Annotated in this window: 50 protein-coding genes (1 of these 50 cut by a window edge); 23 read left to right on the forward strand and 27 right to left on the reverse strand. The window is 69.1% G+C overall.

Features of this window, described 5'->3' with window-relative positions; translation table 11 throughout:
• Positions 1–594: the 5' portion of an anhydro-N-acetylmuramic acid kinase gene (locus BMW26_RS15980; protein WP_072592020.1), read on the reverse strand. The gene continues 564 nt to the left of window position 1, outside the view; 594 of the gene's 1,158 nt are visible here — the first part of the coding sequence; its start codon is at positions 592–594; its stop codon lies off the left edge, out of view.
• A gap of 201 nt (positions 595–795) precedes the next feature.
• On the opposite strand from BMW26_RS15980, the gene BMW26_RS15985 reads away from it, so the two are divergent.
• The gene (locus BMW26_RS15985) at positions 796–1,179 is read left to right on the forward strand and encodes an apolipoprotein A1/A4/E family protein (RefSeq protein ID WP_232224489.1); all 384 of its coding nucleotides are present in this window, start codon (positions 796–798) and stop codon (positions 1,177–1,179) included.
• 19 nt (positions 1,180–1,198) lie between these two features.
• Here BMW26_RS15985 and BMW26_RS15990 read toward each other — a convergent pair whose 3' ends face one another.
• On the reverse strand, positions 1,199–2,101 hold the full coding sequence (locus BMW26_RS15990; protein WP_072592021.1) for an ROK family protein: 903 nt from the start codon (positions 2,099–2,101) through the stop codon (positions 1,199–1,201).
• A complete protein-coding gene (gene pyrE, locus BMW26_RS15995) occupies positions 2,098–2,658 on the reverse strand; it encodes an orotate phosphoribosyltransferase (RefSeq protein ID WP_072592022.1) in 561 nt (186 codons plus the stop codon). Before pyrE ends, BMW26_RS15990 begins: the two co-directional genes overlap by 4 nt.
• Positions 2,659–2,695: 37 nt before the next feature.
• Between pyrE and BMW26_RS16000 the strand changes: the two genes are divergently transcribed.
• Positions 2,696–3,541 (forward strand): exodeoxyribonuclease III, encoded by an 846-nt coding sequence (locus tag BMW26_RS16000; RefSeq protein WP_072592023.1) that lies wholly within the window; start codon positions 2,696–2,698, stop codon positions 3,539–3,541.
• Positions 3,542–3,545: 4 nt separating this feature from the next.
• Entirely contained in the window at positions 3,546–4,361 is an 816-nt protein-coding gene (locus tag BMW26_RS16005) for a Cof-type HAD-IIB family hydrolase (protein ID WP_072592024.1), read from the forward strand.
• 61 nt (positions 4,362–4,422) lie between these two features.
• Here the strand turns inward: BMW26_RS16005 and BMW26_RS16010 are convergent, their stop codons facing one another.
• From BMW26_RS16010 to BMW26_RS16030, 5 genes are all read right to left on the reverse strand, one after another.
• Positions 4,423–6,432 (reverse strand): carboxypeptidase-like regulatory domain-containing protein, encoded by a 2,010-nt coding sequence (locus BMW26_RS16010; protein ID WP_083569401.1) that lies wholly within the window; start codon positions 6,430–6,432, stop codon positions 4,423–4,425.
• A gap of 138 nt (positions 6,433–6,570) precedes the next feature.
• Positions 6,571–7,197 carry a dihydrofolate reductase family protein gene (locus tag BMW26_RS16015; RefSeq protein ID WP_053098026.1) on the reverse strand — a complete coding sequence of 209 codons (627 nt, stop codon included), beginning with the start codon at positions 7,195–7,197 and terminating at the stop codon, positions 6,571–6,573.
• 34 nt (positions 7,198–7,231) lie between these two features.
• A complete protein-coding gene (locus BMW26_RS16020; RefSeq protein ID WP_072592026.1) occupies positions 7,232–7,543 on the reverse strand; it encodes a winged helix-turn-helix transcriptional regulator in 312 nt (103 codons plus the stop codon).
• Positions 7,540–7,944 carry a VOC family protein gene (locus BMW26_RS16025; RefSeq protein ID WP_053098028.1) on the reverse strand — a complete coding sequence of 135 codons (405 nt, stop codon included), beginning with the start codon at positions 7,942–7,944 and terminating at the stop codon, positions 7,540–7,542. The genes BMW26_RS16020 and BMW26_RS16025 overlap by 4 nt, the downstream gene beginning before the upstream one ends.
• 31 nt (positions 7,945–7,975) lie before the next feature.
• A complete protein-coding gene (locus tag BMW26_RS16030; RefSeq protein WP_072592388.1) occupies positions 7,976–9,154 on the reverse strand; it encodes an MFS transporter in 1,179 nt (392 codons plus the stop codon).
• Between the two features lie 103 nt (positions 9,155–9,257).
• Between BMW26_RS16030 and BMW26_RS16035 the strand changes: the two genes are divergently transcribed.
• The 6 genes from BMW26_RS16035 to BMW26_RS16060 all read left to right on the forward strand — a co-directional run bounded on the left by BMW26_RS16035 (position 9,258) and on the right by BMW26_RS16060 (position 15,808).
• Complete coding sequence (locus BMW26_RS16035; protein WP_072592027.1) at positions 9,258–10,547, forward strand: sensor histidine kinase; 1,290 nt, start codon at positions 9,258–9,260, stop codon at positions 10,545–10,547.
• Positions 10,544–11,242 carry a response regulator gene (locus BMW26_RS16040; protein ID WP_072592028.1) on the forward strand — a complete coding sequence of 233 codons (699 nt, stop codon included), beginning with the start codon at positions 10,544–10,546 and terminating at the stop codon, positions 11,240–11,242. The genes BMW26_RS16035 and BMW26_RS16040 overlap by 4 nt, the downstream gene beginning before the upstream one ends.
• 26 nt (positions 11,243–11,268) lie before the next feature.
• Positions 11,269–12,441 (forward strand): benzoate/H(+) symporter BenE family transporter, encoded by a 1,173-nt coding sequence (locus BMW26_RS16045; protein ID WP_053098031.1) that lies wholly within the window; start codon positions 11,269–11,271, stop codon positions 12,439–12,441.
• A 34-nt stretch (positions 12,442–12,475) separates the two neighbouring features.
• Positions 12,476–13,693 (forward strand): hypothetical protein, encoded by a 1,218-nt coding sequence (locus BMW26_RS16050; RefSeq protein ID WP_232224490.1) that lies wholly within the window; start codon positions 12,476–12,478, stop codon positions 13,691–13,693.
• 115 nt (positions 13,694–13,808) lie between these two features.
• Complete coding sequence (locus BMW26_RS16055; protein WP_053098032.1) at positions 13,809–14,705, forward strand: ABC transporter ATP-binding protein; 897 nt, start codon at positions 13,809–13,811, stop codon at positions 14,703–14,705.
• A 47-nt stretch (positions 14,706–14,752) separates the two neighbouring features.
• Complete coding sequence (locus tag BMW26_RS16060) at positions 14,753–15,808, forward strand: ABC transporter permease (RefSeq protein ID WP_053099273.1); 1,056 nt, start codon at positions 14,753–14,755, stop codon at positions 15,806–15,808.
• 90 nt (positions 15,809–15,898) lie between these two features.
• Here the strand turns inward: BMW26_RS16060 and BMW26_RS16065 are convergent, their stop codons facing one another.
• On the reverse strand, positions 15,899–19,381 hold the full coding sequence (locus BMW26_RS16065) for a bifunctional proline dehydrogenase/L-glutamate gamma-semialdehyde dehydrogenase (RefSeq protein ID WP_072592030.1): 3,483 nt from the start codon (positions 19,379–19,381) through the stop codon (positions 15,899–15,901).
• A gap of 149 nt (positions 19,382–19,530) precedes the next feature.
• Between BMW26_RS16065 and BMW26_RS16070 the strand changes: the two genes are divergently transcribed.
• Both BMW26_RS16070 and BMW26_RS16075 read left to right on the forward strand, forming a co-directional pair.
• Positions 19,531–20,439, forward strand: a complete 909-nt coding sequence (locus tag BMW26_RS16070; RefSeq protein ID WP_053098034.1) for a LysR substrate-binding domain-containing protein — start codon at positions 19,531–19,533, stop codon at positions 20,437–20,439.
• A gap of 119 nt (positions 20,440–20,558) precedes the next feature.
• Complete coding sequence (locus tag BMW26_RS16075; RefSeq protein WP_053098035.1) at positions 20,559–21,146, forward strand: nitroreductase family protein; 588 nt, start codon at positions 20,559–20,561, stop codon at positions 21,144–21,146.
• Between the two features lie 94 nt (positions 21,147–21,240).
• On the opposite strand, the gene BMW26_RS16080 is transcribed toward BMW26_RS16075, so the two are convergent.
• On the reverse strand, positions 21,241–23,457 hold the full coding sequence (locus BMW26_RS16080; protein WP_072592031.1) for an ATP-dependent Clp protease ATP-binding subunit: 2,217 nt from the start codon (positions 23,455–23,457) through the stop codon (positions 21,241–21,243).
• 64 nt (positions 23,458–23,521) lie between these two features.
• Entirely contained in the window at positions 23,522–24,736 is a 1,215-nt protein-coding gene (gene coaBC / locus BMW26_RS16085) for a bifunctional phosphopantothenoylcysteine decarboxylase/phosphopantothenate--cysteine ligase CoaBC (RefSeq protein ID WP_072592032.1), read from the reverse strand.
• Positions 24,737–24,804: 68 nt separating this feature from the next.
• Here coaBC and BMW26_RS16090 point away from each other — a divergent pair, with 68 nt between their 5' ends.
• Entirely contained in the window at positions 24,805–25,506 is a 702-nt protein-coding gene (locus BMW26_RS16090) for an NRDE family protein (RefSeq protein WP_072592033.1), read from the forward strand.
• An 81-nt stretch (positions 25,507–25,587) separates the two neighbouring features.
• Here the strand turns inward: BMW26_RS16090 and BMW26_RS16095 are convergent, their stop codons facing one another.
• Positions 25,588–26,562 (reverse strand): GlxA family transcriptional regulator, encoded by a 975-nt coding sequence (locus BMW26_RS16095; protein ID WP_171822003.1) that lies wholly within the window; start codon positions 26,560–26,562, stop codon positions 25,588–25,590.
• A gap of 90 nt (positions 26,563–26,652) precedes the next feature.
• On the opposite strand from BMW26_RS16095, the gene BMW26_RS17825 reads away from it, so the two are divergent.
• From BMW26_RS17825 to BMW26_RS16105, 3 genes are read left to right on the forward strand one after another with little or no spacing between them, the layout of a single operon-like run.
• A complete protein-coding gene (locus BMW26_RS17825; protein WP_171821952.1) occupies positions 26,653–26,814 on the forward strand; it encodes a hypothetical protein in 162 nt (53 codons plus the stop codon).
• A gap of 51 nt (positions 26,815–26,865) precedes the next feature.
• Entirely contained in the window at positions 26,866–27,420 is a 555-nt protein-coding gene (locus BMW26_RS16100; RefSeq protein ID WP_150115127.1) for a hypothetical protein, read from the forward strand.
• A gap of 15 nt (positions 27,421–27,435) precedes the next feature.
• Positions 27,436–27,945, forward strand: coding sequence for a hypothetical protein (locus BMW26_RS16105; RefSeq protein ID WP_072592034.1), 510 nt, complete (start codon positions 27,436–27,438; stop codon positions 27,943–27,945).
• Here the strand turns inward: BMW26_RS16105 and BMW26_RS16110 are convergent.
• Complete coding sequence (locus BMW26_RS16110) at positions 27,930–29,174, reverse strand: glycosyltransferase family 4 protein (protein ID WP_332257635.1); 1,245 nt, start codon at positions 29,172–29,174, stop codon at positions 27,930–27,932. The genes BMW26_RS16105 and BMW26_RS16110 overlap by 16 nt on opposite strands.
• The gene (locus tag BMW26_RS16115; protein ID WP_053098039.1) at positions 29,171–30,397 is read right to left on the reverse strand and encodes a glycosyltransferase; all 1,227 of its coding nucleotides are present in this window, start codon (positions 30,395–30,397) and stop codon (positions 29,171–29,173) included. Before BMW26_RS16115 ends, BMW26_RS16110 begins: the two co-directional genes overlap by 4 nt.
• A gap of 121 nt (positions 30,398–30,518) precedes the next feature.
• On the opposite strand from BMW26_RS16115, the gene BMW26_RS16120 reads away from it, so the two are divergent.
• Positions 30,519–31,109, forward strand: a complete 591-nt coding sequence (locus BMW26_RS16120; RefSeq protein WP_053098040.1) for a hypothetical protein — start codon at positions 30,519–30,521, stop codon at positions 31,107–31,109.
• A gap of 117 nt (positions 31,110–31,226) precedes the next feature.
• On the opposite strand, the gene BMW26_RS16125 is transcribed toward BMW26_RS16120, so the two are convergent.
• The gene (locus BMW26_RS16125; RefSeq protein ID WP_072592035.1) at positions 31,227–32,786 is read right to left on the reverse strand and encodes an HNH endonuclease signature motif containing protein; all 1,560 of its coding nucleotides are present in this window, start codon (positions 32,784–32,786) and stop codon (positions 31,227–31,229) included.
• 164 nt (positions 32,787–32,950) lie between these two features.
• On the opposite strand from BMW26_RS16125, the gene BMW26_RS16130 reads away from it, so the two are divergent.
• Together BMW26_RS16130 and BMW26_RS16135 are read left to right on the forward strand one after the other, a co-directional pair.
• The gene (locus tag BMW26_RS16130) at positions 32,951–33,484 is read left to right on the forward strand and encodes a MarR family winged helix-turn-helix transcriptional regulator (RefSeq protein WP_072592036.1); all 534 of its coding nucleotides are present in this window, start codon (positions 32,951–32,953) and stop codon (positions 33,482–33,484) included.
• Positions 33,481–34,137: a hypothetical protein gene (locus BMW26_RS16135; protein WP_072592037.1), complete on the forward strand. Its 657-nt coding sequence runs from the start codon at positions 33,481–33,483 to the stop codon at positions 34,135–34,137. Before BMW26_RS16130 ends, BMW26_RS16135 begins: the two co-directional genes overlap by 4 nt.
• Before the next feature lie 22 nt (positions 34,138–34,159).
• Here the strand turns inward: BMW26_RS16135 and BMW26_RS16140 are convergent, their stop codons facing one another.
• The 3 genes from BMW26_RS16140 to BMW26_RS16150 all read right to left on the reverse strand — a co-directional run bounded on the left by BMW26_RS16140 (position 34,160) and on the right by BMW26_RS16150 (position 38,254).
• Positions 34,160–34,570: an MmcQ/YjbR family DNA-binding protein gene (locus tag BMW26_RS16140; protein WP_072592038.1), complete on the reverse strand. Its 411-nt coding sequence runs from the start codon at positions 34,568–34,570 to the stop codon at positions 34,160–34,162.
• Between the two features lie 69 nt (positions 34,571–34,639).
• Positions 34,640–35,134 carry a hypothetical protein gene (locus BMW26_RS16145; RefSeq protein WP_072592039.1) on the reverse strand — a complete coding sequence of 165 codons (495 nt, stop codon included), beginning with the start codon at positions 35,132–35,134 and terminating at the stop codon, positions 34,640–34,642.
• Positions 35,135–35,260: 126 nt separating this feature from the next.
• Positions 35,261–38,254 carry an alpha-mannosidase gene (locus BMW26_RS16150; protein ID WP_072592040.1) on the reverse strand — a complete coding sequence of 998 codons (2,994 nt, stop codon included), beginning with the start codon at positions 38,252–38,254 and terminating at the stop codon, positions 35,261–35,263.
• Positions 38,255–38,443: 189 nt separating this feature from the next.
• On the opposite strand from BMW26_RS16150, the gene BMW26_RS16155 reads away from it, so the two are divergent.
• Entirely contained in the window at positions 38,444–39,475 is a 1,032-nt protein-coding gene (locus BMW26_RS16155) for a LacI family DNA-binding transcriptional regulator (protein ID WP_053098044.1), read from the forward strand.
• Between the two features lie 30 nt (positions 39,476–39,505).
• On the opposite strand, the gene BMW26_RS16160 is transcribed toward BMW26_RS16155, so the two are convergent.
• Entirely contained in the window at positions 39,506–40,816 is a 1,311-nt protein-coding gene (locus tag BMW26_RS16160) for a glycoside hydrolase 5 family protein (RefSeq protein ID WP_072592041.1), read from the reverse strand.
• A gap of 263 nt (positions 40,817–41,079) precedes the next feature.
• On the opposite strand from BMW26_RS16160, the gene BMW26_RS16165 reads away from it, so the two are divergent.
• Genes BMW26_RS16165 through BMW26_RS16180 form a run of 4 tightly spaced genes read left to right on the forward strand, consistent with a single transcriptional unit; the run spans position 41,080 to position 47,503 of the window.
• Positions 41,080–42,330 (forward strand): ABC transporter substrate-binding protein, encoded by a 1,251-nt coding sequence (locus BMW26_RS16165; RefSeq protein ID WP_056275241.1) that lies wholly within the window; start codon positions 41,080–41,082, stop codon positions 42,328–42,330.
• Between the two features lie 42 nt (positions 42,331–42,372).
• A complete protein-coding gene (locus BMW26_RS16170; protein WP_072592043.1) occupies positions 42,373–43,260 on the forward strand; it encodes a carbohydrate ABC transporter permease in 888 nt (295 codons plus the stop codon).
• Complete coding sequence (locus tag BMW26_RS16175) at positions 43,257–44,192, forward strand: carbohydrate ABC transporter permease (RefSeq protein WP_198032348.1); 936 nt, start codon at positions 43,257–43,259, stop codon at positions 44,190–44,192. The genes BMW26_RS16170 and BMW26_RS16175 overlap by 4 nt, the downstream gene beginning before the upstream one ends.
• Positions 44,189–47,503 carry a GH92 family glycosyl hydrolase gene (locus BMW26_RS16180; RefSeq protein WP_072592044.1) on the forward strand — a complete coding sequence of 1,105 codons (3,315 nt, stop codon included), beginning with the start codon at positions 44,189–44,191 and terminating at the stop codon, positions 47,501–47,503. The genes BMW26_RS16175 and BMW26_RS16180 overlap by 4 nt, the downstream gene beginning before the upstream one ends.
• A 19-nt stretch (positions 47,504–47,522) precedes the next feature.
• On the opposite strand, the gene BMW26_RS17970 is transcribed toward BMW26_RS16180, so the two are convergent.
• From BMW26_RS17970 to BMW26_RS16220, 8 genes are all read right to left on the reverse strand, one after another.
• The gene (locus BMW26_RS17970; protein WP_232224491.1) at positions 47,523–48,731 is read right to left on the reverse strand and encodes an endo-beta-N-acetylglucosaminidase H; all 1,209 of its coding nucleotides are present in this window, start codon (positions 48,729–48,731) and stop codon (positions 47,523–47,525) included.
• A 152-nt stretch (positions 48,732–48,883) separates the two neighbouring features.
• Positions 48,884–50,515, reverse strand: coding sequence for a fucose isomerase (locus BMW26_RS16190; protein WP_072592045.1), 1,632 nt, complete (start codon positions 50,513–50,515; stop codon positions 48,884–48,886).
• A gap of 89 nt (positions 50,516–50,604) precedes the next feature.
• The gene (locus BMW26_RS16195) at positions 50,605–51,600 is read right to left on the reverse strand and encodes a LacI family DNA-binding transcriptional regulator (RefSeq protein ID WP_072592046.1); all 996 of its coding nucleotides are present in this window, start codon (positions 51,598–51,600) and stop codon (positions 50,605–50,607) included.
• A gap of 55 nt (positions 51,601–51,655) precedes the next feature.
• Complete coding sequence (locus tag BMW26_RS16200) at positions 51,656–53,353, reverse strand: long-chain-fatty-acid--CoA ligase (protein ID WP_072592047.1); 1,698 nt, start codon at positions 53,351–53,353, stop codon at positions 51,656–51,658.
• A 63-nt stretch (positions 53,354–53,416) separates the two neighbouring features.
• Complete coding sequence (locus BMW26_RS16205; RefSeq protein WP_053098052.1) at positions 53,417–54,286, reverse strand: dihydrodipicolinate synthase family protein; 870 nt, start codon at positions 54,284–54,286, stop codon at positions 53,417–53,419.
• Entirely contained in the window at positions 54,283–55,938 is a 1,656-nt protein-coding gene (locus tag BMW26_RS16210; RefSeq protein WP_053098053.1) for a tripartite tricarboxylate transporter permease, read from the reverse strand. Before BMW26_RS16210 ends, BMW26_RS16205 begins: the two co-directional genes overlap by 4 nt.
• Positions 55,935–56,471, reverse strand: coding sequence for a tripartite tricarboxylate transporter TctB family protein (locus BMW26_RS16215; RefSeq protein WP_072592048.1), 537 nt, complete (start codon positions 56,469–56,471; stop codon positions 55,935–55,937). Before BMW26_RS16215 ends, BMW26_RS16210 begins: the two co-directional genes overlap by 4 nt.
• 76 nt (positions 56,472–56,547) lie before the next feature.
• Complete coding sequence (locus tag BMW26_RS16220) at positions 56,548–57,516, reverse strand: tripartite tricarboxylate transporter substrate binding protein (protein ID WP_072592049.1); 969 nt, start codon at positions 57,514–57,516, stop codon at positions 56,548–56,550.
• Between the last annotated feature and the right edge of the window lie 22 nt (positions 57,517–57,538).

Consider the following 57,538-nt stretch of genomic DNA (forward strand, 5'->3'; position numbering starts at 1 on the left):
GGCGACGACCACCGCGTCGACCAGTGCATTCGCCGGGCCGATGTCGTAGGCCGACAGACCGTCGGGACCGACCACGGTCACGTTCGCGATGCCGCCGAGGTTCACCGCCGCCGAGACTCCCGCCCGACCGCGCAGCAGCAGCTCATCGAGGAACGACACGAGCGGTGCACCGTGGCCGCCCGCAGTGATGTCACGGATGCGCACGTCCGACACCACGGGTGCGCCGACCCGCTCGGCGATCCACGCCGGCTGCCCGATCTGCAGGGTGCCGAGCGCGTGGCCGTCGGCGACCCAGTGGAAGACGGTCTGGCCGTGCGTGCACACGGCATCCACTCCCCCGACGACGTCGGATGCCGTGGCGGCGACCTCGGCGAAGGCCTGGCCGATCAGGGTGTCGAGCTCGCAGACCTCGGCGAACGTCGTGGGCGCCGGAGGCAGCGCCGCGACGAGTCGGGCCCGCAGGTCGGGGGCGTACGGCACGCTGTCTTCGTGCAGCACCGTGCCGCGCAGCGCTCCGTCGCTCTCTGCGAAGTCCACGACCGTGACGTCGATGCCGTCGTGTGAGGTGCCCGAGAGCAGTCCGAGTACGCGCATGCGTGTTCCTTCCGTCGCCTGCTACGAGCGTAGGCCGGTTTTGTTAGGGGGGCGAACGGAAAGCATCGATCTTTTCTGCACGATCATCTTCTGGACCGCGTTCTCCCCCGTGCCCGAAGGATGACCCGCACCGCCGACGGCCCCGGTCGTCGCCCGCGTAGCATTCTGCGAGACCCCACCCGCCACCCCCAGAATGGGAGCATGTTCGTGTCCGCCGAGATCATCACGATCGTCATCAGCGCCGTCGGCCTCCTGCTGGCTCTGGGCGGCACCATGTTCGCGGGCTTCGCCTGGTGCATCCGCCGATCCGACTCCCTCCGCACCGATCTCGTCGGCGTCGAGACGTCGCTCGGTACGCGTATCGACGGAGTGGAACAGAGGCTCACGGCACGCATCGACGGCGTCGAAGAGAAACTCACCGCACGCATCGACGGCGTCGAACAGAGGCTCACGGCACGCATCGACGGAGTCGAAGAGAAACTCACCGCACGCATCGACGGAGTCGCCGCCGACGTCACCGAACTCAAGGTCGCGGTGGCCCGACTCGAAGGGCCGCAGCGTCACCTGATCGTCGCGGGGCGCTGATTCCCCGGTGACCGGCAGGTCAGCGTAGGACGAGCGCCGCGGCGCCGATGAGCGGCCCCTCGTCGCCGAGTCCCGAGCGCACGACCCGGGTACGCCGCGAGTACTCGTGCGCGGCACTGGCCGTGAGCGCCTGCTGCACGAGGTCGATGTAGTCGGCGGACACGCGAGAGAACCCGCCGCCGATCGCGACCATGTCGAGGTCGACGAGGGTCGCGGCATCCGCGAGCGCTTCTCCGACCGCCTTCGCCGACCGCTCGATCGCGGCACGGGCGATGGTGTCGCCCGCGGCGGCATCCCGAGCCAGGTCCTCGCCGGTGGCTCCGGTCCAGCCCTGTTGCTGAGCCCAGGCGGCGCTCGCGGGCCCCGAGGCGATCTCCTCGAGGGTGAGCCCGCCTTCGCGACGCACCTGTCCGAGATGCCCGGCATTGCCGGTGGCTCCGGGAATGTACGCGCCGTTGACGACGAACCCTCCGCCGACGCCGGTCGAGACGACGATCGACAGCGAGGCACCGGCATCCTGCGTGGCGCCGAGCCAGGATTCCGCCAGGGCGAGCGCGCCACCGTCATGGCCGAGGACGGTCGGAACCTCGCGGCCGAGCGCAGCGGATGCCGCCGAGCGCACCGACTCCGCAAGACCGAAGCCCCGCGCGAGCGGCATGTTCACCGGCATGATCGCTCCGGCGGCACGGTCGATGGGTCCGGCGCTTCCGGCACCGGCGCCCACGAGGTCGGCATCCGCCGGCACAGCGGCCACAGCGTGGGTCACGATCGAGATCACCGCGTCGTTCAGCGACTCGAGCGTCGCCTGGCGCCCGGTCGCCTGTCGCGAGCGGCTGCCGCCGACGAGCACACCGTGCTCGTCCACGAGCGCGGCCTCCATCTTCGTGCCGCCGACGTCGACGGCCAGCGCGTAGCGGGTCACTGGGGGTCGAGTCCGAGGTCGTCGAGGTCGAAGGCGGCACGCCATTCGAGGCCCTCGGCTTCGATCGCGGCCTGGGCGCCCGTCTTGCGGTCGACGATCACGGCGACGGCGACGATCTCGGCCCCTTCCTTGCGCAGCGCCTCGACGGCCTTGAGCGCGGACTGCCCGGTGGTCGAGGTGTCTTCGAGCACGACGACGCGCTTGCCGGCGACGTCTGCACCCTCGATCTGGCGACCGCGGCCGTGGTCCTTCGGCTCCTTGCGCACGACGAACGCGTCGAGCGGCTTGTCGGCGGCGACCGAGGCGTGCAGCACCGCGTTCGCGATGGGGTCGGCGCCGAGGGTCAGGCCGCCGACCGCCACGACGTCGAGGTCGCCGATGAGGTCGAGCATGATGCGACCGATCGCCGGTGCCGCGCGGTGGTCGAGGGTGAGCTTGCGCATGTCGACGTAGTACGTCGCCTTCTTGCCGCTCGAGAGCGTGAAGTCTCCGTGGAACACCGCCTCGTCCTTGATCAGGTCGAGAAGGGTCTGGCGGTCTGCGTCGAGTGCGGTCACGGCATCCAGTGTAGGAGGCAAGGCCTAGGCTTGACGCATGCGCTTGGCCACCTGGAACGTCAACTCCATCCGCACCCGTGTCACCCGCACCGTCGAGTTCGCCGTCCGAGAGGACATCGACGTGCTGGCGATGCAGGAGATCAAGTGCAAACCCGAGCAGTTCCCTTACGGGCCGTTCGAAGAAGCCGGCTACCACGTCGAGGTCCACGGCCTGAATCAATGGAACGGCGTCGCGATCGCCAGCCGCCTGCCGATCACCGACGTCCGCACGTCTTTCGACGGCATGCCGGGCTTCGCCAAGGGACACGAGGGACCGGATGCACCGCTCGAAGCACGTGCGCTCGGCGTGCTCGTCGACGGTGTGCGCGTGTGGAGCCTGTACGTGCCGAACGGCCGCTCGCTCGACGACCCGCACTACGCCTACAAGCTGCACTGGCTCGAGGAGCTGAAGAAGTCCACGGCGGCAGAGCTCTCGGCGAACCCCGAACTGCCGCTCGCTCTGGTGGGCGACTTCAACATCATCCCGTTCGACGCCGACAACGGCGACCCCGACATCGTCGAGGGCGTCTCGACGCACGTCTCGCCGCAGGAGCGTCAGGCCTTCTTCGCTCTCGCCGACGCGGGCCTGACCGATGTCGTCCGCCCACTGCTTCCCGAGGGCTATACCTACTGGGACTACCAGCGTCTGAAGTTCCCTCGCAACGAGGGCATCCGCATCGACTTCATCCTCGGCTCGAAGACACTCGCCGAGGCGGTCACCGGAGCGTCGATCCACCGCGAAGAGCGCAAGGGCGAGCAGCCCAGTGACCACGTTCCCGTGGTCGTCGAGTTCGACCTCGGCAGGGCCGAGGAAGACGACGACCTGCCGATGATCTTCTCCTGAGACTGTGACCGTCCGCCTGATCGCGACCGATCTCGACGGGACACTGCTCGACTCCTCGGCATCGGTCACGCGGCGCACCCGCGCGGCCCTCGACGCGGCGCGCGCCCGTGGCATCCACGTCGTCCCGGTGACCGCTCGCCAGCCGATAGGTCTACGCGCGCTCGCGGACGGCGCGGGCTTCGACGGCTGGGCGCTGTGCAGCAACGGCGCCTACGCGACGCATCTCGTCGATGGACGGATGCTGTTCGCGGAAGAGCTTCCGGCAGAGACGATCCGCACCCTGGCCGAGGCGCTGCGCGCCAGCATCCCCGGACTGCTGTTCGCGAGCGTGCGTGAGGGCGGCGAGACGTTCGTCGCGCAGCACGGCTATGCCGAGATCGCCGATCTCGCCGACCACAAACGCGATCCACGCACGATGGGCGGCGTCGAGCTCGATCATGTGCTGGCCGCACCCAGCCTCAAGCTCGTGATCCGGCACCCAGAACTCGCCCCGACGGCGTTGTTCGACGCGCTGCGCGACCTCGGGCTGACCGGTTTCGAGGCGACGCTCTCAGGCGCCCCGTTCGTCGAGGTCATGGCCGAGGGCGTGACCAAAGCCACCGGGCTCGCGCGCCTCTGCGAGCACCTCGAGATCGACCGCCGCGATGTGATCGCTTTCGGCGACGCCCTCAACGACGTCGAGATGCTGCGCTGGGCCGGCCACGGTGTGGCGATGGCCGGCGCGACGGACGTCGTGCAGGACGCCGCGGATGAGACGACCACCTCGAACGACGACGACGGGGTGGCGAGGGTGATAGAGCGGGTGCTCGGCGCCCGCTGAGCAGGACAGTGAGAACCCGGCCCCTTCCGCAGAAGTCACCGGGTCCTCGTCGCCAACGCCGTCAGCTGCGCACGCGCCGACGACGCACGAGCAACAGGCCGGCGAACAGCAGGCCGGCCGCCATCATCGACGCGAACGCGGGCACATCGGCACCGGTGTTCGCCAGCGTGTCGCCACGAGCCGCGACCGCGCCCGCACCCGCACCCGCTGCCGTCGTGGTCGGAACCGCCGCGATCGGTGCTTCGGGGGCCGGTGCCCGGGTCACCTGCAGAGCGACGCTCGCCACCACCTCCGACTGCGCGTTCAGCGCCACGAGCGTGTGCGCTCCCGGAGGCGTGTTCGCGGGAATACGGAAAGTACCGGTGAGCGCGCCGTTCGCGTCGGCGGTCAGGGTTCCCAGAGCCACCGGAGTCGAGCGCAACTCGAACGCGATCGTCGCGCCAGGGGTGAACCCGGTACCCGAGACGTCGATGTCACCGCCGGCGCGGGTGGACGCGATCGAGACCGTCAGCTCGGGCTCCGGTTCGGGCTCGGGTTCCGGTTCAGTGATCGGCACGAGAGTGAAGTCGATGCCGTCCACTGTCGTGGAGGCGACTGCCGTGACGGGGGTCGCGAGCTCCGCCGTCTCGACGCCGTCGTAGAACTGGGGCCTCGCCGTCGTCGGGCTGTCGTTGTAGAAGATCGCAGATGCCTTGAGGATGTACGTCCCGGCAGGGATGTTGAGGGTGTACGCCCCGGTCTGCCGATCGGCGATCACATACCCGACACGTTCGCTGCCGTCCCACGCTTCGACGAGCATCTCCCGGTCTTCCGAGCTCGCCATCGTGACCGTGCCGGCGATGGTCGCCGCTGCGTCGAGCTGTGCGTCGACACCCGTGACGTCGTCGCCGGCCGCGACCACCACAGAGGTGGCGTCCTCGGGGACGGCGGCGTCGTCCCAATACTCGTCGAGCAGGCCGGAATCGAAGGCGTCGAAACTCACCAGGTAGGTCCCCGGCGCGACGGCGACGCGAAAACTGCCGTCACTGCCGACGAATGCGAACCGCATGTCTCGGTCGATGCCGCTGACCGTGACAGAAGCGTTGACGGGAGAACCGTCGGCGGTCTTCGTCACGGTGCCGCTGATGTAACCGACGCGTTCGAGTGCGGCATCCACATTCGTCACCGTCTGCTTCTCGACGATCGTGATGAGCGTCGCGGCGTCCCAGCCGTATGCGTCGTCCCAGAACTCCCACGCCAGGTCGGGGTCAGGCGACCCGAAATACAGGCGGTAGGAGCCGCCAGGAAGACCGCCGAGGTGGTACTCGCCGGACGCGTCGGCCTGGGTCGATGCGACGATCTCGTTGTTGTCCGAGAGTGCCGAGACAGTGGCGCCCGCGACCGCTGAGCCGTCCTGCGCCCGGGTGACGATGCCCTCGATGGCGCCGCCGGTGCTCAGCGACGCGTCGATGTCGGCGACCGACGCACCGCCGGCAATGACGACAGGAGTGGCGGCCGAGGAATCTGTGACTCCATCCCAGTGCTCGCGCATGAGGTCCGTCCCGCCTCCGGCCCAGAACGACACGACGTAGGAGTCGTCCGCGAGTCCACGAAGGGTGTAGTCGCCGTTCTCGTCCGTGAGGGCCGTCGGTGTCACCCACGCGCGCCCGCTCACCGACACGCTCACGCCGGAGATCGGAGCCCCGTTGTCTTCGCGTGTCACGGTGCCGCTGATCGTTCCGGTGCCCTGAGGCGCCGGTGGCGGTGGCGGGATCAGTGCCGGAGGCGGCATCAGTGCAGGGGCGAGTGCTGGCGCAGGTGCGAGTGCAGGCGCGTCCTCGACGACCGCCGGCGCGGGTGCGGCGTCACTGAGTGTTGCATCGGCGGCGGCACCCTCGAGCGAGGCGGCGTCGCCCTCGAGCGGGTCGGCTGCGATGTCGTCGGTCGTCGCGATCACCTCGCCTGTGGTCGCCCCGGGATCGATCGTCGGATCGCCCTCCACAGCTCCCGCTGCGGTCGCTCCCCCGAGTGCGAGTGCGATCGCCGCCACCCCACCCAGAACTGCATGAATCAGAGCGCGTCGTTGCGCCATAGCTCCACCCTCCGACGGAAGTCGAGCACGCCGTGAACGGACCCTGCGCCGGACCTCGGAACCGCGGCCGTTCCGGCCGCGTTGAGTTGAAGCTATCGGATCGCCACGCAGGAGGGAAGAAGCGGACGATATACCGTTTCAGTCCTCGAAGGTGCCGACCTCGGGCACCCGATCCGTCCGTCCGTAGCGCAGCAGCATCACTCCGCTGTCGTCGGCGACCGGCGGCTCGAGCAGTCGCAGCACCGCCGGCTCGGCGCCGTCGTCAAAGACCTTCTTGCCCGTGCCCAGAAGGATCGGATAGACCCACAGGTTGAGCTCGTCGAACAGACCCTCGGCCAGCAGCGAGTGCGCGAGGTCCATGCTGCCGATCACGTGCACCTCGTCGTGCCGCTCGCGCATCGCGGCGATCTCCGCGGCGAGGTCGTCTCCGACGCGCTCGCTGCCCTTCCACGACAGATCGAGGTCGGCATCCCGTGTCGCCACATACTTCGGGACCCGATCGAAGAGCCTGCCGATCTCCCCCGACGGACCGTCGGTGTGATGCGGCCAATACGCGGCGAAGATGTCGTACGTGCGGCGCCCGAGCAGCAGCGCATCGAGCCCCTGCATCCCCCGCTGCACCTGGGGCCCCATCCCGGACGACGGATACCCCGCCTGCCAACCGCTGAACTCGAAGCCTCCGGACGGATCCTCGTCGATACCGCCCGGCCCCTGTGCGACGCCGTCGAGGGTCATGAAGAGGTCGATCAGAATGCGTCCGGTCATCAGAGTGCTCCTTCGCACGAGAGGGCGGCGATGTTCACAGTATGCGCTCGTTCTGCTCGGCGGGTGCCGGCACCTCCGCGCCCCAGCGGCCGAGAGCCTCGATCGCCTCCCGCAATGCGACGCCTCGCTCGGTGAGGGCATAGGCGCGCGTGTTGTGCCGCAGGGGCAGTCGCCGCAGCACTCCGGCCGCTTCGAGCTCGCGCAGACGTGTCGCGAGGATGTTCGTCGGAGCTCCGAGCCCCCGCTGCAGATCGCCGTATCTCTGCGGCCCGTCGAGCAGCTTCTCGACGATGAGCAGGGCCCAGCGGGCACCGACGACGTCGAGGGCTGCGGCGAGGTCGCTCACGCGCCCGGATCGGCGTCCGGCTTCATCCAGAACGGCGAGTAGTGATAGCCGTCCGGATCGTCGAACTGGCGCTGATACATGAAGGGGTAGTCGTCGGTGTCGCCGATCCGACCGCCGGCGGCAGCCGCGCGGTCGACGAGCTCGTCGACCGCCTCACGACTGTCGAGGTCGAACGAGACAGTGACCTTCGAGGGGGTGTCAGGGCCGCCGATCACGTCTTCCGTGCCGCCGACGCTCGCATACATCTCGCGGCTGCCGAGCATCACGTACTGCTCGGGCGCGATCATGAAGCACGACACATTGTGATCGGACATCTCGGCGTTGAGGGTCCAGCCGAGAGCGGTGTAGAACGCGGTGGCCCGGTCGACGCTCTCGACGGGGCAGGTGATGAAGAGGCTCATGCGCCAACACTTGCAAAATACAAGTGACGCGTCAAGAGCTTCTGCGGTCCCGCCGCAATCCCACCAGCGCGAGCACTCCGGCTCCGGCCGTGAGCGCGGCCACCGCCGCGAGACCGACGCCGGGGACGGATGCCGTCGCCACGGCGCCCGCCACGAGAGGGCCACCCGCATCTCCCAGCTCGCGCCCGAGTTCGGCGCTGCCCATCGTGCGGCCCATCCGCTCCGGCGGTGTCGATGCGGCCAGGTGCGAGAACGCGATCGGCGTCGCGACCCCGACGCCGATGCCGACCAGCAGCGCGGTGACGACGAGCGCCGCCGGAGTCTGCGTGACCGCGGCGAGCGCGATGCCGGCCGCGATCAGCGCCAGGCCGCCGACGGCGCCTGTGCGCACCGAGATGCGCCCGCGGTCATGCGCGGCGCCCACGAACGGCTGAGCCACGCTCGACGCGATCGCGAGCGCGGTCACGATGGCCATGCTCCAGACGATGTCGAGCCCGGCCTGCCGCCCGAGCAGCGGGAGGAATCCGACGGCGACCGCCAGGGCGCCGGTCGTCGCCGCCAGCACCAGGGTCGGGACGAGGAATCCGGGCGCGATCAGCTCTCGACCGAGATCGACGAGCGTGACTCGCTTGCGGGGCAGCACGGCGACCCGTGGCACCGCTGCAGCGACCCACAGTGCAGCGCCGAGACCGAGCACGGCGAGCGCCCAGAACAGCGCGGGCAGGCCGCCCCAGACCACGAGCACGGCGCCGATCAGCGGACCGAGCGCGTAGCCGAGACTCTTCCACGAGCCGTAGCGACCGAAGTACTTCCCGCGGGTGGCATCGTCGGTGAGCCGGGCGACGGCAGCCGACGACGACGGCGAGAAGGCTGATGCCGCCGCCCCCTGCCCGAATCGACCGATGACGAGTCCGAGCATGCCGGGAACCACGGCGCCGACGACCGAGAACGCCGAGAACGCGAGGAGGCCGCCGATGATGACAGGGCGCACGCCCACCCGGTCGCTCAGCGCGCCGAACAGCGGCTTGAGAAGCACCTCGGCGAGGTCGTAGAGCGCGAGGGTGAGCCCGAACGCGAGCAGCGTCCACCCGATGTCCTCGGTCTCCGCGCCCAGTGCCGCCGCGATGCCGTGGGCCCCGAAAGCGGTGGTGAATCCGGCGAGGTACAGCGGGGCGAGGCGGGGCTTCGCGGTGTGCGGAGTCGAGGTCACGCTCGATTCTCGCAGGATCGCGTGTCTGCACGTCACCACGGCCCCGCCACGATCCCCCGTGCGGGGGATGCCGCCGCATCCGCCCCGGCTCTACGGTAAGAGGATGTCTGCAGCGCCGTTCACCCGCATCCCCAGCGTCCGCGAGCAGCGCAGCGACCTCGTGCTCGCGGCGGTCATGTTCGTGGGCGCCGTCCTCAGCGCCGCTCTCTCGACCGTGGCCGACATCTACGGCGACACCCGGGCAGAACCGTGGACGGCTCTCGTCTACGCGGTCGCGGTCACCGCACCGCTGGCCGTGCGTCGGCGCTGGCCGGCCCCGGTCGCGATCGCCGTGTCGCTGGCATACTTCCTCGCCATCTCTTTCCAGGTGCCCGAGATCTATGTCGGCAACATCGCCATGTTCGTGTCGCTCTATACGGTCGGCGCCTGGATGAACAACCGCCGGGCCGCGATGATCGTGCGCGTCGGCATCATCCTCGGCATGTTCGTCTGGCTGATCATCACGATGTACCGCGAAGCCATCGAAGAGGCGGCGAAGGCCGAGGTCGCGGCGGGACTCCTGTCTCCGTACCTCGCGTTCATGCTCATCCAGCTGCTGCTGAACGTGCTGTACTTCGGCGGCGCCTACTACTTCGGCGAGCGCTCCTGGCACGCCGCACGCGAACGCGCGGTGCTCGAGCAGCGCACGGCCGAACTCGAGCAGGAGCGCGAGGTGACCGCGGCGCAGGCCGTCGCCCTCGACCGCGTGCGCATCGCCCGAGAGCTGCATGACGTGGTCGCCCATCACGTGTCGGTCATGGGCGTGCAGGCGGGCGCCGCTCGTCTCGTGCTCGATCAGGACCCTGCGAAGACCACGAGCATCCTCAGCGGCATCGAGGACTCCGCGCGCGATGCGATCCACGAGCTGCGGCAGTTGCTCGAGACGCTTCGCACACCCGGCGGCGAGACGGCGGATGCCGCGTCGACCGTGACGCTCGACGACATCCGCTCGTTGGTCGACGCGTCGTCGGAGGCGGGACTGCCCACCGACTATGCGGTGATCGGCACCCCGAGGCCCGTGCCCTCGGTCGTGTCCGTGAACCTGTATCGCATCACCCAGGAGTCGCTCACGAATGCTCGGCGTCATGCCGGCGTCGGCGCGACCGCCGATGTGCGCGTGCGCTACGACGATGACGGGGTCGAGGTCGAGATCGTCAACACCGGTCGCGCCGTGGCCGTGCTTCGCCCCGGACTCGGTCAGCTGGGCATGCGCGAGCGCGCCGCGGCATCCGGTGGCACGCTCGACGTCGCTCCTCGCGCGGCGGGAGGTCTGCGGGTGCGGGCTCGAGTTCCGCTGACCGGCGCCGGCGGCGCGCAGGCCGCGTCGCCGATCGAGACGGGTGTCTCCACATGAGCGGGTCCGACGCACCCATCCGCGTCCTGCTCGTCGACGATCACGCGATGCTGCGAGCCGGATTCCGGACGATCCTCGACACGCAACCCGACATCACGGTGGTCGGCGAGGCGGCGACCGGCGCCGACGCCGTGGCGCAGGCATCCGCTCTGCGCCCCGACGTCATCACGATGGACGTGCAGATGCCCGACATGGACGGCATCGAGGCCACTCGGCGGATCGTCGCCGACCCGGCGGTCGGAGCGGCCATCGCGATCGTCACGACTTTCGATCGCGACGACTACCTCTATCAGGCGCTGGACGCCGGTGCGAGTGGCTTCCTGCTCAAGAACGCCGGCGCCGAGGATCTCATCGCCGCGGTGCGGGCCCTCGCCGCGGGCGACGGGATGCTGGCACCCGAGGTCACACGACGCGTACTGGCTCGGTTCACGACGGCCCCCGGACCGGCATCCGCACCGGCATCCGCCTCCGTGCCGTCGCAGGTCGCAGCGACCGTGCTCGCCGACCCGCTCACCGACCGTGAGGCGGAGGTGCTCGTGCTGCTGGCCGATGCGCGCAGCAACGCCGAGATCGCGAGCGCCCTGTTCATCGGAGAGGCGACAGTGAAGACGCACGTGTCGCGCATCCTGCAGAAGCTCGGCGCGCGCGACCGCGTGCAGGCCGTCGTCCTCGCGCACCGGATGGGATTGGCGTGACCTCGACACGCGATAGCCTCTGACGCATGCCGACCGCCGCGCCCCTCTCCCGACCGATCCTGGCCGGGGTGGTCACCGCGCTGGTCGGGTTCACGAGCTCGTTCGCCGTGGTGCTCACGGGCCTCAGCGCCGTCGGAGCGACCCCCGAGCAGGCCGCCAGCGGGCTGCTCGCGGTCAGCCTCACGATGGGGCTCGCCTGCGTCGTCCTCGCCTGGCGATATCGGATGCCGATCACCGTCGCCTGGTCGACTCCCGGCGCCGCCCTCCTGGCCGCCACCGGAGCAGTCGACGGCGGATGGTCGGCAGCGGTCGGCGCGTTCCTCGTCACGGCCGCGCTCATCCTGCTCACGGCGCTGTGGCCCGCTCTCGGCACCCTGATCGCCCGCATCCCTCCGTCCATCGCGCAGGCCATGCTCGCCGGAGTGCTCCTGCCCCTCTGTCTCGCACCGATCACCGGACTCGTGGCGAATCCGTGGGGCGTGGTTCCCGTGGTGATCACGTGGTTGGTCTTCGCGCGTCTCGCGCCGCGGTGGGCCGTGCCGCTCGCCTTCGTCGCGGCAGCGGTCGTGGTGGCCGTCTCGTTGGTGCAGGAGAGCACGGCAGTGGATGCCGGACTCCTCGTCCCCCGGATCGAGCTGACCGCCCCCACGTTCACGGTCGGCGCTCTGGTCGGGGTGGCGCTGCCGCTGTTCATCGTGACGATGGCCTCGCAGAACGTGCCGGGCATCGCCATCATGCGCAGCTTCGGCTACGAGGTCCCCTGGCGTCCGGCGATGCTCGTCACGGGTGTCGGCACCGCGATCGGCGCGACGGCAGGCGGCCATGCGATCAACCTCGCGGCGATCAGCGCGGCCCTCGCCGCTTCACCCGACGCCGATCCCGACCCACGGCGCCGGTGGGTCGCCGGTGTCTCGACCGGCGTCTCGTACCTCGTGCTCGGCGGCTTCTCGGCAGCGTTCGCCGCACTGGTGCTGCTCGCTCCCGACGCAGTCATCCCGGCTGTCGCGGGGCTCGCGCTGTTCGCCGCCTTCGGGTCGTCGGTGCAGCAGGCGATCGACGACCCCGGCGAGCGCATCCCCGCCGTGGTGACCTTCCTGGTGGCGGCATCCGGCATCGCGGTGCTGGGCGTCAGCGCCGCATTCTGGGCTCTCGTGGCCGGACTCCTCGTGCGCACCGCTCTGCACGCCGGCCGTCGCTGACGCTGCGGAGAAGGCGCTCGGCTACCGTGGACGCGTGACAGTTCCCACGCCTGCTCCTGTGCCGTCGGCCGGTGCTCCCGCCGGGTCCTTCGACGCCCGCGCCCTGCTCGATCCGGTGAATCCCGCCGAGGTCGACGCGTTCGCACGCGCCCAGCGCACCGCTCACCCCACGTCGGCCGCACGGATCATCGCCTGGGTCGGCGTCGGATTCGCGCTGCTCTGCGTCGTTCCCATCTTCGGGATCATGATCCTCGGCCTCGGCTATGCGGTCGGTCAGGAGGCGGGGGTCGCCGTCGCCGCGCTCATCGGGCTCATGCTTCTCGCCGGCATCGTCGTCGGCGTCGTGATGCTCGTGCGCCGCAGCATCCGCCTGCGCAACATCACTCGCTTCCGCCTCGCGCGATTCGCCCGGGCCAACGCCATGAGCTATCTCGACCGCATCGACGAGCCGCCCCTGCCCGGCATGATCTTCTCGTCGGGCTCGAGTCGGATGTCGACCGACGTGCTGCGCGGCGTGGAGCCGCGTTTCGTCGAGTTCGGCAACTACCAGTACACGACCAGCAACGGCAAGCAGTCGACGACGCATCGCTGGGGATACGTCGCGGTCAAACTCGACGTGCCCCTGCCGAACATCGTGCTCGACGCGCTCGGGAACAACACGCTCGGCAGCACGCTCGCTGGCGCCTTCAGAAGCGACCAGCGCCTCTCGCTCGAGGGCGACTTCGACCGCTACTTCTCGCTCTACTGCCCGACGGGCTATGAGGTCGATGCGCTGTACCTGTTCACCCCCGATGTGATGGCGCGCTTCATCGACCACGCCGCGCAGCTCGACGTGGAGATCGTCGACGACTGGCTGTTCCTCTATGCACGACGCGATGTCTCGACCCTCGACCCGGCCACCTGGGCGTGGCTGTTCGGAGCCGTCGGGGCGCTTCTCACGAAGCTCGACCAGTGGGCGCGCTGGCGCGATGACCGGCTGCGGCTCACGCAGCATCCGGGATCCCCGGCAGCACTGCAGGGTCCAGGGCAGATTCCAGGGCAGCATCCTGGCCCTTATCCGGGAGCTCCCGCCCTGCCGTTCGCTGCGCCCGCAGGGCTGCTCACTCCCCCGCCGCCGGGCGTCGCCCTGCCCGGCCAGCGCCTCCGGCGACGCAGCCCCTGGCTGATCGTCGGGATCATCGTCGGCGTCATGTTCGTCGTGACCATGGCCCCGTTCGCGCTCGGGATCCTCTCGGTGCTCTTCCTGCGTTGACGCGGGCTCTCCCCCGCACGGCGGACCACCGTCGCCTCCCGCGCTGCGCAACTCCACCCGCAGATCCGCCACGTGGGGGATGCCGCGGTCCCGCACCGCGCCATAGCGTGAAGGCATGACCACAGGAAAGCTCGTACTCACCGGCATCACCAAGAGCTACGGCTCTCGGCGCGTGCTCGACGACGTCTCATTCGAGGTGGCGCCGGGGCGCCTCACCGGGTTCGTCGGCGGCAACGGCGCCGGCAAGACCACGACCATGCGCATCGTCCTCGGGCTGCTCGGCTCCGACGGGGGCACCGTCGCACTCGACGGTCGGCCGCTGTCGAGCACCGACCGGCGCCACTTCGGCTACATGCCCGAAGAGCGCGGCCTCTACCCGAAGATGAAGGTGCTCGAGCAGATCGTCTACCTCGCCCGTCTGCACGGCTTCAGCAAGGCGGATGCCGAGTCGCGCGCGACCGCGCTGCTCACCGAGCTGGGACTCGGCGAGCGCCTGGGAGACACGATCGAGTCGCTGTCGCTCGGCAACCAGCAGCGCGCGCAGATCGCCGCCGCCCTCGTGCACGACCCCGAGGTGCTCATCCTCGACGAGCCGTTCTCGGGCCTCGACCCGCTCGCGGTCGACGTCGTCGCGTCGGTGCTCCAGGCGAGCGCCGCCAAGGGAGCGTCGATCCTGTTCTCCTCGCACCAGCTCGATGTGGTCGAGCGGCTCTGCGACGATCTGGTGATCCTCGCCGGCGGCACGATCCGCGCGGCCGGCTCGCGCGACGGGCTGCGCGCTCAGCACGCCGGCGACCGCTACGAGCTGGTCTCCGCCGGGGATGCCGGCTGGCTGCGCGCCGAGCCCGGCGTGACCGTGATCGATTTCGAGGGCGGCTACGCCCTGTTCGACGCCGAGGACGCCGACACCGCGCAGCGCGTGCTGCGCACCGCCGTCGAACGCGGAGACGTCGCGAGCTTCGCCCCCAAGCATCCGTCCCTCGCCCAGATCTTCAAGGAGGTCATCCAGTGAGCACCTCGAACACCACCGGGTCTGCAGGCTCGCCCTCACAGGCATCGATGATCTGGCTCGTCGCCGAGCGGGAGATCGGGTCGAAGTTGCGCAGCAAGGCGTTCCTGATCTCCACCGGAATCCTGCTGCTGCTCGCCCTCGCCGGCATCGTGATCGGGGGCTTCGCGAGCAAGAACACCGATGCGATGCCCGTCGCAGTGACCTCCGAGACGGCATCCGAGGTGTCGGCTCTCCCCTCAGTCGAGATCACCGAGGTCGCCGACCAGGCCGCGGCCGAAGAGCTCGTGCGATCGGAGAAGGTCGACGCCGCGGTGCTCCCCGGCGACGGACCGACCGGGGTGACGATCATCGCTCTCAAGGACGCCCCGACCAGCCTCGTGTCGGCGCTGTCGCAGGCACCCGACATCGAGATCCTCGAACCGGCCACGACGAACCCGCTGCTGCGGTACTTCATCGCGATCGCGTTCGGAGTCGTCTTCATGGGTGCGGCGGCGACCTTCGGCGGCACCATCGCGCAGAGCGTCGTGGAGGAGAAGCAGACCCGCGTGGTCGAGATCCTGCTGTCGACCATCTCGGCCCGCACGCTGCTGGCGGGCAAGGTGATCGGCAACACGATCCTCGCGATGGGTCAGATCCTCGCCCTCGCCGCGGTCGCCACCATCGGTCTCATAGCGACGGGTCAACGCGAGGTGCTGTCGACCCTCGGCGCCCCGATCATCTGGTTCGCCGTGTTCTTCCTCTTCGGCTTCATCCTGCTGGCGGCCCTGTTCGCCGCTGCCGCATCGATGGTCTCGCGTCAGGAGGACATCGGCTCGACCACCACCCCGATCACGATGCTGATCATGGCGCCGTACATCCTGGTCATCTTCTTCAACGACAACCCGCTGGTGCTGACGATCATGTCGTACGTGCCGTTCTCGGCTCCGGTCGGCATGCCGATGCGGCTGTTCGTCGGCGAGGCGCAGTGGTGGGAGCCGCTGCTCAGCCTCGTGATCCTGCTCGCCAGCTGCGTCGCGGCGATCATGATCGGCGCGAAGATCTACGAGAACTCGCTGCTGCGCATGGGGTCGCGGGTCAAGCTCGGCGAGGCGCTGCGCGGCTGAGGTCGCTCGGACACCCCTCCATCGACGAGGCCCCACCCCGCAGACGTCTGCAGGGTGGGGCCTCGTCGTTCAGACGGTCACAGTCCGGGATCAGATCAGGCCCTCCGACAGGGTCGTGGGGTTGCCGAACCGGTGGTTCGTGATCGAGACGGCCTGCTCGTGCAGGAACGGCAGCATCTCGACGCGACCCGCACCTGTCACGGCGTGCGACCAGACGGCGACATCAGGCGTGCCGCCGAGGGCCTCGAACAGAGCCGACGCATCGCCGCCGACCAGGCGCACGCGCTGCCAGGTGTGCTCGGCCTTCGCCGCGGCCTTCGCGTAGCGCTTGACCCAGGCGGCGTCGTTCTCGATCTTCGGAGTCACGCCCTGCGCGCGCAGCGCCTTCTCGACGCGAGACGGCAGAGCGGATGCCGACACCGTGAACGGGCTGCCGCTGCGCAGCGCAGCGGCGATCACGCGGATGCCGTCGGCGAGCGACGCCGCCTCGGCGATGCGCACGTCGACGGCGACCGGGCGGTACCGGAACACGTTGCGCTCGACACCGAGACCGGACTTGTCGCTCACGGCGCCGAACTCGTCGACCCAGGCACGCTCGTCGGATGCGGCGGCGCGATGCAGCCACTCGATCTCGACGGCGCCGAGGTCTGCACCCGCAGCGGCGAGCACGGCCTCGACGGCCGAGTTCACGGCGGCGCCGGGCGCTGCGGCGGGAAGTTCGGCCGGGGCCCACTCTCCGAGGCCGAACAGGTAGTTCGGGCCACCGGCCTTCGCGCCGGCACCGACCGCGGAGCGCTTCCAGCCGCCGAACGGCTGACGCTGCACGATCGCGCCGGTGATACCGCGGTTGACGTAGAGGTTGCCGGCCTCGACCTGGTCGAGCCAGGTGGCGACCTCATCGGAGTCGAGCGAGTGGATGCCGGCGGTGAGGCCGTAGTCGACGGCATTCTGCAGACGGATCGCCTCGTCGAGGTCCTTCGCGCGCATGATGCCGAGCACGGGTCCGAAGAACTCCGTCAGGTGTGTGGTCGAGCCCGGAGCGACGCCGATCTTGACGCCGGGAGTCCACTGACGCCCCTCGTCGTCGAGCTTCTTCGGCTCGACGAGCCAGCGCTCGCCCTTTTCGAGAGTCGTCAGCGCGGTGAGCAGCTTGCCGTTCGCCGGCTCGATGATCGGTCCCATCTGGGTCGCCGGGTCGTCGGGCAGGCCGACGCGCATCGAGGTGACGGCGTCGACCAGCTGACGCTCGAAGCGCTGCGAGTCGGCGACCGAGCCCACGAGGATCGCGAGCGATGCCGCCGAGCACTTCTGCCCCGCGTGGCCGAACGCGCTGCGGGCGACGTCGGCGGCCGCAAGGTCGAGGTCGGCCGACGGCGTCACGATGATCGCGTTCTTGCCGCTGGTCTCGGCGAGCAGCGGCAGGTCGGAGCGGAACGAGCGGAACAGCTGCGCCGTCTCGTAGGCACCGGTGAGGATGACCCGGTCGACCTCGGGGCTGGCGACGAGGCGCGTGCCGAGATCGCGGTTCGCGAGATCGACGAGGGCGAGCAGGTCACGCGGCACACCGGCCGCCCACAGCGCCTCGACCATGACCGCGCCGCAGCGCTGCGTGAGCTTGGCGGGCTTGATGATCACACCGGAGCCCGAGGCGAGGCCGGCGAGCACTCCACCGGCGGGGATCGCGACCGGGAAGTTCCACGGCGGCGTCACCACGGTGACCTTCGACGGGACGAACTCCGCACCCGAGACGTTCTCGAGGTCGAGGGCACGCTCGGCGTAGTAGTGCGCGAAGTCGATCGCCTCCGAGACCTCCGGGTCGGCCTCGGCGATGGTCTTGCCCGCCTCGTGGGCCATGATCTCGATCAGCTGGCCGCGACGGGCTGCGAGCTCGTCGCCCGCGCGGTGCAGCACGGCCGCACGCTCGGCGGCCGGCAGGGCGGCCCACCGCACGGCGGCGGCGGATGCGGCGGCGAAGATGCCATCGAGCTCGTCGGTCGTCTCGACCTTGGCGAGAGCGATCGAGTCGAGACCCAGAGTCGACTCCACCGACCGCGCCAGGATCTCGCGACCCCAGGTGCGGTTCGCGGCGATCGCCGGGTCGCTGTCGGGCTGGTTCTCGAAACCGGTGGTGACCTCACCACCGGCACCCGCGGCGGCCTCGGCCGCACGGTCCTGCACGCGGTTCGACGAGGGCACGGAGCGGTCGGCCTCGAGACCGGCCAGGGAGCGCTCGAAGCGCTCACGCTCGCGAGTGAGCAGTGCGGGGTCCGATGCCAGCTCGAACACGGCCGACATGAAGTTCTCCGGGCTCGCGTTCTCCTCGAGGCGGCGCACGAGGTACGCGATGGCCACGTCGAACTCGGCCGGGTTCACCACGGGCGTGTAGAGCAGCAGCTGACCGACGTCCTTGCGGACGGCCTCGGCCTGACCCGTCGCCATGCCGAGGAGCATCTCGTACTCGACGGCATCCGTCACCCCGCGGGCCTGCGCCAGCAGCCAGGTGTACGCGATGTCGAAGAGGTTGTGTCCCGCGACACCGATGCGCACGGCATCCAGTCGATCGGGCGTCATCGACCAGTCGAGCACGCGCTTGTAGTTCGTGTCGGAATCCTGCTTGGTGCCGTAGGTGGCGAGCGGCCAGCCGTGCACCGCCGAGTCGACGTGCTCCATGGCGAGGTTCGCGCCCTTGACGACGCGCACCTTGATCGGCGCACCGCCCTTCGCGCGGCGAGCCGAGGCCCACTCCTGGAGATGCTGCATCGCGCCGAGCGCATCGGGCAGGTAGGCCTGCAGCACGATCCCGGCCTCGAGCTTCTCGAGCCCGGGCTGGTCGAGGATGCTGGTGAACGCCGCGATCGTCAGGTCGAGGTCGCGGAACTCCTCCATGTCGAGGTTGATGAACTTGGTCTTGCCGGCGGCCTCCGAGGTCGCGGCGAGCTCGTACAGGGGGGTGAGCTTCTCGACGACGTCGGCCACGGCCTCGTCGAACGACCACATCGACAGCTGGCTGACGACGCTCGACACCTTGATCGACACGTAGTCCACGTCCTTGCGGGCGAGGAAGTCGTAGGTGCCCTGCAGGCGGCGGCCGGCCTCACGCTCGCCGAGCACCGCCTCGCCGAGGAGGTTGAGGTTCAGGCGGTTGCCGCTCTTGCGCAGCTTCGCGATCGCCGGGCCGAGCTTCGACGGCGTCGCGTCGAGCACGAGGTGCCCGACCATCGCGCGCAGCACGCGGCGCGAGATCGGCACGACGACGCCGGGCAGCTTCGGCGCCCAGAAGCCGCCGGTCTTGATCGCGGCGCGGAGGTAGCCGGGCAGCAGCGAGGGCGTGATGTCCGAGAGGTCGGCGAGAGCGCGGCCGGCGACACTGAGGTCTTCCGGGCGCATCACGCCGTCGACGAAGCCGACCGTGAAGGCGAGTCCGTTCGGGTCCTTGAGAACCTCGGAGAGACGCTGCGCTGCGGGCTCGACGGGGTGCGTCTCGCTCTCGGTGAGCCAACGCTGCACGAGGGCGGCGACCTCGTCGGTGCTCGGCGTGGTGTCGGGGGTGGTGGTGTCGGCGACGACAGTCATCGGGGTGAGCCTTCCAGGGGGATCGCACACCCGGGAACGTGTGCGGCTCGATCATTGTCAGCCTCGCCGGTAGGCTACGTCTATCAACCGATTCGGGACCATTCTGTTCAGCCGGAGTGAACGATGGGGACGACTCCGAAAGGCTCAGGATGCTCGACGTCAACCGACTGCGGATGCTGGTCGAACTGTCTCGTCGCGGCACGCTCTCGGCCGTCGCCGATGCGCTCTCGTACAGCAAGGCTTCGGTGTCGCAGCAGCTCAGCGCCCTCGAACGAGACGTCGGCGTCCCGCTGCTCCGCCGGGTGGGGCGCGGCGTGCAGTTCACCCCGCAGGGCACCGTGCTCGTGGCCGAGGCGATCGGCATCCTCGATCAGCTCGAACACGCCGAGGTGGCGGTCGCCGAGTCGCTCACCGAGGTGACCGGCACCGTGCACATCGCGGTCTTCCAATCGACGGCGCACTCCCTGCTCCCCGGGGCGCTCAACGCGCTGCGCGAGCAGCATCCGGCCCTGCGCGTCGAGGTCACCGAGAGCGATCCCGAGACCGGGCTCGTCGGCGTCTCGAGCCGCGACTTCGACCTGATCCTCGCCGAGCAGTACCCCGGTCGCACCCGCCCGATCCACGCCGATCTCGATCGGGTGGTGCTCGTGCACGACTCCATCACGCTGGCCAGGAAGCCGGGGACCCGGGATGCCGAGGACGCCGTCGCCGCGCTCTGGTCGACCAGGGATGCGCCGTGGGTGCTCGAACCCGCAGGCACGGCGTCGCGAGCCTGGGCCGAGCAGCTGTGCCGCACCGCCGGCTTCGAGCCCGACGTGCGCTTCGAGGTCGCCGATCTCACGGCGCACGTGCGTCTGATCCGCGCCGGTCTCGCCGTCGGACTCCTTCCCGAGCTCGTGTGGGCCGGCGAGGCACCGACCGTCGCGCTCACGCCGCTGCCCGATGAGCCACGTCGGGAGATCTTCTCCTCCGCTCGTCGGGTATCGGCCGCAGCGCCGTCGATCCGTGCGGTGCGGCGAGCTCTCGCCTCCGCCGCATCCCGCAACCTGCTGGACTGAGCGCGGATCGTCCCCCGACGTCATCTCGCGTCATCGGGAATATGCGTTCACATACATCTGTTGAGACCCTCGTACCCGGACGAAGGAGTCCGATCGACTCCTTTTCGAAAGGCACTTCCGTGAGCACTCCCGTGATCGACCGCACCGCCCCCACCGAGCACCCCGTGCTCGACGTCCTCGCCGGGCGCTGGAGCCCCCGCGCCTACGACGCCGAGACCACGATCGACGACGCCAAGCTGAACGCCGCCCTCGAGGCCGCACGCTGGTCGCCGTCGGCCTACAACCTGCAGCCGTGGCGGTTCATCGTCGCTCGCCGCGGCACCGCACTGTTCGACCAGGTCGTCGACTCGCTGGTCGAGTTCAACCAGCTCTGGGCCTCGAAGGCCTCGGCGCTCGTCGTCGCGATCGCCGAGACCGAGTCCGAAGAGGGCAAGGCGATCAGCCACGCGGTCTACGACCTCGGCCAGGCCGTCGCGCACTTCTCGGTGCAGGCCCACCACGAGGGTCTTCTCGTGCACCAGATGAGCGGCTTCGACCCCGAGGTCATCCGCGAGTTCGCCGACCTGTCGCCGCGATTCTCCGCCCTCACCGTCATCGCTGTCGGTGAGCTCGGTGACGCCGCCGGTCTTCCTGAAGGACTCCAGCAGGGCGAGGTCGCCCCGCGCGTGCGTCGCCCGATCGACGAGACCGTCATCCTCAGCGCCTGACGCATCGCCCACGGGCGACACACAAGAGGGGCGGATGCCATGGCATCCGCCCCTCTTGTCATGCCCGGGGGTGACCGAGGCACATGGCCGGGTCCTACTCGTCGAGCAGCTCGGCGTCGATCACATCGTCGTCGTCGGATCCGAGATCGGGCTCGGGTGACGTCGACGTGAGCATGAGCCCGCTGCCGTCGACCGCGACGTCGACCCTGACCAGGTCGCCGTCGTGCACTCCGCCCGAGAGCAGCGCCGTGGCCAGCTTGTTCTGCACCTCGGTCTGGATGAGACGCCGCAGCGGCCGGGCGCCGAACATCGGGTCGTAGCCGCGCTCGGCGAGCCACGACCGTGCGTCGGGGGTGACCGCCAGAGTGAGTCGCCGATCGCGCAGGCGGTCGTGCAGCTGGTCGATCGACAGCTCGACGATCTGCGCCAGGTCGTCCTGACTGAGCGCGGAGAACATCACGATGTCGTCGAGACGGTTGAGGAACTCGGGCCGGAACGCCTGGTGCACCAGCGCCATCACCTGCTCGCGCTTCTCATCGGGCGACAGCGTCGGATCGATGAGGATCGGCGAACCGAGGTTCGAGGTGAGGATCAGGATGACGTTCGAGAAGTCGACCGTGCGGCCCTGTCCGTCGGTCAGTCGGCCGTCGTCGAGAACCTGCAGCAGCACGTCGAAGACCTCGGGGTGCGCCTTCTCGACCTCGTCGAGCAGTACGACGCTGTAGGGACGCCGTCGCACGGCCTCGGTCAGCTGACCGCCCTGCTCATAGCCCACGTACCCGGGAGGGGCTCCGACGAGACGGGAGACGGAGTGCTTCTCGCCGTACTCCGACATGTCGATGCGCACCATGGCGCGCTCGTCGTCGAACAGGAAGTCGGCCAGGGCCTTCGCCAGCTCGGTCTTTCCGACACCGGTCGGGCCGAGGAACAGGAACGATCCGGTCGGGCGACCGGGGTCGCTGATTCCCGCACGCGAGCGCCGTACGGCATCGGAGACGGCCTTCACGGCATCCTTCTGCCCGATCAGGCGCTTGCCGAGCTCGGATTCGAGGTGCAGCAGTCGCTCGCTCTCACCCTGCAGCAGTCGTCCGACGGGGATGCCGGTCCATGCGGCGATCACGGCGGCGATGTCCTCGTCGGTGACCTGCTCATTGACCATGCGACCCTCGGTCGACACCGTCGCCTCGGCCTGCTCGGCCTCGGCGATGTCGCGTTCGAGGCGCTTGATCGTCTCGTACTCGAGCTTCGAGGCGCGCGTGTAGTCGGCCTCCCGCATCGCGAGGTCGCGCTGGGTGATCGCATCGTCGAGCTGCTTCTTCAGGTCGCCGACACGGTTGAGGCCCTGGCGCTCGCGCGCCCAGCGGGCTTCGAGCTCGGCGAGCTGCGCCTCCATGCCCACGAGCTGCTCGCGGAGGGCCGCGAGCCGCTCTTTCGACGCGGCGTCCTTCTCGCGCTTGAGCGCCAGCTCTTCGAGCTTCATGCGGTCGACCTGACGCTTCAGCTGGTCGATCTCGACCGGAGACGAATCGATCTCCATCTTGAGCCGCGACATCGACTCGTCGATCAGGTCGATCGCCTTGTCAGGAAGCTGCCTGGCCGGCAGGTACCGGTTCGACAGTGCCGCGGCGGCGACCAGCGCGCTGTCGGCGATCGTCACCCCGTGATGCGCTTCGTAGCGGCCCTTGAGCCCCCGGAGGATCGCGATGGTGTCCTCGACCGTGGGCTCACCGACGTAGACCTGCTGGAAGCGACGCTCGAGAGCGGCGTCCTTCTCGATGAACTCGCGGTACTCGTTGAGAGTCGTCGCGCCGATCAGCCGCAGCTCGCCCCTGGCCAGCATCGGCTTGAGCATGTTCGACGCCGCGACCGAGCCTTCGCCGCCGCCCGCGCCCATGAGCACGTGCAGCTCGTCGATGAAGGTGATGATCTGCCCGTCGGATTCGGTGATCTCCTTGAGGACGCTCTTCAGCCGCTCCTCGAACTGGCCGCGGTACATCGCCCCGGCGACGAGGGCCGAGATGTCGAGCGACACGAGCTCCTTGTCCTTGAGCGACTCGGCGACGTCACCCGCCACGATGCGCTGGGCGAGCCCCTCGACGACGGCCGTCTTGCCGACGCCGGGCTCGCCGATCAGCACGGGGTTGTTCTTCGTGCGACGGGTGAGCACCTGGCTGACTCGACGGATCTCGCTGTCTCGCCCGATCACGGGGTCGAGCTTGCCCTGTCGGGCACGGTCGGTCAGATTGATACCGAACTGCTGGAGGGCGGACTGCTGGTCATCGTTCTGGGGACTGCTCTGCGGGCTTGGCATGTGTTCCTCCTGGGGAGACTCCTTCGGGTCGGCATCCACAAAGTTGAGTGGATGTGACTCAAGTTTAGCGCATTCTGCGCGCGGCATCCAGGATCACGCGGGCGACCTCGCGCTTCGATCCGGCGGCGGATGCCACGACCTCACCTCCCGCCCCGACGATCTCGACCGCGTTGTCGCGCTTCTCGAAGCCGTGATCGGCGTTCGCGAGGTTCACCGCGAGCAGGTCGACGCCCTTGCGCTCGCGCTTGCGGCGAGCGCGCTCGCGACGTTCGTCCGCGTCCTCCGAGGTCTCGGCCGCGAAGGCGACGATGGTCTGCCCCTGCGGCGCACGGCCGTCGGCGCGGGATGCCGCGAGCGCGGCGACCACGTCCTCGTTCTCGACCAGGTCGAGGTGCGTGAGAACGCCCTGCTCCTTCGTGAGCTTGTGCTCCGACACCGTCGCGGGGCGGTAGTCGGCGACGGCGGCGGCCATGATGACGATGTCGGCAGCCCCGGCGGCATCCTTCATCGCGTCGGCGAGCTCGGCCGCGGTCCCGACCGGGACGACCCTGACGGACGGATGCCGGGCATCGGCCAGCACATCGGCTGAGATGTTGGCGGCGACCAGCGTGACGTTCGCGCCGCGGGCTGCGGCGTCCACCGCGAGCGCGATGCCCTGTCGGCCGCTCGACCGGTTGCCGAGGAAGCGCACGGGATCGATCGGCTCCCTGGTGCCGCCCGCGGACACGACCACCGCCAGCCCGCCGAGGTCACGCGGCGCGAGGAGCGCGAGGGCCGCCTCGAAGATCTGCTCCGGCTCCGACATGCGGCCGGGCCCGCTGTCGCCGCCGGCGAGCTCGCCGTCGGACGGGCCGACCAGGTGCACTCCGCGCGACCTCAGGGTCGCGATGTTCGCCTGCGTGGCGGCGTTGCGCCACATCTCGGCGTGCATGGCCGGCGCGAGCAGCACCGGAGCCTCGGTCGCGAGCAGCGTGGTGCCGAGCAGATCATCCGCGATGCCCGCGGTGATCTTCGCGATCGAGTTCGCCGTCGCGGGGGCGACGATCACCAGGTCGGCGTTCTGGCCCAGTGCGACATGACGCACCCGCGCGACGTCGTCATGCACGCTCGTCGTGACCGGATGCCGGCTCAGAGCCTCCCACGTCGGGGTGCCGACGAATCGCAGGGCGTCCTCGGTCGGAACGACGGTCACCTCGTGTCCGGCCTTGGTCAGCAGACGCACCAGGTGCACTGTCTTGTATGCGGCGATGCCACCCGTAACCCCGACGACGATGTTCACGGTTCGATTCTGCCCCAGCATCCGACGTCGCGGGCCCGGGACTGCGACGCGCTTCTAGACTGGATCTCGTGTGCACCGTGGTGATCGATGTGGCCGGATCCGAGACCGCGCGACTGCTCGCAGTGCGCGATGAAGACCCGCAACGGGAGTGGGATGCCCTCGGCGAATGGTGGCCGGACGCCTACCCCGGGGTCTCGGGCATCCGCGACCGGCGTGCCGGTGGCGCGTGGCTCGCAGTGAATGCGGCGGAGAGACGACTCGCAGTGCTGCTGAACCGCGCCGACGTCGTGGATCTCGCGGCAGACGTCGCCGTCTCTCGCGGTTCGCTCGCCCTCGAATCGGTCATGGGGCGGTCCCCGGTGGCTCCGCTTCCCATGCACGGCTTCAACCTGCTCGAGGTTCGGCCGGAGGGAGCGCGCGTGCTGAGCTGGGACGGCGCGGAGCTGCGCGAGACACCGCTCGGCGACGGCATCCACATGATCGCGCACGACGACCTCGACGACCTCGGCACTCCCCGGATCGCGGCGTGGCTGCCGGAGTTCCGGGCGCTCGGGCCCGCGGCCGACAGCGGCGACTGGACCGGCGAGTGGACGACCCTGCTCGCCTCGTCGGCGCGGTTGGACCCGGAGGACGATCGGGCGATCATCCGCGACAACCGTCCGCACGGATACCCGACCCAGTCGCTGCTGTACTGCACCGCCGCGGTCACCCCCGACAGCGTCGACGTCGACTATCGCGCGCTTCCCAGCCCCGGCCACTGGGACCACTGAGCAGCGTGCGTCGCTGAGCGCAGCGTGCGGCGCTGAGCAGCGTGCGCCGCTGAGCGCAGCGTGCGTCGCGCGGTGCCGCGCTCAGGCCGCAGACGACTCGCCGTCGTCGGCGCACGAGAAGCGCGCACGGTAGGCCGTCGGGGTGGTGCCGAGCACCCGCGAGAAGTTCTGCCGCAGCACGGCCGCCGACCCGAAGCCGCACTCGTCGGCGATCTGCTCGAGCGACAGATCGCTGCGCTCGAGCATCCGCTGGGCGTGCAGCACACGCTGCCGCGCCAGCCAGGCCGCCGGAGTCGCGCCGTACTCCGCCTTGAACCGTCGGGCGAACGTGCGGGGAGACATGAGCGCGCGGGCCGCGAGCTGGTCGACGCCGAGGTCGTCGCGGAGGTGCGCGACGGCCCAGTCCGCGACGGCGGCGAGCGAATCGTTCTGCGCGACGGGGATCGGACGGTCGATGAACTGCGCCTGGCCTCCGTCGCGCTGCGGCGGCACGACCATGCGACGGGCGATGCGGTTGGTGAGCTCTGCCCCGAGTTCGATCCGCAGCAGGTGCAGGCAGGCGTCGATGCCCGCCGCCGTGCCTGCGCTCGTGATGATGCGGTCGTCCTGCACGAAGAGCACGTCGGGGTCGATGTCGATCTCGGGATACATCTCGGCCATCACGTCGGAGTACATCCAGTGCGTGGTCGCCCGACGCCCGTCGAGCACTCCGGCGGCGCCGAGGATGAAGGATCCGCTGCAGATCGTCAGCACCCAGGCGCCGCGCGCGACCGCGTCGCGGGCGACCTCGAGGAGCAGCGGGTCGATCTGCGTCCAGTACTCCCGGGGAACCGGACACAGGATGACGAGGTCCGCTTCGTAGGCGAACGACAGGTCGTGCTCGACGTTGATCGAGAAGCCGAGCTTCGACTGCACGACACCGGGGTGCGGAGCGACGACCCGGAAGTCGAAGTTCGGGACCCCGTCGTTCGACCGGTCCAGTCCGAACGCCTCGCAGGCGAGGCCGAACTCGAACGGCGCGAATCCGTCTTGGACGACGCAGGCGACGGTCTTCATCATGGCGCTCTCCCGGTTTGGCAGTTTTCCTACGTGCAGAGTCTATTCTGCCACTCGTGGCAGATCAACAGTGATCGTAGCGTTTCTGCCATGTTCCTCATCATCGCACTCATAGCCCTCGCCGTGTGGGCTCTCGTGTCCACGGTCATCGAACTCCGCCGCGACGGATACCGACGCGTTCCCACTGACTGGTCCCGCGTCGCCGATCGAGACGCGCTCGACCGAGCGGAGACCGGGCGCGTCTATCGCTGAACCGGAGCGGAATCTCCCTGCGCGCCGGCATGCGCGGCTACGCTCGTGTGCATGAGCGAGCCCCAGCAGCCTCCCGCGCAGCCACACGGAACTCCCCCGGACTACGCGGGCTCGCACTATCCGGCGCAGCCGGTACCGCAGCCGGCACCACAGCCGACGCAACCGCAGCACGCGCCGCACGACGGCCAGCCGCACGCCGGACAGCCCTACCCCGGACAGCAGCATGCCGGACAGCCCTATGCCGGACAAACATATGCCGGACAGCCGTACCCGGGCGAGCAGCGTCCGGCCCAGCCCGGAGCCGGCCTCGGGCGCACCGCCTTCCTCCTCGCTCTGGTCTCGCTCGCGATCGGGCTTGTCGTCACGCTGTCGTACCCTCTGATGTTCCGGATGACGGGCGACCCCTTCGCGATCGGCGCGTTCTCGGCGATCGGCAACGGACTCGTGCTGGTCGTCGCCGTCGTCGGACTCATCCTCGGCCTGATGTCGGTGCGACGACCGGGGCCGAAGATCCTCGCCGGCATCGCGATCGGCGTCACCGCATCGCAGCTCGTCGGAATCGTCATCTCGTGGGTGTCGAATCTCTTCTACGCGCTTCCCTTCTGACCGTCCGGAGAATCGATGAGCGACCAGCAGCAGAACCCAGACGCCCCCCAGGATTCGGGCCAGCCGTATACGCAGCCAGGCCAGCCGCACGCGCAACCCGGCCAGCCCTATGCGCAACCCGGCCAGCCGTACGCGCAACCCGGCCAGCCCTACGGACAGCCCGCCCAGCCCTACGGAGTCGCGACGCCGCCGTACGCATCAGGGCCGACAGCACCGCGGCCCGGGAGCCTCGGTCGCACCGCGTTGATCGTGGCGGTGAGTGCCGCGGCCGTGGGGCTCTTCTTCCAGATCGTCACCCCGTTCATGTACATGAGCGTCGGCTACCAGTTCGTCGATCTGCTGTCGAACCTCGTGAATCTCATCGTGCTGGCCGGCGCGGGTGCCGGTCTGGTGCTGGGGCTCATCGCGCTTCGGCGCCCGGCACCTCACCTGCTCGCGGCGATCGCGATCGGCGTGGGCGGCAGCGCCGTCGTCGGCACCCTCGTCTCGTGGGTGTCGAACCTGTTCTACTACTTCGGGTTCTGAGTGCGAGACTCGGCCGCGAGCACGCGGTCGTAGACCTCGATCATCGCGGCGGTGCGCGACGACTGACGGAACGACTCCGAGACTTCGCGCATGGGCAGAGGTGCGGTGCCGGCAGCGATGTCGGATGCCGCGCGGCGCAGCGTCTCGACGAGACCCGCCCGTCGCTGGTCCTCGGTGCCTGACGCACCCGGGACAGCCCAGAGACCGCCACCCAGTTCTGCGGCGATGTCGGGGTCGCTGATCACAGACGGCGTGCCGAGCGTCGCCGCCTCGAACGGCGTCATCCCCTGCGTCTCGAAGCCGATCGAGGTCTGCACGAGCGCGTCAGCGGCGGCGATTCGCGCCAGCGTGTCGGGATAACTGAGCTTGCCGGCGAATCGGACCGTCGGCAGGTCCTCGACGATCTTCTCGGCCGCGGCTCGCTGGGCGCCTCCGCCGATGATCTCGAGATCGGCATCGACTCCCGATTCGACGAAGGCCTCGAGGAAGGGGAGCAGTCGCTTCTCGGGGCTCATGCGCCCGAGCCAGACGAAACGGGGGCGCCCCGGTTCACGCTCGCCGGGCGCGGCGGCGAGGGTCGCGTCGCGGATGTCGTCGTCGATGCCGTTCCACACCACATCGACCGGACTGAATACCCCATGCTCTTCGAGGCGTCGGGCGAAGTGGGTCGACGGTGCTGTCACCGCTGACGCGCCGCCGGCGATTCCACGCAGGAACGCCCAGCCGTCACTGCCGCCGATCGTCGGCACCACCCCCGCGAGCGCCCGGCGCCGCCAGATGTTCAACGCAGAGAGCACCGGTCCATGCAGCGGGGTGACCGCGGCGATCCCCACGTCCACGCGGTTGTGCATGGTGTGCACGACGGGAATGTCGTGTCGAGCCGCATATCGGTGCCCGATGAACGCACCCCAGAAGTCCGCCTGGACATGCACGAGATCCACGGGCGGTCGATGCGTCAGCGCCCGATCGAGGAAGCGATCCGTGCGGCGTCCGGGCCAGCTCATCGAATACTCGCGGTCGACGGTGATCGGCACCGACGGCAGGTCGAGGTTCGAGGGATCGGTGCCGCGTGCAGCCCGCGATCCGTGCATCTTCGGTGCCACGACGGTCACGGTGTGGCCCGCGCGCTCGAGGAACTCGCGCTGCAGCCGCATCGACACCTGCGCCCCGCCGAGCGAGTCGAGGTGCTGATCGCCGAAGAAGACGATGTGCATGGCGGGTGCCGTCACTCGGGCAGGGGCTCGTCGCGGTACAGCGCCTCGAAGGTGTCGAGCGTGCGGTTGATGTCGTGGATCGCGACGCCGTCGAGAGATGCCTGCTGCATGCGGGCGTACTCCCCGGGTGACGCGGTCAGCACATCGGTGAGCCGCGCAGCCAGGGCATCGGCATTGCCCGGTTCGAACAGGTAGCCGTTCTCGCCGTCGTGCACGAGGTGCGGCAGTGCGACGGCATCCGCTGCGACGATCGGGAGCGCGGAGGCCATGGCTTCCATCGTCGCGATCGACTGCAGCTCGGCGATCGAGGCGATCGTGAAGACCGAGGCACGCGAGAGCAGCGCCCGCAGTTCCTCATCGCTGGTGCGTCCGTGGAACGTCACGCGGTCGGCGAGGCCGAGCTGGTGCGAGAGATTCTCGAGCTGCTTGCGCTGGTCCCCGCCGCCGACGATGTCGAACGTGGCGTGCAGTGCGGGGTCGAGCTTCGTCATCGCCTGCAGGATGACCTCGACCTGCTTCTCGGCGGTAAGTCGGCCGACGAAGATGATGCGATTCGCGTCACGGGGCGCGACGACCGGCGTGTACTGGGTGCGGTCGATGCCGCAGCTGACGGGGATGACGTTCTCGACGGCGACGGTGCGCTCGAGGAAGTCGGCTGCTCGACGCGTCGGCGTCGTGATCGCGCGGGTCAGTGCGAAGGTGCGCTTCGCGTCTCCCCACGCCCACCGCAGCACGAGATCGTCGATGAACTTCGGCATCGTGGTGTGGTCGAGGATGTTCTCGGCCATCACATGGTTCGTCGCGATCACCGGGATGCCCCGCTCGTGGGCGATTCGCGAGAGGCCGCGACCGATCACGATGTGCGACTGGATGTGCACGACGTCGGGCTGCACATCGTCGATGATCTTGCGGGCGTAGTGCTTCACACGCCACGGCCAGACGAAGCGCAGCCAGTCATGCGGAGCCCAGCGCACCGAGGGCAGTCGGTGAAGAGTCATCGGCTCGCCCTCGATGACCTCCGTCCGCGCGGGCGTGCGGCGGTAGACCAGGTTCGGGGCGACGACATGCACGTCATGGCCGCGCTGCACAAGACCGGCGGCGAGGCGCTCGGCGAAGCGCGCGGCGCCGTTGATGTCGGGCGCGAAGGTGTCGCATCCGATCAGGATGCGCAGCGGACGGGGTCCCGTGTGGGGAGCGACGTCGGAAGCACTCGTCGGATCGGAGGTAGAGGAGGACATTCTGCCTTACGGTACGGCGGCCAGGGGAGCCCGATCGGGCGCTCGCCACTCTACCCGAGGGGCTTGTTCGAGCTGCTGAGGCATACCGGCATCCCTCAGCCTCACCCCCTACCGTGGAGGCATGCGACTGACTGCCGACGCCGACCCGCAACTGTGGATCCCCGTGACGGATTCGCTCGGATGGAGGGGGCGCCGGCACCGCAAGGCGGCGATCCGGATGCTGTTGGGGCAGGTGAACTCGGCGATCGGCGCCACGCAGCGTCCGGGTTCGCGGCTCGGCGCCTGGGCGATGAGCCAGGCGGCGCCGATGCTGATGCGCCGGGCGGACGGGCGCGTGCTCGTCTGGACCTGGAAAGCGGACCCTGAGCTGGTCGTGGCAATGGCGACCGCGCAGGCGCTGACTCCCGAAGTCCGGATCGCCCGCGCCTCGATGCCGATGGACTACGACGACACCCAGTCCTTCTCGAGCCGCTGGCTGGGCACGGGAGAGAAGCTCGTCGTGGCGATGCCGCCGTCCCCTGCATCTCCGCCGTTCGTCACCTACACCTGGGACACCGGCACGCACCTGGTGACGTTGACCGCGATGTGCAGCGACCGCGAACGCTTCGGCACGCTCGACGGTGCGCTCGATGACCTCGCGCGCAGCATCCGGGTCGCCGATGAGGTCACGGGCGGCGAATCTCCCGAGGTGCTCCGCCTCGGACCCGCCTGAGCTCGATTCTCCCGCCCGAGCGGCGGTTGCCAGAGTTCGATCGCGGGACCTTCCCGGGTCGTGGATGCGGGCGAAGGTGCCATATTCGGCTGTTCTTCTCCGGTCAACGCCGTCAGGTCAGACCCGCATAGGGGCAGCTCGAACGTGCACGCTCCGCGCCACGCTGAGCCTCGGTGTGCGCCATCGTTCGTCGGGATCCCACCATCCCGGTCCCCGCACCTGCGGGAGCCCCGCCTGCATCCGGATCTCCCACCCCGAGGTCCCGAGGGATCGGTGGTGCCACCAGCACAACGGGACCCCGTTGTCGGTGTGAGTCGGACCACCCCTGGCATGCTCGACGACATGGTGGATCTCGCACCACGACGCGGGAACGTGGCACCCGGGGATGAGGCATTCTTTGTCTCGGGCGATGATCGCCCGGCGTTGGTGCACGGTGAAGATCCGGTCGGTGGTCGTGATCCCGATGATCCTGCCCTCATCGACCAGCACCCGTTGAATCGTCCCCGCGCATCCGACGTGCGCGGCGACGGAGACCGGGACGTGGGCACCGGATCCGGCGACCGTCGCCCACCCACCGTTTCCGCCCGCTCCGCCCATTCCGCCCTTTCCGCCCATTCCGCCCATTCCGCCCACGAGATCCTTCGCGTCGACGTTCACGACGAGGACCGGCGCGGAACCGCCGAGGGTGGGCATGTCCGTGTGCCGGGCGGCGATCCCGAACACCATCGCGAGAGCGTCGTGACGCTTCTGCGACGCGGAGCGGTCATCGAGCACACACCGCGGATCCGAGTTGAACGGGTCACCGTCCTCTACGTCCGGGCCGGCGTCAGTATCCGCACCAGCATCCGCATCCGCATCCGCATCCGCATCCGCATCGGCGCCCTCGCTCGGGGCGAAGTGCACTCCGGGCATGGGCGGGCCGTCACCTTTGGGGTTGAGGATCGCGTCCAGGATCAGCTGCAACTGCGCCGCGACGTCCGGGGTCAGATACCCGCGGATCGCGTGCACGCCGTGCGTGAGACGACCGATCGTGATGCCCCGGCGTCGACGGGAGTCTTCATCCTTGGGTTCTTCCCCATCGGGGTCGAACATCGACGCGAGATCCTCGGCGAGGGCTTTCAAGTCCTGCGGGGTCGGCGCCGGACCCGGCTCATCAGTCTCCGGGCCGTCATCATCAGCGTCGACCACGACGCCGTGGCCGCGAGCACACCCCGCCAACGCGACATCCGCCGCCAACCGCTGATCCACCGTCAGCCGATCCCACACCTTCTCGATCGGCCCCGTCGCCGCGAGAAACCCGGCGACGCCGACCACCCCGTCCAGCAAGGCGAGACGCATCTCCGACCACCGTGCCGGCATCCTCTCCCCCGCCAGACTCACCGGTCTCCGCACCAGATCGACGACCCTGTCGACCCGGGACGCGCCCCGCACATCCACCGACACCGTCCGCTGCAACAGCTCATTCAGGCCACGGCACCCCGCCGAATGCGGAAAGTCGGCGGCGTCGCCCGTCGCGATCGTCTCGACAATCACGGCCTCCGCGCGGCGGAAGACAGCACCCGCACCCTGCAGAACAGTCATCCGATCCGCATCGGACAACCCCGCTAGCGCGTCATCGGACAGCACCGTGTCGAGGTCGGCGATGACCCGATCCAGAAGCTCCGCAGTGCTGTTCATACCCCCTAGTCAACCCGGGGCCACCGACATTCGAGACCCGAAATCACCAAGAATTACCCCAGATCAGATCCGTATTCCAATCTCCCGGAATGGCACAGCGCAGGGTGCACGCCATCAGGCGACGCCTATTGTGAACAGAGGTAACAATGTAATAGGGTAACCACATGGAACCCCTCTTCGTCGACCGCCTCCTTCAGATCGCCGACCTGTTCCAGAAGGACATGGCCCGCGCGTTCGCCGGCACGGATCTCACACCGACCCGTGTGCACCTCCTGTGGGTCCTGCAGCACACCGGTCCGTCGACGCAGCAGACCCTCGCCACCCTCTGCGGGGTGACACCTCGCAACATCACCGCTCTCGTGGACGCACTCGAGGGCTCAGGTCACGTCCGTCGCACCCCCCATCCCTCCGACCGCCGCGCCGTGCTGGTCGAGCTCACCTCGACCGCCCTCGAGACCATGTCGCAGATGCAGGAGGAGCACGCGCAGCTCAATGAGACGCTGCTGAACGCGATCGCCCCCGACGACCGCGCCGCGGTCGAGCGTGGCCTGACAGCCGTCGCCGCGCATCTCGAGAACCTCGTCACCTCCGCGGCGAGCGCGCACGCCCCCGCACCCGCACCCGCACCCGCACCCACACCGGTGCCGGCACCGACACCGACACCGACACCGACACCGACACCGGAGGGCACGCCATGACCGAGCATCTGCAGACGACCGCTCCGAGCCCGACCCCGATCGCGCGCATCCTCAACTTCCTCCATCGCGCATGGGTGGCCGAGCTTCGCGTCTACTCGAGCATCGCGCGTGCCATCGCCCGTCGTCCCGCAGTCCCGGAGGGCGGCACGGGGATCAGCTATCACCGTCCCGTGCTCACCGTGCTGTTCATCTTCATCGGCCTCTCCGCTGTCGAGATCCCGATCCTCGACCTGATCGTGCATCAGTGGCCCGTCGTGCGGATCACTCTGCTGGTGCTCGGGATCTGGGGCGTCACCTGGATGGTCGGTCTGCTGTGCGCGATGCTCATGCGCCCGCATGCCGTGGGGCCAGACGGCGTCCGGGTGCGCAGCGGACTCGAGCTGGACGTGCCGATCGGCTGGGCCGACATCGCGTCGATCGCGATCAGTCGTCGCGTCGATGAGCCCAAGCAGCCGCGGGTCATCGGTTCGGAGTACGCCGAGCGGATGCAGGACGAGACCAACATCGAGATCGAACTCGAACGCCCCGTCGCGATCCGGCTCCCGGGCCTCGCGCCGAAGGGCGGGACTCATCAGGTCGACCGCATCCGCCTGTGGGCCGACGACCCGCGCGCGTTCCTCGACGCCGCCCGCCCGTTCCTCGTCGCGGCCTGAACGCGGCCTGATCGCGGCGCGGTCAGTCCAACCCGCGGTCCGCGAGCCACTGCTTCGCGACGAGTACCGGAGCCCGCACCAGCCAGGCGTCCGCGATGATCTCCGCCAGCCGGTCGCGCTCGACCGCATCGAGCTGCACCAGCACACCGGGGTACCCGTCGAAGTGCGGAATGGAGAACAGCCCTTCGGGCTCTGCGGCGAGCAATGCCGCCTTCTCATCGAGGCTGCCGACTCGCACGCCCAGCACGGGCCCCTCCGGCCATTCGAGCCCGAGGTCGGCGAGCTGCCGCAGATCGACCTTGCTCGGCCCACGCACCCAGGCGATCTGACCGCTCGCCAGGCGCCAGGAGGGCTCGCCGGTGTGTCCGCCCACACGCTCGGTCACACCGGGGAGCGCGAGAGCGATCTCACGGACATCATCGACGGTCGCCATCCGCCCATCGTCCTCCCGTGAGGCGGCCGCCACAATGGCCGGCATCCGCTCGCCGCCCCTCGGTGGCGTTCAACGCGAGTCGCGCTTCGCCTGTCGACGCGCACCCTGGGCGCGACTCGAGGCGTCTCGTTTCACACCACCGGTGGTCTGCTGGTGCTCCCGCATCCGCCCCGCTCCTGCGCCCTCATCGAAGGGCGCCTCGGAGCCCGGTCCACTCCATCTGCCCTCACGGGCGCGGGCCAGCCTCTCATCCTTGAGCTCCTCTGCCTGCTCATGAGCCACGCGAGCGAGTTCTGCGCTGACGATCGAGAGCGCCTCCTCGAACACATAGGCCCGGCCGCGGGCCTTGTCCGACCCGGCGGCTGCGGCACCTCGACCGCCCGCCTGCTCGACGCGCTCCGCCGCACCGCGCCGATAGTTCGTCGTGTGCTTGTTGCGGGCCCGCCTGACCCGTTTGTGCAGGGCGAGCAGGCCGTCCTCGTCGAGTTCCGCCAGTCGCTCAGGCTCGAGCTCGCGGATGAGGTCGCGCTCCTTGTCCTTCAGAACCCACAGGTACTGATCCATGTCGTACTCCTTCGGTCGGGGCTCCCCATCGGCCACTCGTGTAACCGAGTATCCGCTCGGGGATCCCCGCCCGCCATGGGTTCTTCCGCGGAGGACGCCGGTCGAAGGAACATCCTCCCGACTGCCTCAGCGCACGATGCGCAGCGTCCGCACCTCGAACGGCCGCAGGCGCAGCTCTCCGCCGACGCGCGGGTCGTCGATCGCATCCTCGATCAGCGAGACCTCACGGATCTCCCTGTGCTCGAAGTCGGCGACCAGCGAACCGACGGCGCGGCGACCGAGCGCCTCGTAGAGCCGGACGATGACGTCACCGGAGCCATCGTCCGCGAGCTTCACGCCCGACACCACGATGCCGTCGCCGTCGACGGACACGAGAGGCGCGACCTCGTGCTCGCCGTGCACGACCGTGGGCGCGGTGTTGAGTCGGATGCCCTCGGTCGTCGCGATCGCCGCATCGGCTCCGATCACGAAGCCGATCGTTATCTCGTGGTGCCCGTGATCGGTGTCGGGATCGGGGAACCGCGGTGCGCGCAGCAGCGAGAGCCGCACGGTGGTCGCGACCGCGTCGTCCGAGACCTCGCGCGAGGTGTCGTACCCGTAGATCGAGTCGTTCACGAGCGCTACGCCGAAGTCCTGCTCGCGCACCAGCACGAAGCGGTGCATCGAGGTCTCGAACTTCGCAGCCTCCCAGCTGGTGTTCGTGTGCGTCACCCGCGACTGGTAGCCGAACTGCGTCTCGGCCTCGGTGTGCGTGGCCTGGATGTCGAGAGGGAAGGCGAGCTTGAGCAGCTTCTCGGTCTCGTGCCAGTCCACGTCGTTGCGCAACAGCACGGTGCGCTCGCCCGGGGCGAGCGTGATGGTCTGCTCGATCGTCGACTCCGAGAACGCCCGGGTCACGATGACGGTCGCGACCCCGTCGACGACGGATGCCGAGATCGATGCGACCGCGGTGAGGTCGTCGACGCTATTGCGGTAGTAGCGATCGATGTCCCAGGCGTCCCACATGTTCGGGAAGTCCTGGTGCAGCTGGAACAGGTTCGCCGCCCGCCCCTCGGCCACCGCCTCTCGGCCCGACGCCTTGTCCACCGCCGAGACGATGAGTCCCTCGGCGGAGATCAACACGGAGACCAGCTCGTTCTCGAGTCGCCAGCCGCCGTCTTCTCCTGCGAGCAGGACGGACGCCGGGGCCGGCGCCTCGACGAAGCCGGCGCCGAGGGCACGACCGCCGCCGACCGAGGTCGGCACGAACCGCAGCTCGCGCTCGCCTTCTCCGGCGAGGGAGCGGCGCGCGGCGTCGGCGAGCGCCTGCGCATCGGCGAGCACGCGCGAGAGGACCTCGACGGCCTCACGATGCACCCAGGCGATCGAGGTGCCGGGCAGGATGTCGTGGAACTCGTGCAGCAGCACCGTCTCCCACAGGCGGTCGAATTCGGCCTGGGGATATGCGGCGCCGGTGCGCACGGCATCCGTCGCCGCCCACAGCTCCGCCTCGACGAGTGCGTGCTCGCACCACCGGTGCAGCGCCTTGGTGGCGTGCTGGCTGGTGAGCGTTCCGCGGTGGAGTTCGAGATAGAGCTCGCCGACCCATACGGCCGGGTTCGGCAGCTCGGCCCTGGCCGCCTCGAAGAAGGTGTCCGGGTGCTCCCAGACGACCCGCGCGCTGCCTTCGAGGTTCTCGAGGCGCTTCGCCTTGCCGGTCATCTCGCGCGTGGTGCCACCGCCCCCGTCGCCCCAGCCCACCGGTGCGATCGACCGCGACGTCACGCGGTTCTCCTTGAACTGACGAGATGCCTTGGCGACTTCCATGCCGCTCAGCTGCGAGTTGTACGTGTCCATCGACGGGAAGTGCGTGAACACCTGCGAGCCGTCGATGCCCTCCCAGAGGAAGCTGTGGTGCGGGAACACGTTCTGCTGATTCCACGAGATCTTCTGCGTGAAGAACCACTCGAACCCGGCCCGGCGCATGAGCTGCGGCAGCGCGGGCGAGTATCCGAAGCTGTCCGGCAGCCAGACGCCCTTCGAGCGGATGCCGAACTCGCGTTCGAAGAACCGCTGACCGAACGAGAACTGGCGCACGAGCGACTCGCCGGACGGCATCACGGTGTCGGATTCGACCCACATGCCGCCGAGCGGCAGGAATCGCCCGTCCGCGACCGCGGCCTTGACCCGGGAGTAGACCTCGGGCCGGTGCTCCTTGAGCCATGCGTACTGCTGCGCGCTCGACATCCCGTAGAGGAAGTCGGGCTGCTCGTCGATCAGCGTCGCCATCGACGACGTGGTGCGGGCGACCTTGCGGATCGTCTCGCGCACCGGCCACAGCCAGGCCGAGTCGATGTGCGCATGTCCGATCGCCGAGATGCGGTGGGCGCTGGCCTCGGCGGGCGCCGCGAGCGCTGGCGCCAGTCGAGCTCGGGCATCGGCAGCGGTCTCGACGATGTGCTGCAGGTCGAGCACGTCGAGGGCGTCGTCCATCGCCTGCAGGATCTGCATCCGTCGCGGCGAGGTCGCCGGCAGCTCGGCCTGGAGCTCGAACAGGACCTCGAGGTCGAGGGACAGCTCGAACACCTCCTGCTCGAAGACGGCGAGGTCGATGCGGCGGGTGCGATAGAGCGGTTCGCGGGAGGACGTGCGGATGTCGCCCTCCTGCGTCGGCAGGAAGGGGTGGTAGTCGAGCAGAACCGGGTTGGCGGCCGCCTCGAGGTAGAGCTCGACCGGCTCGTCGCCGTGCGCGGTCTCGGTGATCGGCAGCCACTGATTGCGTGGGTTGATGCTCTTCACCGGCGTTCCGTCCGGCCGGTAGACGAGCGCCTCGCACTGGAAGCCGGGCATGTTGATGTCGAACCCGAGGTCGATGACGGCCTCGACCCGACGGCCCGCCCAGTCGGTGGGCACTGCGCCGGTGATCTTGAACCAGGTCGTCGACCAGGCAGGACCCCACATGCTCGGCACGGATGCCGGGGCGAAGTCCAGTGCGAGCCCGTCAGCGGGACTGATCGGCTCTCCGGGGATCTGGTTGACCTCGACGGTGAGGGGGACGGCGGCCGAGTGGACGGCCGGGCGGATGCGCTCGTCGAGCACCCTCTTGACGCGGCCGACGGTGAGCGAGGTGTCGTCATGCATGTATCTGGTTCTCCGGGCTCGACGGTGAGTGGTGCATAGGCGTTGTGCGCGACTGGAGCCCGATTCTCGGGCAGGTGCCGACAATGCTATCGGATTTACTAAAGCGATCTAGTGAATCTCGCATCGAGCGTGTCAGACCCCTGTCGTGCGGCTACCGAGCGGCTAAACCGATCAAGTAGTGTGAGGCCCATGACCTCGGCCAAACGCGTCACCATCGCGGACATCGCGCGCATGGCCGGAGTCTCGCCCGGAGCAGTCTCGTTCGCGCTCAACGGACGCCCGGGGGTGAGCGACGAGACGCGCCAGCGGATCCTCGCGATCGTCGAGGAGAACCACTGGCAGCCGAGCTCGGCGGCACGCGCCCTCGTGGGAGCCCGTGCCAACACGGTCGGCTTCGCGCTCGCACGCCCCGCCCGTTCGCTGGGCTCCGAGGCTTTCTTCACCGACCTCATCGCGGGCATCGAATCCCGGCTGTCGGAGAGCAAGGTCAGCCTGCAGCTGCGGCTGGTCACCGACATCGCCGAGGAGATGGAGGTGCATCGGCAGTGGCGCTCGTCGAACCAGGTCGACGGCATCATCCTCATCGACCCCCGCGACGACGACCCGCGCAGCGACCGGATCGCAGCCCTCGACGCCCGCGCCGTGTTGATCGGCTCCAAGCCCTCACCCGACGGAGCGGTGCCGAGCGTCTGGATCGCCGACGACGAGGTGGCCGAGACCCTCTTCTCGTACCTCGCCGCGCTCGGACACACCCGCATCGCCTACGTCGCGGGTCCCGCCGAGCTCGAGCACACCCGGCTGCGTGCCGAGGTGCTCGATCGCATGGCTGCGGACGGCGTCTCGAGCGAAGTGATCACGACGGACTTCTCCCCCGCACGCGCATCCGCGGTCACGCGATCGCTGCTCTCCGCGAGGCCCCGCCCGACGGCGATCGTGTACGACAACGATGTGATGGCCGTCGCCGGCCTCCGCGTCGCTCAGGAGATGGGCCGTGCGGTGCCCCGCGACGTGTCGATCGCCTCCTTCGACGACTCCGTCATCGCCGGCCTGATCAATCCGTCGATCACCGCGATGACCCGCGACACGTTCGAGCTCGGCGAGCAGGCCGCGACACTGCTGCTGCAGCAGATCGTCGCCGGGACCAACCTCCCGAGCGCGCAGGGCCCGACGCCGACGCTCACCGCCCGCGAGAGCACCGCCCCGCCGACGGCCGCGTCCTGACGGAGCCCTTCGGCCGCTACGGCGTCGCGCTCAGCCGCTGACGACGGTGTTGACGGAGCCGTAGGGGTCGACACCGCTCGTCGACAGATCAGGACGGATGAGGTGACGGATGCCGCGCGCGGCGAGCGCCGCGTCGTCGCGCACCGTCTGAGACGTCACGAAGGCGGGGTCGAGCCCGCGCTCGCAGGCATCCACCCACGCCTGGAACACGGCACCGCCGGGGCTCAGCGCCGCCCGACTCACCGGCACCTCGCGCTCGTCGACCTCGACGACGATGGCCGTCTCCCGCTCCGGCGCGGCCGCCCGTTCGCGCAGTTCGGGGATCAGCTCGGCGAACCGGCGGCCGATCGGCTTGGCCGCACCGCTCTGATCGACCAGGCCCAGCGAGTACTCCAGTTCGGGGAAGTCGCCGAGCTCGCGGCTCACATCGTGCGAGCACCACCAGGTCACGCCCCAGAGGTTCTCGGTGCGCACCGCGGATCGCAGGGTCGCCTCGAGGAATCCGGGCATCTCGCGCTCGTCGAGGCAGTTCGACGGAGCGCCGACCTCCTGCAGCCAGACCGGTCGATCCCGATCCGTCGCGAAGGCGCGCGAGAGCTCGATGAGGTACTCGGCGTGGCGGTCGGAGGCGACCGAACGGCCGCCGTAGCGCTGAGCCGTGCCGTTGAAGATCCAGGAGTGGATGGTGGTCATCTCGCCCAGCCGAGACGCGTGCGCGGGGGTGAAGCCGTGCCCGTCCATGTACCAGACCGCGTCGTACTCGCTGTGCACGTGCGAGAGACCGGGGGCCGCGCCCTCGGCCGCGGAGAGCAGCGACTCGATCCAGTGCCCTGCCTCGTCGATCGTCACGGGCCACGGGGACGGGTGCGTGTGCGCCGAGAACTGATTCGTCTCGTTGCCGAGCGTCAGGCCGAGGAAGTTCGGCGCATCGCGCAGCGCACCGGCCAGCGTCTGAACGAGGTCGACCTGCCCGCTGAGCGCCTTCGGATCGGTGAACATGTTGCGGTCGTGCCAGGTGTACAACCATGACGGGACGAAGTCGAAGCTCGACAGGTGCCCCTGGATCACGTCGACGCTGACGTCGAGCCCGAACTCGGCGCCGATGTCGACCATCGAGCGGACGTCGTCGATCGCCTTCGGGCGGATCAGAGTACGGTTCGGCTGCAGCACCGTCCACAACGGGAAGACCCGGACGTGATCGAGACCGAGCTCGGCGAGCGCCGCGAAGTCCCCGCGCACATCGTCGGGGGTGAAGTCGAGCCAGGAGTGCATCCAGTCCTTCGACGGCGTGTAGTTCGCCCCGAATCTCAGGCGAGCATCGAGAGCGCGGCGCTGCGTCATGTGTTCGGACCTTTCCGACAGAGCCCTCCGACGAGGACGTGGTCGCACCACTATAACGCTTGAGCAACGGACCGCTACCCGGAATACCGCGGCCCGCCGATGCACGCAGCCTCGAGACCTTGACAGCGACGGGATCGGATGGTTTCATCTGCTAAAGCGTTGTAGTCCGCTGGACGGACACCGCCAATCGCCCGCCTCGAGGAAGAAGCACGATGAAAGTTCCCGCACGCATTGTCGCTCTGGCAACATTCACGATCGGCGCCATGGCGCTCGCCGGCTGCACCGGAGGCGGTGCCACATCCGGTGCCGACGGACCGATCGACACCTCCGGCGAGCTGAGCGGGACGATCCAGTTCCAGACCTGGTCGCTGAAGAACGAGAAGTTCACGCCCTACTTCGAAGACCTGATCGACGCGTTCGAGAAGGAGCACCCGGAGGTCACGGTCGAGTGGCTCGACCAGCCGGGCGACGGCTACCAGGAGAAGATCCTGAGCCAGGCGAACGCCGACACGCTGCCCGACGTGCTGAACCTGCCGCCCGACATCGCCTACCCGCTCGTCGCCGCCGGCAAGCTCGTCGACCTCGAGACAGCCGACCCCGACCTGAAGTCGGCATACAACACCGGCGCATGGGATGCCTACAGCCAGTACCCGGGTGTCGACGGCACGTACGGTCTGCCCTGGTACCTGTCCAGCGACGCATCATGGTGGAACCTCGCTCAGCTCGCCCCCTACGGCGTCACCGAGGACAACCTCCCGACGACGGTCGACGAGCTGCTCACCCTCGCGAAGGACGTCGCGACCGAGTCCGGCGGCAAGGTCCAGCTGCTGTCATCGATCCCGGCACTCGACACGTTCACGTCGGCCGGCATGGAGGTCATCAACGACGACGGCGAGTTCGACTTCAACACCGACGAGGCCGCGGCCATCATCGAGAAGTACGCCGACGCGTACGCGGCCGGAGCCATGCCGGCCGAGGCGCTGACCGGCGACTACGGCGGAAACGCCGAAGCGTACATCCAGGAGAAGGTGGCCTTCACGACCGGTGGCACTGGTTTCACGACCGACCTCGCGAAGGACGCGCCCGCGCTGCTCGAGAACACGGTCGCCACGCAGCGACTGGGCATCCCGCCGCTCTACGTGCAGGGACTGAACGTCTCGGCCGACTCCGACAACAAGGAGGCCGCCCTCGCGTTCGCCGAGTTCGCGACGAACGAGGAGAACCAGGTCGCGTTCTCATCGCTCGCGGTCGGCACCGCTCCCGGCACCTCCGCGGGCGGCGACGCCGTCGTCGAGAACATCTCCTCGTCGATCACCGACGAGAAGCAGCTCTCCGCGATCGACACCGTGTTCACGGCCATGGAAGACGCCAAGGCGATCCCGTTCCAGTGGACCTCCGACATGGCGACGTACATGACCCAGCAGATCGCGCTCGCCGTCAACGGTGAGGCCGACGCGCAGGAGCAGCTCGACAAGATCGTCGAGTACGCCAACGCGAACCGCGTGGACCAGTAAGCCATGAGCGCGCACACCAGCATCCGGAGCCGGAGGACGACCATGCGATCGCACCGGTGGTTCACACCCTGGCTGCTCCTCGGCCCCGCCGTCGTCTGGGTGCTGGTGTTCGCGCTCTGGCCGTTCCTCAACACCGTCTTCCTGAGCTTCACGGACGCACGTCCTCTGCGGACTCCCGAGTTCGTCGGCGCCGCGAACTACGAGCGGATGTTCGGCGACGAGATGTTCTGGAACGCCCTCACCACGTGCATCATCTACGTGATCGTCTGCGTGCCGTTGCTCACGATCCTTCCCCTGCTGCTCGCCCTGCTCGTGCAGAAGAAGCTGCCGGGCATCGCGTTCTTCCGCACCACCTTCTACTTCCCCGTCATCGCATCGGTCGTCGTCGTCGCCCTGATCTGGACCTGGCTGTTCGACAGCCGCGGCATCATCAACCAGACGCTCGAGTTCCTCGGCCTCGTCGACAAGCCCATGGCGTTCCTCGTCGACCGGTGGCTGCTGCTCGGCTGCGCGATCCTGCTCACGGTGTGGAAGGGTCTCGGCTACTACATGGTCGTGTACCTCGCCGCGCTCGGCAATGTCGGCAAGGAGCTGCACGAGGCGGCCATGCTCGACGGCGCCGGCTCGTTCCGTCGCTTCCTGTCGGTGACGATCCCGTCGGTGCGCGGAGCGATGCTCCTCATCGCGGTGCTCATCGCCGTCTCGGCGATGAGAGTGTTCGCCGAGCTCGACGTGCTCTCCAAGAGCACGGGAGGTCCCGGCGGATACGACATGTCGCTGGTCATGCTGATCCGCCAGGTCGGCTCCGGCCTGAACGGCAACATCGGCTACGCCTCGGCGATCAGCGTCGCGCTGTTCCTCCTCACCCTCATCCCGCTGGCCGCGATCGCCTTCATGAATCGCGAGAAGAAGGCGAAGGTCTCCGCATGAGCACCCTCACTCCGCCCCGCATCGACGACGACCGTCGCCCTGACGATCAGCCGGCTGCGACCACGCGCGAACCCATCTTCCGCCGCCGCGGTTCCGGCGACTTCAGCAAGCCGACGCTCGGCGGGCTCATCGGCCGCTATGCGCTGCTGCTGCTCGTGCTGGTGCTCGTCATCGGCCCGTTCCTCTGGCAGCTCTCGACGTCGTTCAAGGGTCCGCAGGAGAACATCTACTCGTTCCCGCCCAACCTGATCCCCCGCGAGCCGACGCTGCAGAACTACGCCACGGTCGCCGAGATCGTGCCGGTGTACCTCTACGCCTGGCACTCGCTGCTCGTCTCGGTGGGCACCGTCGTCAGCAACGTGGTGCTCGCGACCTTCGCCGGCTACGCCCTCGGATGCATGCGGTTCCGCGGCAAGTGGATCGTCATGGCCATCCTGCTCTCGACCCTGCTCTTCCCCGGCGAGGTCACGGTGACGAGCAACTTCCTCACCATCCGCTCGCTCGGCCTCGCCGACACCCTGTGGGGCGTGTTCCTGCCCGGCGCCATCAGCGCGATGAACGTGCTGCTCGTCGCCACCGCCTGCCGCATGATCCCGAAGGACGTGCTGGACGCCGCGACGGTCGACGGAGCGACGACCTGGCAGCGCATCCGTCACATCGTGTGGCCCAACATCCGCGGCATGGTCTCGGTGGTCGCGATCTTCGCCTTCATCGGCGCCTGGGACGACTACCTCTGGCCCCTCATCGTGCTCTCCGATCCGTCGAAGTACACGCTCACCGTCGGCATGGCCTACCTCAACAGCAGCTTCTCGGTCGATCCGCGCCTCATCGCGGCGGGCACCATGATCGCCCTCGTGCCGATCGTCATCATGTTCTCGTTCACGCAGCGGTTCTTCTTCAAGGGCGTGCAGGAGGGCGCGGTCAAGGGGTGAGCGACGCCCAGCTCACGCCCGCCGACGGACCCGCTGATCCTCCGTCGTCCCGCCCTCACTCCGGCGTGTTCCGCGGTGACGTGTTCGCCTACTCGTTCGATCCGTCAGCGGGCGAACAGCGGATCGATGTTCCCGGATTCGCGGACGTCGCGATCAGCCCCGACACTCTGCTGCACTGGGCGTTCTACGCAGACGGCGATGCGGCGACCCTGGCTCCGCATGCCGCCCTCGCGGTGACCGTCGATGTCCGCGGGTACGGCGGCGCGCGGCTCGGCGAGACAGCCGCCGTGCGTGACCGGTACGACTTCGCCATGACCGCCGATGCCCAGTTCGCGGCGCGCTGGAGCATGCCCGAGCAGTGGAACGCCGACACCGTGTCGCTGGCGCCGATGCTCTCCGGCTCGGCCCCGCGCACCTCCGCCACCGTCGAGCTGGTGCTCGGCAGCGGATCCCTGGCGGGGATGAGCGGACTGCCGCCGCTCGTCACGGGATTCGTGCAGGTCATGATCGAGGAGCAGGTCGAGCAGCAGCATGCCCTCGCCGACCCGCCACCGGTCGAGCGAGTGGACACTCGTCGCGGCAGCCACTCGGGCCCGCGCTTCTCGCGTGGCAACACCATCCCCGCCGTCGCCGTGCCGCACGGCTTCACCTTCGTCACCGCGGCGACCGATGCCTCGGACACGCGCTGGCCGTATCGGCCGAGCATCCACGACGATCCACCCGGGCGACGCCTCGAGGCCCTGCAGTTCTCGCACCAGCCGAGTCCGTGGATCGGCGACCGCTCGGTGCTCCAGCTCATGCCGTTCGACGGGCATCCGGCCTCCGAGCGCGCCGCGCGCCGCCGGTGGATCGCCCCGGGCACCGAGCGAGCACGCCCCCACGAGTACGCCGCCGATCTCGGTGATGGTCTGCGCGTGGAGATGACCGCGACGTCGCACACCGCCGCCTTCCGCGTGCATGGCGCAGACACTGACGCGGTCGTCGGCTTCGTGATCGATCAGCCCACCGATGACGGCGAACTGCACTGGACCGACGGCGGTGGCTTCGAGGGGTGGACGCCCGAGGGATCCGAGGACTGGGGCAACTCCCCCCGCTGCTACTTCGCGGGCGCCGTGCTGCATGGCGAGGGCGACCCTGCGACGAGTCTGCACGGCGCCCTCGACGACGACGGACGGGCGCGGGTCGCGGGCTACGTCGCCGGCGACGGGTCGCTCGAGGTGCGCGTGGCCGTGTCATTCCTGTCGGTGGAGCAGGCCAGACGCAGTCTCGAGATCGAGTGCCCTCCGGGCATCGCATATGACGAGTTGCGAGCGGAAGCCGCAGCCTCCTGGAACCGGGTGCTGGGCCGCGTGACGATCCCGCCGCTCGACGCATCCGAGACCCCGTATCGCCGATTGGCCGACGAGGAGAATCGGAACCGGATCGCCGCCGCATTGCATCGGATGCACCTGTATCCGAACTCCGCCGCCGAGAATGCCGGCACTGCAGAGGCGCCGCGGCATCGCTTCGCCGACGTGTTCGCCCCACGCGCGCCGTTCGGGGAGAGTGAGACGAGCGCGCCGATCGTCGACGGCGAGCTCATCGTGAACAACGGCTATTGGGACACCTATCGCACCGAGTGGCCGGCGCTCGCGCTGCTCGATCCCTCGCTGACCGGCAGGCTACTCGACGGCCAGCTCGAGCAGTACCGTCGCGGAGGGTGGATGGCGCGGTGGAGCGCACCCGGATATGTCGACAGCATGGTCGGCACCTCCAGCGACCAGATCTTCGCCGATGCCGCCCGGTGGGGCGTGGCGTTCGACCGGGCGGAGGCGTTCGAGAGCGGATGGCGCAACGCCTGCGAACCCGGGCCCGATGCGCGACGCGGCCGCAAGGGCATCGCACGCGGACGCTTCACCGGCTACATCTCGTCCGAGGTGCCGGAGGGCATGAGCTGGACCGTCGAGAACGCGGTGAGCGACGCGGCGCTGGGCCGGTTCGCCGAGCGTCTGGCCCTCGAAGCCGAACGCGCAGCCGCTCCCGGCTCCGACCGCGATGCCGCTCGCTACCGTTCGTTCGCCCGCTATTTCGCCAACCGAGCACGGTCGTATCGCACACTCTTCGACTCGGAATCCGGGTTCCTCCGCGGCAGGGATGCCGACGGCGACCACGCCCCCGAGTTCGACCCGCGCTCCTGGGGAGGCGACAACGTCGAGACGAACGCCTGGGGCATGTCGGTGGGCGCCGTGCACGACGGCGCCGGCCTCGCCGCGCTGCACGGCGGACGTGGGGCCTTCGGACAGCACCTCGACGCGCTCTTCGCCGAGCCGGAGACCGCCGACGAGCGATTCGGCGGGGCGTACGGCACCGTCATCCACGAGCAGCGCGAGGCGCGGGCCCTGCGCTCGGGCATGTGCGCGATCTCGAATCAGCCCGCCCATCACATCCCCTTCATGTACGCGTTCAGCGACCGGCCGTGGCGAGCCGGCGCGATCGTGCACGAGCTGGCCGGGCGTCTCTTCGCAGGCGCCCACATCGGACAGGGCTTCCCCGGCGACGAGGACAACGGCGAGATGAGCGCCTGGTGGCTGTGGGCCGCGCTCGGTCTCTACCCGCTCGAGCTCGCGTCCGGCGTGCTGCGGATCGGCTCGCCCCTCTTCGACGACATCCGCGTCGATCGCGCGGACGGCCGCCCGCTGCGCATCCGCTCTCATCGCCGAGAGCCGGGAGCGCACGTGCTGCAGCGTGCCCGGCTCGACGGGGTCGACCTGCCCAGGGCCGAACTTCCCATCGACGCCGTCGTCGGGGACGCCGTCGTCGGGGATGCGCTCGCCGGGGACGTCGAGCTCGAACTGGTCTTCGGAACCGAGCCCGCGGATGCTCTCGAGACGGGTGAGCGGATGACGGACGAGATCGTGCCCTGGTGCCGCGATCTCACGGCAGACACAGGAGACGTCATCGCGTCCGCATCCGTCATCGATGCGGACCGCCTGTTCGACGACGGCGATCCGAGCGACCGGAGCGACCCGAGCGGTTCGAGCGGGGTCGTCCTGGCGGCGGGCGAATGGGCAGGATGGCGTTTCGCCGAGCCTCGCGCGGTCTCCGACCTCACAGTGACGATGGCCACCGGCGCCCCACGGTCTCGGCTGCGATGGGAGATCCTCGACGCGGACGGATGCTGGGCGGCGGCTCCGACCACCTATGACGCGGAGCTCCCGGCCGATCGCACGACCCCGTTCGAGCTGGTGTCGCGCGTCGTGACCCCGGCGATCCGCGTGCGAGCGGATGCCGAGGTCACGATCCGTCAGATCGAGGTCTTCGACCTCGGGTGATGGCCTCGAGCGCGCGTCGTCACTTCGACAGGACGAACGAGAGCTCGGTGACGTTGCCGGCGACGTCGACCACCTGCAGCGTGTTCTCCCCCACGACCGCACCGAAGACACCGGGCTTCACGAAGTTCAGGTCGCTCCACGCGTCGTCCGAGAGGTCCTTGACGACCCCGTTCACGGAGAGCCGGTCGATCTTGCCTTCGTCGAAGAGCTTGTAGCTCACGCGCTGGTAGCTGCCGTCGGTCTCGACCTTGGTGAATCGCGCGCCGTCCTTGATCGTGACGGTCGGCGAGGTGGTGTCGCGAGGCGCCGCCCGGTACTCCGTCGCCTCGCCCTTCAGCGCCTCGGTGATGCCCGAGAGATAGGCCGACTGATCGGTCGCGGTGAGGTTGTAGGCGACATAGACGCCGTAGCCGTCGGCGACCGTGCGGGTCGCGAAGTCCTCCGCCGTCGCGGCGCTCGTGTTCGAGAGGTCGATCGCCGCTGCCCCGAGTCGGGTGCGGTCCTCCAGCCCCGGAACGGTGGGCGCGTCATAGGTCGGGTAGTACGGGTTCCAGGCGTAGTCGAGCACGCCGGCCGCGTCGAACAGCGTGAAGTCGGTCGTCGTGTAGCTCGGACCGATCGCATACAGACTGATGATCTTGTCGGGTCCGAGACGGTCGCGCAGCGCCGTGGCCAGCCATCCGAACGACTGCGGGTTGGGCTGCGGGGTGCCGTTCGCCCCGTATTCGGTCCACTCGTCGTCGAAGTCGATGCCGTCGAGACCATAGGTCGTCACGGCGTCGGCGAGCTGCGCGGCGAACGCATCTGCCTGCGCATAGGAGGTGAAGTTCGCGAATCCCGCACCCTGATGGTTGCCGAGCACCGAGAGCAGCACCTTGGTGCCGTTCTCCTGCACCGGACGGATCTGCGTCTCGGCGTCGTCGAGCGTCTCGGTGACCCGCTCGTTGAAGTGCAGGTACGCCTTCTCGCCGTCGTAGTTGATGTTGGCGGCGAAGATCATGGCCATGTCGATGGCGGCGTCTCCGGACTCGGCAAGGGTGTAGTCGGCGACGTTGGCTAAATCGTTCGAGTTCACCTCGACGTACACGGCGAGCTGCGGGTCGACCGGCTCGGTCGTGTCGGCGGCGGCACCCGTGGTTCCGGCGAGCATTCCGGCAGCAGCGGTGGCGAGCACTCCGAGACCGGCGATGCCCTTTCGGAACCGGTGATTCCTGACGTTCTGGCTCATGACTGATCGTCTCCTTCGGCGTCGTTGTCGAATCCGGTCGCGCGGTCGCGACCTGTCGCCGAATATAGCGCTTAAGTGATAGGACGGGAAGGCAGAGAAGAAGGGGCGGATGCCGCAGCATCCGCCCCTTCTCGACCGCCTGGACTCCTCGCTCAGATGGTCACATCTCCGACAAGATTGACCTGGATGCCCATGCCCGCGAACATCGCGGCCTTCGCGATCAGCGCCTTGTCGGCCGTCTCGGCGTCGGGCGCGTAGACGAGCTGCGCGTGGTTGGCCTTGTGGCGGGCCATGAACTGGTCGCGCGAGATGCCGTGCAGCACGACGTGCGCGATCGGCCACTCCGGGTTCGTGGCATCCTTGCGTCGCTGCGTCTCCTCCGCAGGCAGCTCCACCACGGAGGCGCGGAAGATGTCGGCCTGCAGGATGCCGTCGGCGATGAACACGCGCGACAGCACGATCTCGCCCGGCTTCGAGACGCCGTTGATCGTGGCGCCGCCCGCAGGGAAGAAGACGTGACCCTGTCGCCAGCCCTCGGCGTTCTGCCATCCGCCGAGATGCGAGGCGGGCACCGAGCCCGAGATCTCGTAGATCCAGACGAACTCTCCGTCGAAGTCCTCGCCCCAGCGCACGTCGTGCAGGGTGTTGTCGGGCACCAGACCCATGGCGCGCCAGACGCGGTCGGTGACGAGGGCGTCGACCGCCACCCCTTCGTCAGCCTCGTTGAAGTGCGGGAAGGCCCGGCCGTCGTGCAGCACGCGCGAACCGTCGCGAGAGGTGACGGGAGGGCGCTCGGTCGAATTCAGGATGCCCTCGGCGAGGTCAGATGCAGGGACGAGGTCCTTCAGGCCCTGCTGGTACTGGATGCCGACAGCGTCGAGCCCGAAATCGTCGGCGATGCGGAGTGCGGCGATGTACATCTTCAGCTGCCACTGCACCTGCTCACGGGTCAGCTCGGTGGCGGCATCCTCGCCGTAGCGGAAGGTCATGCCGGCGTCGATCAGCCAGTCGTAGGCGGCATCCGCCTCATCCTCGCCGACCTCGAGCATCTCGGCGTACAGCGCGGACTGCGAGAGGCGCTCCTTGTAGATGCCCGTCTGGTTGAGCAGCTCGTCGTCGAAGATCGCGTTGTACATGCCCATGCAGCCCTCGTCGAAGACGCCGATGATGGCCTTCTCGGCGCGCAGCTCGGCGGCGAGCGCCTCACCCAGCTGCTTCTCGGGGCTGTCCGGCAGCTCGGGCAGAGGACGCACATGCGAGGCGTCATGGGTGATCGACCCGGTCTCCGTCCACTCCCTGATGCCGCTCGTGAACCAGTCGTCGGTGAAGTCGACCGACCAGATCGTGGAATAGGGCTTGCCCATCTTGGTGAGGCCGGCATTGAGGCCGAGGAGTCCGACCAGGCCGGGCCAGTCCCCCGCGAAGTTCGCGACCGTGAGGATCGGCCCCTCATGCGTGCGCAGTCCTGCGAGCACGTGGTGCGAGTACTGCCACACGGCCTCGGCGACGATCAGCGGAGCATCCGTCGGGATGTTCGTGAAGACCTCGAGGCCCATGCGCTGGCTCGAGATGAAGCCGTGGCCGGTCTCGGGATCGACGTCGTTGGCTCGGACGACGCTCCAGCCGAGCTGTTCGAAGACGCCGGTGACGCCCGCTTCGAGTTCGACCTGCACGGGCCAGCCGCCCGTGTTCGCGGCTTCGCGCAGGTCGCCGGAGGCGATCAGGTACGCGGTCTTCGGCGCGGACACCGGTCGGGATGCCGTCGTCGGCAGGATATAGGTCATGACTCGCGTCCTCCTTGATCGCACGTGTCCTGCAACTGTACGTGAAATCGGTTTCAGCACGCAAGCAGTAGGACCGAGCGTCGTCTGCGTCAGTGCGTGGCGGTCGCGCCCGCGCGGGCGGGCTGGACCTCGGCCGGCAGCACCACGGTGCGCGACGGACCACCGGCCCCACCGATGCGCTCGAGCAGCATCCGCGCCGCCCGGACTCCCATCTCGCGTGCCGGGAGGCGCACGACGGTCACCGCTGTGGGCGAGAGGGTGGTGAACGGCAGCGAGCCGATCACCGCCACGCCGACCCGCGGCGGGGTCAGGCCGTGCTCCGTCAGCACCTGGATCGCACCGACGCCGATCAGGTTGTTCCCCGCCACCACCGCGTCCGGCGGCTCCGGGAGCGCGAGCAGCTCTTCCATGGCGCCCCTGCCTCCGTCGACGCGGAAGGTCGCGAAGCGCAGCAGCTCATCGGCAGCGACCTCGGGGGCGCGCGCCGCGAGCGCAGACCGCCAGCCGGCAGCGCGCTCTGCGGCCGTGTCGATCCCCTCCGGACCGCCGATGTACGCGACCCTCCGGAATCCGGCGGCCAGCAGCGCTTCGGTGGCCGATGCCCCGGCCTCGCGATTGGCCATGACCACACCGTCGACGTCGTAGACCGTATGCCGATCGACGGCGACGACGGGGCGCCCCGTGTCGAGGATGCCGTCGAGCCTCGTGCGTTCGGACGCGGGGGCGATGATCACGCCCGACATGTGCTCGGAGACCGCGATCTGGAGGTAGGTCGTCTCCTTCTCGGGCTGCGAGTCGGAGTTGCAGAGCACGACCGAGTATCCGGCCTCGGACGCGACGTCCTCGACGCCTCTGGCCATCTCGGTGAAGTAGGGGTTCTCGATGTCGGGGATCACCAGCCCGATGACCTCGGACCTCTGCCGCCGCAGATTGCGAGCCGTGCGGTTGGGCGTGAAACGCAGCTGCTCGGCGGCCCGGCGCACCGCCTCGACCTTCGCGGCGGAGACGCTGGTGCCGTTGAACACCCGCGAGACGGTGGCGGGCGAGACCTGCGCGAGTCGAGCGACATCGTAGATCGTGGCCATCGGCACACTGTAACCGGTTTCAGGTCGCCACGGAGAGTTCGTCTGCGCCGGCGCGTCAGTCGGCCAGCATCCGATCCCGCACCTGCCTGCGCAGGACCTTTCCGATGAGCGAGCGGGGCAGCTCGTCGACGACCGTGATGCGCTTGGGCACCTTGTAGGGCGTCAGCCGCGTGCGGCAGAAGTCGCGCAGCGCACCGGTGTCGAGCACAGCTCCCTCGCGGAGCACGACCGCAGCGGCGATCTCCTCTCCCCCGCTCGACCGCGGAAGGCCGACGACCGCGGCCGCGACCACGTCCGGGTGCGCTTCGAGCGCGTCCTCGACCTCACTGGGCGACACGTTGAAGCCGCCCGTGATGATGAGCTCCTTGAGGCGGTCGACGATCGTGACGAAGCCGTCGACCGAGACCTCGGCGATGTCGCCTGTGCGCAGCCATCCGTCAGACAGCAGGACATCGGCGGTGTCGCCGGGACGGCGCCAGTACCCCTGGAAGACCTGCGGGCCGCGGATGAGCAGCTCGCCTCGTTCGCCGACGGGCAGGTCGACGTCGGTGTCGGCGGGGTCGACGACGCGGATCTCGGTGCTCGGGAAGGGCACTCCGACCGTGCCAGGGCGCCTGCTCCTGCCCATCGGGTTGCCGAGCGCGACGGGCGAGCTCTCGGTCATGCCATAGCCCTCGACGAGCAGACCGCCGGTGGCCTCCTCCCACCGCTGCACTGTCGCGACGGGAAGGCTCATCGCCCCGGAGATGGCGAATCGGACGGTCGAGAGGTCGATGGTCCCCCGCGATGCGGCTCGGGCGAGCTGGTCATAGATCGGCGGGACCGCGGGCAGGAACGTGGGCGGACTGGTGCGGGCCGCCTTCGTGACCAGGCCGAGGTCGAACGTCGGGAAGAGCACCAGCTTCGCGCCGATGCTCATCGCGAAGGTCAGACACAGCGTCATGCCGTAGGCGTGGAACAGCGGCAGCACGCCGTAGAACGTCTCCTCGCCGTCGACCAGACCGGGCACCCATGCCTGGCCCTGCATCGCGTTGGCGCGCAGGTTCGCGTGAGTGAGGATCGCGCCTTTGGGCGTGCCCGTGGTTCCGCTCGTGTACTGCAGCAGGGCGGTGTCGTCGAGCGTCGGGCCGGCGACCTTGCGCGAGAGCGGCCGATGGTCGACCAGCTTCCTCCAGGCCTCTGCTCGCCGTGTCCGCGGGGTGGCCGTCAGCTTCGCGCGCGCCGCGCGCGCCTTCGGGATGGGCAGGCGCAGCAGCATCCGCTGAGCGGCGGGCATCGCCTCGGTGAGGTCGACGCTCACGATGTGCTCGACTCGCAGATCGGAGGGGAACTCGGCGATCGTGTCGACCGTCTCGTCCCAGACGATCGCGACCTTCGCTCCGTGATCCTCGAACTGGTGCCGCAGCTCCCTCGCCGTGTAGAGCGGGTTGTGCTCGACGACGATCGCTCCCAGGCGCAGCGCCGCGTAGAACGCCACGACGTGCTGCGGGCAGTTCGGCAGGACGAGGGCGACCCGGTCGCCCTTGTGCACGCCCAGGCGCCTCAGCCCCTCGGCAGCGCGTGCGATCTGGTCGCCGAGCTCGCGGTAGGTCGTGACCGCACCGAAGAACTCGAGCGCCGGTCGACGAGCGAAAGCGGCGATGCTCGCCGACATCATCTCCGGCAGCGTCTGCGTCGGAGCGTGGATCTCGGCGGGCACACCGTCCGCGTAGGAGTCGAGCCATGGCCGGGATTCATACGGGGAGTCGGACATGGGTCCATCCTGCCCCGACCGGCTGTGAGCCGGCCCGCCCCACGCGGCGCGAGATGCGAGCGGCTAGCTGTGCGCCGCCACCACCTGCGCGACGGCGCGACGCTCGTCGTCCGTCGGCTCGGCGATCGCCATGCGGCAGTGGGTGTCGACCACATCGAGCACGCGGTAGGCCTCTTTCATCCGCGCCATGTCGCCGCCGATGAGCGACACGACATCGTCGACCGCGGCCTGAGCGACCGCGATGGCGTCGGCATCGCCGGAACGGCCGGCGTCGGCCAGGGCACGGAAGGGCTTCGGGGTGACCGAGGAGACGCCCGAGACGACACCCTGGGCACCCACCTGCACGGCCGCGATCAGGTCGCGGTCGGCGCCGGTGTAGAGGTCGAAGTCGGCGGGCACCGCGGCCCTGTAGGCGGCGATGTCGTCGAGCGACAGCTCGCTGATCTTCGCGCCCACGATGTTCGGCAGCGCGGCAAGCCGCGTCAGCAGCTCGACCGACACCGGATTCCCGCTGCGCGCGGGATAGATGTAGACGTAGAGACGACCGTCGCCGATCGCGCTCGACAGCGCCTCGTAGTACTCGAAGATCGACTCGTCCGTGGCCTTGAGGTAGTAAGGGGTGAGGGCGGCGAATTCGGTCGCACCCAGTCCCTTCGCGATCTCTACGAGACGCAGCGCCTCGAAGGTGCTCGGCTGGCCGACGTGCACGACGACGCGCATGCGGTCCTTCAGCTCGGCCAGCGCGGCCTCGACGATCGCCGCGAACTCGGTCGCGTCGACGGCAGGGAACTCGCCCGTGGTGCCGAGGACGAAGGCGCCCTCGTTGCCCGATTCGGCGACGAAGCGGAAGATCGCTCGCGATCCCTCGAGGTCGAGTGCGCCGTCGCTGTGGAAGGCTGTGGGCACGGCGGTGAGGATGTCGTAGCGGGTCACTTCTCGTTCTCCTTGGAGTTCTTGCGGGTCTTGCGCGGGCGTCTCGTGGCGGCCGGGACGCTGCGGACGGTCGATGTGAGCAGGTCGGGGTCGGCGGCGAGCTCGCCGTGCGCCTTCTCGATCTGCTCCCGGCTCTCGGCGTCGAGGATCGAGTCCTCGAGTGAGCCGCGCTCGGCACGGGGTGTGCGGGCCGCGCGGATCGCCGGCATGACGATCGAGAGCACGGCGAGCGCGAGCAGCACGATCGCGATGGGACTGACGACCTCGAAGAACGGCCGCGTGGGCAGGATCGCCAGCGTGCGAGCCAGGTTCTCCTCGGCCAGGGGGCCGAGCAGCAGGCCGAGCACGATCGGCCCGGCCGGCACCTGCATCCGCTTGAGCAGCACTCCGATGACACCGAACACGAGCATCGTGACGACGGTCGACAGGCTGTTCGAGGTGGCGTATGTGCCGATGATGCAGAAGATCAGGATGCCGCTCCACAGGTAGGGCTGCGGCACGTCGAGCAGCTTCACCATGCCCTTCATGCGCACGAGGCTCAGCCCGAGGGAGAGCAGGGTCGCGACGAGCATGATGCCCACGATCGAGACGACGAGGTCGGGGCGGTTGGTGAACAGCGTGGGTCCGGGGGTGATGCCCCAGATGATCATCGACCCGATCATCACCGCCATCACCGAGTCGCCGGGAATGCCGAGGGCCATCGTGGTCGTGAGGGAGCCGCCGAGCGTGGCGCTGGACGCGGTGTCGGATGCCGCGACGCCCTCGATGGAGCCCTTGCCGAACATCTCGGGGTGCTTCGATGCCTTGCGGGCTCGTTCCCATCCGATCAGACCGGCGATGTCGCCACCGGCTGCCGGGATGAGCCCGACCCCGAGACCGACGGCGCCGCCGACCGCGGTGGCTCGACCGCTCTGCTTCAGCTCGGCGCGATTCGGCCACCAGCGGCCGAGGCTCGAGATCGGGCGCACGTGCGACTTGCGATACGTGAGCAGCTGGTCGAAGAGCTCGGCGATGCCGAAGAGTCCGATGATCACGGCGATGAAGTTGACGCCCTCGACCAGCTCGAGCACTCCGAAGGTGAATCGCTGGTCCGCCGTGGCGGCATACGTTCCGACGGTGCCGAGCATGAGGCCGAAGAGACCCGCGAGGATGCCCTTGAGCATCGACTTCGACGAGATCCCGATCATGATCGCGATGCCGAAGACGACGAGCGCGAACAGCTCGGGCGACTTGAAGTAGTCGCGGGCGAAGCTGGCGATCGGCACGGCGGCGACGGCGAAGAGCACGAGGGAGGCGAGGATGCCGACGGCCGAGACGATCGCCGAGATCGTCAGCGCGAGACCGGCTCGCCCCTGCTTCGCCATCGGATAGCCGTCGAGAGTCGTTGCGATCGACGCGGGAGTGCCGGGGGTGTTGATGAGGATCGACGGCACGCGGTCGCCGAAGTTCGCGGCGACGTAGATCGTCAGCAGCACCGCGAGGCCCTGCACGGGCTCCAGCGTGAGCGTGAATCCTGCGGCGAGAGCGACCGCCATGGTCGCGGTGATGCCGGGGAAGGCGCCGACCATGAAGCCGAGCAGCAGCCCGACGAGCATGTACAGCAGGATCGAGATGTCGAGGAGCGAGTTCAGCCCCTCCATGAGCGCGTTCACAGCGGGATCCTCAGGAGCATGCCGAACACCACGTAGACGAACGCGGTGACGGAGACGGAGTAGATGATCAGGCTCAGCCACCGGCGGTGCCCGTAGAGGAGCATGAGAGTGGCCATCAGCACGGCGGCGGCGATCGGGAAGACCTCGATGCGGTAGCCGAAGAGGATGACGGATCCGAGCGACCACACCGCGATGAAGGCCCCGGCGATCAGCAGGGTGGCGATGACGCGGACCACGCCGCCCGGCTGGATGCGGTCGAGGTCTTCGCGGCCGGGAGCGGGGCGGGTGATCGCCAGAGCCAGGATCACGAGCGAGACGACGACCGCCGTGACCGCGAGGACCATGGGCCAGAAGCGCGCGTCGATCTGTCCGGGCAGTGCCTCTCGGCGCAGCGGGATCTGCGTGGCCAGGAAGAGATAGCCGGCGCTGAACGCCAGGGCGACGGCGCCGAAGACGATCTCGAGCGGTCGCGAGGGCGGTGCTCCCTGGTGCGCGTCCTGCTCGATCGCAGGAGTGACATCGGCGTGGGACATGGTGCTCCTTCCCTGGTCTGACGTGCGGCGACGGACCGCGGGGCCGGCGTGCGGCCGACCCCGCAGTCGGAGCCGGTCAGCCCAGGAGGTCCTTGAACAGGTCGAACTGCTCGTTCACGAACGTCGTCCACTCGGCCGAGTCGCGGTAGACCACGAGGTTGCCGGCATCCTTCTGGAACTGCTGGTAGGTGTCGGACTCGACGGCCTCCTTGACGGCGGCCTCGAGCTCGCTCTTCACGTCATCCGGCAGACCCTTGGGGGCGTAGATGCCGCCCCAGCCGCCGAAGACCACGTCTTCGCCGATCGCCTCGTCGGCTGTCGGCACGTCCTCGGCGTCGGGGTGACGCTCGTCGTTGAGGACTGCGAGGATGCGCACGGCCTCGCCCTGCGCGAGAGCCTCACCCAGGCCGGACACGGCGGCGACGGTCTCACCGGATGCGGCGGCGGCGACCGCCGTCGCTCCACCGTCGTAGGGAACCGGCGTGAACGCGGCGCCGGTCGCGTCGCCGAGGCCGATCGTCGCGGCCTCCCAGATGGAACCCGCGCCGGAGTTGGCGACGGTCACGGCGCCGGCCTCGGCCTGGGCGACCAGGTCTTCCAGAGTCTCGATGCCGCTGTTCGCGCCGACCGTGACGACACCGGGGGCGAGCATGATCTGTCCCAGCAGGTCGAAGTCCTCGGGCAGCACGTTCGCGCTCTGCGTGGTGTTGAGCATCGCGATCTCGACCGGGGCGAACCCGATGACGTAGCCGTCCGGATCCTGCGATCCGACGTACTCCATCGCGAGAGCCCCTGCCGCACCCGGCATGTTCTCGGGGATCACGCTGACGCCGAGGATGCCCTCGAGCTCGGTCGCGAGGGCACGCGACGACAGGTCGGATCCACCGCCCGGGTTCGCCTGGATGATCAGACGGATGTCATTCTCGGGAAAGGCGGATTCCGCGTCTACACCCTCTTCGACCTTCGTGCAGGCCGACAGGACGAGAGCGGTGGCGGCGACGGCCGCGAGAGCGGCGGCGGCCCGGGTGATGCGCTTGCGGGGCATCTTTGCTCCTCTACGTGGGTCG

The sequence above is a fragment of the Microbacterium sp. 1.5R genome (assembly GCF_001889265.1).
Classification (GTDB): Bacteria; Actinomycetota; Actinomycetes; order Actinomycetales; family Microbacteriaceae; genus Microbacterium.

Coding starts and splice junctions, on each gene's coding strand:
- BMW26_RS16065 (WP_072592030.1), bottom strand. CDS start 19,381: ATGACTGTCGTCGCCGACACCACCACCCCCGACACCACGCCGAGCACC.
- BMW26_RS16095 (WP_171822003.1), bottom strand. CDS start 26,562: ATGAAGACCGTCGCCTGCGTCGTCCAAGACGGATTCGCGCCGTTCGAG.
- BMW26_RS16170 (WP_072592043.1), top strand. CDS start 42,373: ATGCGATCGCACCGGTGGTTCACACCCTGGCTGCTCCTCGGCCCCGCC.
- BMW26_RS17970 (WP_232224491.1), bottom strand. CDS start 48,731: ATGAGCCAGAACGTCAGGAATCACCGGTTCCGAAAGGGCATCGCCGGT.
- BMW26_RS16070 (WP_053098034.1), top strand. CDS start 19,531: ATGCTCGACGTCAACCGACTGCGGATGCTGGTCGAACTGTCTCGTCGC.
- BMW26_RS16215 (WP_072592048.1), bottom strand. CDS start 56,471: ATGTCCCACGCCGATGTCACTCCTGCGATCGAGCAGGACGCGCACCAG.
- BMW26_RS16010 (WP_083569401.1), bottom strand. CDS start 6,432: ATGGCGCAACGACGCGCTCTGATTCATGCAGTTCTGGGTGGGGTGGCG.
- BMW26_RS16175 (WP_198032348.1), top strand. CDS start 43,257: ATGAGCACCCTCACTCCGCCCCGCATCGACGACGACCGTCGCCCTGAC.
- BMW26_RS16220 (WP_072592049.1), bottom strand. CDS start 57,516: ATGCCCCGCAAGCGCATCACCCGGGCCGCCGCCGCTCTCGCGGCCGTC.
- BMW26_RS16015 (WP_053098026.1), bottom strand. CDS start 7,197: ATGACCGGACGCATTCTGATCGACCTCTTCATGACCCTCGACGGCGTC.
- BMW26_RS16165 (WP_056275241.1), top strand. CDS start 41,080: ATGGCGCTCGCCGGCTGCACCGGAGGCGGTGCCACATCCGGTGCCGAC.
- BMW26_RS16155 (WP_053098044.1), top strand. CDS start 38,444: ATGACCTCGGCCAAACGCGTCACCATCGCGGACATCGCGCGCATGGCC.
- BMW26_RS17825 (WP_171821952.1), top strand. CDS start 26,653: ATGTTCCTCATCATCGCACTCATAGCCCTCGCCGTGTGGGCTCTCGTG.
- BMW26_RS16125 (WP_072592035.1), bottom strand. CDS start 32,786: ATGAACAGCACTGCGGAGCTTCTGGATCGGGTCATCGCCGACCTCGAC.
- BMW26_RS15985 (WP_232224489.1), top strand. CDS start 796: ATGTTCGTGTCCGCCGAGATCATCACGATCGTCATCAGCGCCGTCGGC.
- BMW26_RS16045 (WP_053098031.1), top strand. CDS start 11,269: ATGCCGACCGCCGCGCCCCTCTCCCGACCGATCCTGGCCGGGGTGGTC.
- BMW26_RS16190 (WP_072592045.1), bottom strand. CDS start 50,515: ATGACCTATATCCTGCCGACGACGGCATCCCGACCGGTGTCCGCGCCG.
- BMW26_RS16135 (WP_072592037.1), top strand. CDS start 33,481: ATGACCGAGCATCTGCAGACGACCGCTCCGAGCCCGACCCCGATCGCG.
- BMW26_RS16145 (WP_072592039.1), bottom strand. CDS start 35,134: ATGGATCAGTACCTGTGGGTTCTGAAGGACAAGGAGCGCGACCTCATC.
- BMW26_RS16160 (WP_072592041.1), bottom strand. CDS start 40,816: ATGACGCAGCGCCGCGCTCTCGATGCTCGCCTGAGATTCGGGGCGAAC.
- BMW26_RS16150 (WP_072592040.1), bottom strand. CDS start 38,254: ATGCATGACGACACCTCGCTCACCGTCGGCCGCGTCAAGAGGGTGCTC.
- BMW26_RS16115 (WP_053098039.1), bottom strand. CDS start 30,397: ATGTCCTCCTCTACCTCCGATCCGACGAGTGCTTCCGACGTCGCTCCC.
- BMW26_RS16055 (WP_053098032.1), top strand. CDS start 13,809: ATGACCACAGGAAAGCTCGTACTCACCGGCATCACCAAGAGCTACGGC.
- BMW26_RS16200 (WP_072592047.1), bottom strand. CDS start 53,353: ATGTCCGACTCCCCGTATGAATCCCGGCCATGGCTCGACTCCTACGCG.
- BMW26_RS16100 (WP_150115127.1), top strand. CDS start 26,866: ATGAGCGAGCCCCAGCAGCCTCCCGCGCAGCCACACGGAACTCCCCCG.
- BMW26_RS16060 (WP_053099273.1), top strand. CDS start 14,753: ATGATCTGGCTCGTCGCCGAGCGGGAGATCGGGTCGAAGTTGCGCAGC.
- BMW26_RS16040 (WP_072592028.1), top strand. CDS start 10,544: ATGAGCGGGTCCGACGCACCCATCCGCGTCCTGCTCGTCGACGATCAC.
- BMW26_RS16035 (WP_072592027.1), top strand. CDS start 9,258: ATGTCTGCAGCGCCGTTCACCCGCATCCCCAGCGTCCGCGAGCAGCGC.
- BMW26_RS16025 (WP_053098028.1), bottom strand. CDS start 7,944: ATGAGCCTCTTCATCACCTGCCCCGTCGAGAGCGTCGACCGGGCCACC.
- BMW26_RS16130 (WP_072592036.1), top strand. CDS start 32,951: ATGGAACCCCTCTTCGTCGACCGCCTCCTTCAGATCGCCGACCTGTTC.
- BMW26_RS16120 (WP_053098040.1), top strand. CDS start 30,519: ATGCGACTGACTGCCGACGCCGACCCGCAACTGTGGATCCCCGTGACG.
- BMW26_RS16080 (WP_072592031.1), bottom strand. CDS start 23,457: ATGCCAAGCCCGCAGAGCAGTCCCCAGAACGATGACCAGCAGTCCGCC.
- BMW26_RS16195 (WP_072592046.1), bottom strand. CDS start 51,600: ATGGCCACGATCTACGATGTCGCTCGACTCGCGCAGGTCTCGCCCGCC.
- BMW26_RS16140 (WP_072592038.1), bottom strand. CDS start 34,570: ATGGCGACCGTCGATGATGTCCGTGAGATCGCTCTCGCGCTCCCCGGT.
- BMW26_RS16105 (WP_072592034.1), top strand. CDS start 27,436: ATGAGCGACCAGCAGCAGAACCCAGACGCCCCCCAGGATTCGGGCCAG.
- BMW26_RS16000 (WP_072592023.1), top strand. CDS start 2,696: ATGCGCTTGGCCACCTGGAACGTCAACTCCATCCGCACCCGTGTCACC.